The sequence below is a fragment of the Paraplanobispora siamensis genome (genome assembly GCF_016863175.1).
Lineage (GTDB): Bacteria > Actinomycetota > Actinomycetes > Streptosporangiales > Streptosporangiaceae > Planobispora > Planobispora siamensis.
The window spans coordinates 1-57,671 of sequence record NZ_BOOJ01000011.1; the positions used below are offsets into that span (position 1 = coordinate 1).

General features: G+C 70.9%; 46 protein-coding genes. 26 read left to right on the forward strand and 20 right to left on the reverse strand.

What is annotated here, in order from left to right:
* Window positions 1-72 precede the first annotated feature (72 nt).
* Both Psi01_RS05160 and Psi01_RS05165 read right to left on the reverse strand, forming a co-directional pair.
* Window positions 73-1,599: an ATP-dependent DNA ligase gene (locus tag Psi01_RS05160; protein WP_204062773.1), complete on the reverse strand. Its 1,527-nt coding sequence runs from the start codon at window positions 1,597-1,599 to the stop codon at window positions 73-75.
* A 170-nt stretch (window positions 1,600-1,769) separates the two neighbouring features.
* A complete protein-coding gene (locus tag Psi01_RS05165; RefSeq protein ID WP_275424490.1) occupies window positions 1,770-2,144 on the reverse strand; it encodes an FKBP-type peptidyl-prolyl cis-trans isomerase in 375 nt (124 codons plus the stop codon).
* A 138-nt stretch (window positions 2,145-2,282) separates the two neighbouring features.
* Between Psi01_RS05165 and Psi01_RS05170 the strand changes: the two genes are divergently transcribed.
* Window positions 2,283-3,050 (forward strand): SDR family NAD(P)-dependent oxidoreductase, encoded by a 768-nt coding sequence (locus tag Psi01_RS05170; RefSeq protein WP_204062774.1) that lies wholly within the window; start codon window positions 2,283-2,285, stop codon window positions 3,048-3,050.
* A 31-nt stretch (window positions 3,051-3,081) separates the two neighbouring features.
* Here the strand turns inward: Psi01_RS05170 and Psi01_RS05175 are convergent, their stop codons facing one another.
* Both Psi01_RS05175 and Psi01_RS05180 read right to left on the reverse strand, forming a co-directional pair.
* Window positions 3,082-4,086, reverse strand: coding sequence for a LacI family DNA-binding transcriptional regulator (locus Psi01_RS05175; protein ID WP_204062775.1), 1,005 nt, complete (start codon window positions 4,084-4,086; stop codon window positions 3,082-3,084).
* A gap of 21 nt (window positions 4,087-4,107) precedes the next feature.
* A complete protein-coding gene (locus Psi01_RS05180) occupies window positions 4,108-5,505 on the reverse strand; it encodes a GH1 family beta-glucosidase (protein ID WP_204062776.1) in 1,398 nt (465 codons plus the stop codon).
* 255 nt (window positions 5,506-5,760) lie between these two features.
* On the opposite strand from Psi01_RS05180, the gene Psi01_RS05185 reads away from it, so the two are divergent.
* The 6 genes from Psi01_RS05185 to Psi01_RS05210 all read left to right on the forward strand — a co-directional run bounded on the left by Psi01_RS05185 (window position 5,761) and on the right by Psi01_RS05210 (window position 13,906).
* The gene (locus Psi01_RS05185) at window positions 5,761-8,559 is read left to right on the forward strand and encodes a glycosyl hydrolase (RefSeq protein WP_204062777.1); all 2,799 of its coding nucleotides are present in this window, start codon (window positions 5,761-5,763) and stop codon (window positions 8,557-8,559) included.
* A 350-nt stretch (window positions 8,560-8,909) separates the two neighbouring features.
* Complete coding sequence (locus Psi01_RS05190; RefSeq protein WP_204062778.1) at window positions 8,910-10,265, forward strand: ABC transporter substrate-binding protein; 1,356 nt, start codon at window positions 8,910-8,912, stop codon at window positions 10,263-10,265.
* A 115-nt stretch (window positions 10,266-10,380) separates the two neighbouring features.
* Window positions 10,381-11,355 carry a carbohydrate ABC transporter permease gene (locus Psi01_RS05195; protein WP_204062855.1) on the forward strand — a complete coding sequence of 325 codons (975 nt, stop codon included), beginning with the start codon at window positions 10,381-10,383 and terminating at the stop codon, window positions 11,353-11,355.
* Window positions 11,352-12,308 carry a carbohydrate ABC transporter permease gene (locus Psi01_RS05200; RefSeq protein ID WP_204062779.1) on the forward strand — a complete coding sequence of 319 codons (957 nt, stop codon included), beginning with the start codon at window positions 11,352-11,354 and terminating at the stop codon, window positions 12,306-12,308. The genes Psi01_RS05195 and Psi01_RS05200 overlap by 4 nt, the downstream gene beginning before the upstream one ends.
* A 105-nt stretch (window positions 12,309-12,413) precedes the next feature.
* Window positions 12,414-13,409: a LacI family DNA-binding transcriptional regulator gene (locus Psi01_RS05205; RefSeq protein ID WP_204062780.1), complete on the forward strand. Its 996-nt coding sequence runs from the start codon at window positions 12,414-12,416 to the stop codon at window positions 13,407-13,409.
* Between the two features lie 95 nt (window positions 13,410-13,504).
* Window positions 13,505-13,906, forward strand: a complete 402-nt coding sequence (locus Psi01_RS05210) for a hypothetical protein (protein WP_204062781.1) — start codon at window positions 13,505-13,507, stop codon at window positions 13,904-13,906.
* Window positions 13,907-14,053: 147 nt separating this feature from the next.
* Here the strand turns inward: Psi01_RS05210 and Psi01_RS05215 are convergent, their stop codons facing one another.
* Window positions 14,054-14,362: a type II toxin-antitoxin system Phd/YefM family antitoxin gene (locus Psi01_RS05215; protein ID WP_204062782.1), complete on the reverse strand. Its 309-nt coding sequence runs from the start codon at window positions 14,360-14,362 to the stop codon at window positions 14,054-14,056.
* A 92-nt stretch (window positions 14,363-14,454) separates the two neighbouring features.
* Between Psi01_RS05215 and Psi01_RS05220 the strand changes: the two genes are divergently transcribed.
* On the forward strand, window positions 14,455-15,384 hold the full coding sequence (locus Psi01_RS05220; protein ID WP_204062783.1) for a hypothetical protein: 930 nt from the start codon (window positions 14,455-14,457) through the stop codon (window positions 15,382-15,384).
* 50 nt (window positions 15,385-15,434) lie between these two features.
* On the opposite strand, the gene Psi01_RS05225 is transcribed toward Psi01_RS05220, so the two are convergent.
* A complete protein-coding gene (locus Psi01_RS05225; RefSeq protein WP_204062784.1) occupies window positions 15,435-16,136 on the reverse strand; it encodes a YflT domain-containing protein in 702 nt (233 codons plus the stop codon).
* Between the two features lie 192 nt (window positions 16,137-16,328).
* On the reverse strand, window positions 16,329-17,768 hold the full coding sequence (locus tag Psi01_RS05230; protein ID WP_204062785.1) for a GuaB1 family IMP dehydrogenase-related protein: 1,440 nt from the start codon (window positions 17,766-17,768) through the stop codon (window positions 16,329-16,331).
* A gap of 136 nt (window positions 17,769-17,904) precedes the next feature.
* Between Psi01_RS05230 and Psi01_RS05235 the strand changes: the two genes are divergently transcribed.
* Window positions 17,905-18,372 (forward strand): GyrI-like domain-containing protein, encoded by a 468-nt coding sequence (locus Psi01_RS05235; protein WP_204062786.1) that lies wholly within the window; start codon window positions 17,905-17,907, stop codon window positions 18,370-18,372.
* Between the two features lie 13 nt (window positions 18,373-18,385).
* On the opposite strand, the gene Psi01_RS05240 is transcribed toward Psi01_RS05235, so the two are convergent.
* The 6 genes from Psi01_RS05240 to Psi01_RS05265 all read right to left on the reverse strand — a co-directional run bounded on the left by Psi01_RS05240 (window position 18,386) and on the right by Psi01_RS05265 (window position 23,300).
* Entirely contained in the window at window positions 18,386-18,922 is a 537-nt protein-coding gene (locus Psi01_RS05240; RefSeq protein WP_204062787.1) for a hypothetical protein, read from the reverse strand.
* Complete coding sequence (locus Psi01_RS05245; RefSeq protein ID WP_204062788.1) at window positions 18,922-19,158, reverse strand: helix-turn-helix transcriptional regulator; 237 nt, start codon at window positions 19,156-19,158, stop codon at window positions 18,922-18,924. Before Psi01_RS05245 ends, Psi01_RS05240 begins: the two co-directional genes overlap by 1 nt.
* 28 nt (window positions 19,159-19,186) lie before the next feature.
* Complete coding sequence (locus Psi01_RS05250) at window positions 19,187-20,023, reverse strand: ABC transporter permease (RefSeq protein ID WP_204062789.1); 837 nt, start codon at window positions 20,021-20,023, stop codon at window positions 19,187-19,189.
* Window positions 20,020-20,865, reverse strand: a complete 846-nt coding sequence (locus Psi01_RS05255; protein WP_204062790.1) for an ABC transporter ATP-binding protein — start codon at window positions 20,863-20,865, stop codon at window positions 20,020-20,022. Before Psi01_RS05255 ends, Psi01_RS05250 begins: the two co-directional genes overlap by 4 nt.
* 122 nt (window positions 20,866-20,987) lie before the next feature.
* Window positions 20,988-22,154 carry a cytochrome P450 gene (locus tag Psi01_RS05260; RefSeq protein ID WP_204062791.1) on the reverse strand — a complete coding sequence of 389 codons (1,167 nt, stop codon included), beginning with the start codon at window positions 22,152-22,154 and terminating at the stop codon, window positions 20,988-20,990.
* A 12-nt stretch (window positions 22,155-22,166) separates the two neighbouring features.
* A complete protein-coding gene (locus Psi01_RS05265) occupies window positions 22,167-23,300 on the reverse strand; it encodes a CaiB/BaiF CoA transferase family protein (protein ID WP_204062792.1) in 1,134 nt (377 codons plus the stop codon).
* Window positions 23,301-23,501: 201 nt separating this feature from the next.
* On the opposite strand from Psi01_RS05265, the gene Psi01_RS05270 reads away from it, so the two are divergent.
* From Psi01_RS05270 to Psi01_RS05280, 3 genes are all read left to right on the forward strand, one after another.
* The gene (locus Psi01_RS05270) at window positions 23,502-25,409 is read left to right on the forward strand and encodes a serine/threonine-protein kinase (protein WP_204062793.1); all 1,908 of its coding nucleotides are present in this window, start codon (window positions 23,502-23,504) and stop codon (window positions 25,407-25,409) included.
* Window positions 25,410-25,557: 148 nt separating this feature from the next.
* A complete protein-coding gene (locus tag Psi01_RS05275) occupies window positions 25,558-26,907 on the forward strand; it encodes an FAD-binding oxidoreductase (protein WP_204062856.1) in 1,350 nt (449 codons plus the stop codon).
* Between the two features lie 13 nt (window positions 26,908-26,920).
* Window positions 26,921-28,180, forward strand: a complete 1,260-nt coding sequence (locus Psi01_RS05280; RefSeq protein ID WP_204062794.1) for an SAM-dependent methyltransferase — start codon at window positions 26,921-26,923, stop codon at window positions 28,178-28,180.
* Between the two features lie 77 nt (window positions 28,181-28,257).
* On the opposite strand, the gene Psi01_RS05285 is transcribed toward Psi01_RS05280, so the two are convergent.
* The gene (locus Psi01_RS05285; protein ID WP_204062795.1) at window positions 28,258-29,709 is read right to left on the reverse strand and encodes a GGDEF domain-containing protein; all 1,452 of its coding nucleotides are present in this window, start codon (window positions 29,707-29,709) and stop codon (window positions 28,258-28,260) included.
* A 151-nt stretch (window positions 29,710-29,860) separates the two neighbouring features.
* Window positions 29,861-31,396, reverse strand: a complete 1,536-nt coding sequence (locus Psi01_RS05290) for a long-chain-fatty-acid--CoA ligase (protein WP_204062796.1) — start codon at window positions 31,394-31,396, stop codon at window positions 29,861-29,863.
* A gap of 170 nt (window positions 31,397-31,566) precedes the next feature.
* On the opposite strand from Psi01_RS05290, the gene Psi01_RS05295 reads away from it, so the two are divergent.
* The 4 genes from Psi01_RS05295 to Psi01_RS05310 all read left to right on the forward strand — a co-directional run bounded on the left by Psi01_RS05295 (window position 31,567) and on the right by Psi01_RS05310 (window position 36,175).
* Entirely contained in the window at window positions 31,567-33,201 is a 1,635-nt protein-coding gene (locus Psi01_RS05295; RefSeq protein ID WP_239127120.1) for a GMC family oxidoreductase, read from the forward strand.
* A 286-nt stretch (window positions 33,202-33,487) separates the two neighbouring features.
* Window positions 33,488-34,441: a TerC family protein gene (locus Psi01_RS05300; protein WP_239127122.1), complete on the forward strand. Its 954-nt coding sequence runs from the start codon at window positions 33,488-33,490 to the stop codon at window positions 34,439-34,441.
* Between the two features lie 36 nt (window positions 34,442-34,477).
* The gene (locus Psi01_RS05305) at window positions 34,478-34,825 is read left to right on the forward strand and encodes a helix-turn-helix transcriptional regulator (RefSeq protein ID WP_239127125.1); all 348 of its coding nucleotides are present in this window, start codon (window positions 34,478-34,480) and stop codon (window positions 34,823-34,825) included.
* Between the two features lie 93 nt (window positions 34,826-34,918).
* Window positions 34,919-36,175, forward strand: coding sequence for a cytochrome P450 (locus Psi01_RS05310; protein WP_204062797.1), 1,257 nt, complete (start codon window positions 34,919-34,921; stop codon window positions 36,173-36,175).
* 370 nt (window positions 36,176-36,545) lie between these two features.
* Here Psi01_RS05310 and Psi01_RS05315 read toward each other — a convergent pair whose 3' ends face one another.
* Window positions 36,546-36,713: a hypothetical protein gene (locus Psi01_RS05315; protein ID WP_204062798.1), complete on the reverse strand. Its 168-nt coding sequence runs from the start codon at window positions 36,711-36,713 to the stop codon at window positions 36,546-36,548.
* 56 nt (window positions 36,714-36,769) lie between these two features.
* Between Psi01_RS05315 and Psi01_RS05320 the strand changes: the two genes are divergently transcribed.
* The 3 genes from Psi01_RS05320 (at window position 36,770) to Psi01_RS05330 (ending at window position 40,254) form a co-directional block, all read left to right on the forward strand.
* On the forward strand, window positions 36,770-37,621 hold the full coding sequence (locus tag Psi01_RS05320) for an alpha/beta fold hydrolase (RefSeq protein WP_204062799.1): 852 nt from the start codon (window positions 36,770-36,772) through the stop codon (window positions 37,619-37,621).
* 138 nt (window positions 37,622-37,759) lie between these two features.
* Window positions 37,760-38,935, forward strand: coding sequence for a cytochrome P450 (locus Psi01_RS05325; protein WP_239127140.1), 1,176 nt, complete (start codon window positions 37,760-37,762; stop codon window positions 38,933-38,935).
* Between the two features lie 44 nt (window positions 38,936-38,979).
* Window positions 38,980-40,254: a cytochrome P450 gene (locus tag Psi01_RS05330; RefSeq protein WP_204062801.1), complete on the forward strand. Its 1,275-nt coding sequence runs from the start codon at window positions 38,980-38,982 to the stop codon at window positions 40,252-40,254.
* Between the two features lie 78 nt (window positions 40,255-40,332).
* On the opposite strand, the gene Psi01_RS05335 is transcribed toward Psi01_RS05330, so the two are convergent.
* Window positions 40,333-42,090 (reverse strand): hypothetical protein, encoded by a 1,758-nt coding sequence (locus Psi01_RS05335; protein ID WP_204062802.1) that lies wholly within the window; start codon window positions 42,088-42,090, stop codon window positions 40,333-40,335.
* Between the two features lie 626 nt (window positions 42,091-42,716).
* On the opposite strand from Psi01_RS05335, the gene leuS reads away from it, so the two are divergent.
* From leuS to Psi01_RS05355, 4 genes are all read left to right on the forward strand, one after another.
* Window positions 42,717-45,185, forward strand: coding sequence for a leucine--tRNA ligase (gene leuS / locus Psi01_RS05340; protein ID WP_204062859.1), 2,469 nt, complete (start codon window positions 42,717-42,719; stop codon window positions 45,183-45,185).
* A gap of 108 nt (window positions 45,186-45,293) precedes the next feature.
* A complete protein-coding gene (locus tag Psi01_RS05345; RefSeq protein ID WP_204062803.1) occupies window positions 45,294-46,247 on the forward strand; it encodes a hypothetical protein in 954 nt (317 codons plus the stop codon).
* Between the two features lie 88 nt (window positions 46,248-46,335).
* A complete protein-coding gene (locus Psi01_RS05350; protein ID WP_204062804.1) occupies window positions 46,336-47,328 on the forward strand; it encodes a hypothetical protein in 993 nt (330 codons plus the stop codon).
* Window positions 47,329-47,461: 133 nt separating this feature from the next.
* Window positions 47,462-48,562, forward strand: coding sequence for a hypothetical protein (locus tag Psi01_RS05355; RefSeq protein WP_204062805.1), 1,101 nt, complete (start codon window positions 47,462-47,464; stop codon window positions 48,560-48,562).
* Here Psi01_RS05355 and Psi01_RS05360 read toward each other — a convergent pair.
* From Psi01_RS05360 to lexA, 3 genes are all read right to left on the reverse strand, one after another.
* On the reverse strand, window positions 48,559-49,725 hold the full coding sequence (locus tag Psi01_RS05360; protein WP_239127128.1) for a MalY/PatB family protein: 1,167 nt from the start codon (window positions 49,723-49,725) through the stop codon (window positions 48,559-48,561). The two genes, Psi01_RS05355 and Psi01_RS05360, sit on opposite strands and share 4 nt — an antisense overlap.
* Window positions 49,726-49,797: 72 nt before the next feature.
* A complete protein-coding gene (locus Psi01_RS05365; RefSeq protein ID WP_204062806.1) occupies window positions 49,798-52,059 on the reverse strand; it encodes a glycosyl hydrolase family 18 protein in 2,262 nt (753 codons plus the stop codon).
* A gap of 277 nt (window positions 52,060-52,336) precedes the next feature.
* The gene (lexA, locus tag Psi01_RS05370) at window positions 52,337-53,047 is read right to left on the reverse strand and encodes a transcriptional repressor LexA (protein ID WP_239127130.1); all 711 of its coding nucleotides are present in this window, start codon (window positions 53,045-53,047) and stop codon (window positions 52,337-52,339) included.
* 555 nt (window positions 53,048-53,602) lie between these two features.
* Between lexA and Psi01_RS05375 the strand changes: the two genes are divergently transcribed.
* The 3 genes from Psi01_RS05375 (at window position 53,603) to Psi01_RS05385 (ending at window position 57,669) form a co-directional block, all read left to right on the forward strand.
* Window positions 53,603-53,962 (forward strand): LysM peptidoglycan-binding domain-containing protein, encoded by a 360-nt coding sequence (locus Psi01_RS05375; RefSeq protein WP_204062807.1) that lies wholly within the window; start codon window positions 53,603-53,605, stop codon window positions 53,960-53,962.
* Between the two features lie 285 nt (window positions 53,963-54,247).
* A complete protein-coding gene (nrdR, locus tag Psi01_RS05380) occupies window positions 54,248-54,709 on the forward strand; it encodes a transcriptional regulator NrdR (protein WP_203874881.1) in 462 nt (153 codons plus the stop codon).
* 89 nt (window positions 54,710-54,798) lie between these two features.
* Window positions 54,799-57,669, forward strand: a complete 2,871-nt coding sequence (locus tag Psi01_RS05385; RefSeq protein WP_204062808.1) for a vitamin B12-dependent ribonucleotide reductase — start codon at window positions 54,799-54,801, stop codon at window positions 57,667-57,669.
* Window positions 57,670-57,671 lie beyond the last annotated feature (2 nt).

Sequence of the window (57,671 nt, forward strand, 5' to 3'; positions counted from 1 at the left end):
GGTCTCAGGCCGTCAAGGACCGTCGAGGTCTCAGATCGTCGAGGACCGTCGAGGTCTCAGATCGTCGAGGTCTCAGATCATCAGGGCGCGGACGGTGTCGACGGTGTCGGCTTGGTCGGGGGTCTTGTCGGGGCGGTAGCGCAGGACCCGGGCGAAGCGCAGGGCCATGCCGCCGGGATAGCGGCTGGATCGCTGGACGCCGTCGAAGGCGATCTCGACGACGAGCTCGGGGCGGACGGTGACCGTCCAGCTGTCGGTGGGGCCGTCGGCGAGTGCGAGGAAGCGCTCGGTCTGCCAGGTGAGCAGCTCGTCGGTCAGGCCCTTGAAGGTCTTGCCGAGCATGACGAAGCCGCCGGTCTCCGGGTCGCGGGCGCCCAGGTGGAGATTGGAGAGCCATCCCTCGCGGCGGCCGCTTCCCCACTCGGCGGCGAGGACGACCAGGTCGAGCGTGTGCCGCGGCTTGACCTTGATCCAGCCCGCGCCCCGGCGGCCCGCGGCGTAGGGGCTGTGCAGCGACTTGACCACCACACCCTCGTGACCGCTCCGGACCGCGTCGGCGAAGAAGGTCTCACCCGCCGTGGCTTCGTCGGTGACCAGGCGCGGGGTGACGAGCTCCGCAGGCACGTTCGCGGCCAGCGCCGCCTGGCGCTCCGCACCGGGCAGGTCGAGCAGGTCGGCGCCGTCCACCCGCAGCGCGTCGAAGAAGAACATGCTCAGCGGGGTCGTACGGCGGGCCGAGTCCACGTCGGTCCTGCTGGCCACGCGGCCCGAGGTGACCTGGAAGGGCGCGGGCCGGCCGTCCTCGCGCAGGGCGATGACCTCGCCGTCCAGGACGAGGTCACGCGAGGGCAGAGCGCCGATCGCCTCGACGACCTCGGGAACCTGGCGGGTGATGTCGTCGAGGGTCCGGGTGAAGACGGACACGGTGTCGCCGGAGCGGTGAACCTGGATCCGGACCCCGTCGATCTTCCATTCGATCGCGGCCGGTCCGTCGAGCCGTTCCAGGGCGGCGGTGACCGAGGTGGCGCTCTGCGCCAGCATCGGCGACACGGGACGGCCCACTTCCAGCCGGAAGGCCCGCAGCGCCTCGACGCCCCCGCCCAGCGCGGCCGCGCCCACGGCGGGCAGCCAGCCCCGCAGCGTCAGCGCCCGCCTGACCTCGGCGGACGGCACTCCGGACGCCTTCGCGATGGCCTCGATCATCACCCCGTCGAGGGCGCCCTGCCGCAGCTCCCCTCGCAGCAGCCGGGACAGGAAGGTCTGCTCGGGGCCGGTGAGCGAGGCGAACAGTTCGGTGACCATGGTCTTGCGCGCGCTCTGGGACCCGGGACCGGCCTGGGCCTTGATGCGGCTGAGAAGGTCGTCGACCTGGTGCAGGGTCGCGGTGGCGGCCAGCCGGGGTTGGGGGAGATCCTTCAGGCTCGCCCAGCCGACGCCGATCTGCCGCTGGGGCAGCTCACCGGATAGGTAGGCGATGGCGATCTCCGCCTCGTCGGGCTTGACCCGGCCGAGCAGCTCCGCGAGATGGCCGATCTTCGCCAGCCGGGCGGAGTCGGCGGCCACGGCCGCAGAGGTACGCGCGAGATCGATCAGCAGCACAGTGTTCAGCCTATGAGCTCACCCCGACAATCCGTGCGGGCGACTCCCCGGATTCCCGATCGCTTCACGCCGTACGGCGGCGCCGCACCCCTCCGTCCGGCCCCTCGCCGTACCGGCTGTGGGGGAGGGGGTGGGTGCCCGGCTGGGTGGGCCGGGCACCGCTCAAAGGGTCAGCGGACGCCGAGCAGGTCCACGACGAAGATGAGGGTCTCGCCGGGCTTGATGACGCGGCCGGCGCCGCGGTTGCCGTAACCGAGGTGGGGCGGGATGGTGAGGCGGCGGCGGCCGCCGACCTTCATGCCCGCGACACCCTGGTCCCAGCCCGCGATGACCTGGCCCGCGCCGAGCGAGAACTCGAAGGTCTCGCCGCGGTTCCAGGAAGCGTCGAACTCCTCGCCGGTGGAGAATGCGACGCCGACGTAGTGGACGCTCACCTGGTGGCCGGGCTTGGCCTCCGGGCCGTCCCCCTCGACGATATCGACGATCTGCAGCTCCGTGGGCGGGTTGCCCTCCGGGAAGTCGATCTCCGGCTTCTCCAGTGCCACGTGGTCTCTCCTTGGTCGGATGCGTGCCGACCGGGTTCCGGCCGACCGGACGACTCTACGGGGTTCGGAGAGCGCGTGAGGGAGAAGGGGACGTGACGGCTCCGGCGTCGTACGCTCGGAAGATCACGTGGAGGTGGCATGCGCAAGCCGTACGTGCCGGAGGAGATCCTGCTCACCGGGAAGGTCGCCGTCGTCACCGGGGCGGCCCGGGGGCTGGGACGGGCGATCGCGGAGACGCTGCGGGTCTTCGGCGCGCAGGTGGCGCTGTGCGACCGCGACCCGATCGACGGGTTCGACGACGCGTTCACCATGACCGTGGACGTGCGCGACCCGATGGCGCTGGAGGTGTTCACCCAGGGGGTGCGCGAGCGGTTCGGGCGGGTGGACGTCCTGGTCAACAACGCCGGGGGGACGTTCCACGCGGCCTTCGCCGAGGTCTCCCCGCGCGGTGAGAGCGTCCTGATCGCGGAGAACTTCACCCAGGTCACCGATGTGATCCGCCGGTTCCTGCCGCTGATGCCGCCCGACTCCTCGATCGTCAACGTGACCTCCAGCGAGGCGCACCAGGCGGCCCCGGGGTTCGCCGTGTACGCGGCGATGAAGGCGGCGCTGGAGAGCCTGACGCGCTCGCTGGCGCTCGAACTGGCCCCGCGGGGGATCCGGGTGAACGCCATCGCCCCCGACGCGCTGCCGACCGGAGGGGAGGAGGCCGTCCGCGAGCGCATGCTGGCCGACCCGCTGCCCTTCGAGCCGGTACGGCTGCCGCCGCTGGGCCGCCTCGGCGACCCGGTCGAGGCCGCCGGGGCGGTGGTGTTCCTGGTCAGCGCCATGGCCGGGTTCGTCACCGGCGCGACCCTGCACGTCGACGGCGGCATCCACGCCGCGGGCGGCTGGCGCAGGGTCTGACCGCGCGCCCGCCGCCCCTCTCCGCGGGAACCTACGCCGACTCGCGGACGATCAGCTCCGTGGGCAGGATCACCGGGGTGTCCACGTCCTCACCCGACGCCAGGGACAGGACGAGCCTGGCCAGTTCCCGGCCCATGTCGTGGATGGGGTGGCGCACGGTGGTGAGCGGCGGTTCGGCGTAGGCGGCGGCGGGGACGTCGTCGAAACCGACCACGGCCACGTCGTCGGGCACCCGCCGGCCGGACTGGCGCAGCACCTGCAGGGCTCCCAGGGCCATCATGTCGGAGGCGGCGAACACCGCGTCGAGCGCGGGGTCGTCGCGCAGCAGCTGGCGCATCGCCGTGGCGCCGGAGTCCCGGGTGAAGTCGCCGACCGCGACGATGGAGCGCCGGTCGGAGTCGCGCAGCACGTTGCGGTAGCCGGTGAGCCGGTCGATTCCGGCGATCATGTCCTGCGGCCCGGCGATCGTGGCGATCCTGCGCCGGCCGGAGGCGACGAGGTGCCGTACGGCCTGCTCGGCGCCGCCGACGTTCTCCATGTCCACCGAGGGAGGGCCGCCGCCGGCGATGGGCCGGCCGCCGCACACCACCGGCACGCCCCTGCGGGCCAGCGCCGCGGGCAGCGGGTCGGCACCGTGCAGCGAGGCGAGGATCACGCCGTCCACGTGCCGGGAGGTGGTGTAGCGCTCGACCCGCTCCTGGCCGCGCGGCGAGCCGGAGAGCATGAGGACGAGCTGCTTGTCGGCGAGGTCCATCTCCTGGCTGACGCCGCGGATGATGCTCGCGAACATCGGGTCGTCGGAGAAGACGCGGGCGGGCGGCTCGGGGAAGACCAGGGCGATGGAGTCGGCGCGCTGGGTCACCAGGCTGCGCGCCGCGAGGTTGGGCACGTAGCCCAGCTCCTCCACGGCGCGCATCACCACTTCGCGGATCTCCGGCTTGACCTGGGGCGAGCCGTTGACCACCCGGGAGACGGTGGCCCGGGACACGCCCGCCCTGGCGGCCACCTTCTCCAGTGTGGGCCGGACGGCGTTCACCGGCTCATGCCCGCGGCCCGGTCATGACCGGATCCCGTTGCGCCGCACGACCTCGCGGTACCACAGGGCGCTGTCCTTGGGCACCCGGTTCTGGGAGGCGTAGTCGACGTGGACCAGGCCGAAGCGCTTGCCGTACCCCTCGGCCCACTCGAAGTTGTCCATCAGGGACCACACCAGGTAACCCCGCAGGTCGGCGCCGGCCTCGATCGCGGCGTGCGCGGCGCGGAAGTGGCCGTCGAGGAAGGCGATCCGCCGCTCGTCGGCGACGCGGCCGTCGACGAGCACGTCGTCGAAGGCGGCGCCGTTCTCGGTGATGATCAGCGGCGTGCCCGGGTAGTCGCGCGAGAGCCTGACCAGCAGGTCGGTCAGCGCGGAGGGCACGACCGACCAGCCCATGGCGGTCCGCTCCTCGTCGCCCTGGACGAACGCGATGCCCTCGCTGCCCGGGTGCACCGGGTTGGCGGGCTGGCCCGCGCGCAGCTCGACGGTGGTCGGGCTGTAGTAGTTGACGCCGAGCAGGTCGATGGGCGCGCCGATGAGGTCGAGGTCGCCGTCGCGGACGAAGGACCAGTCGGTGAAGCGGCGGGCGCGCTCGACGACGTCGGCCGGGTACTCCTTGCGCAGCACCGGGTCGAGGAAGATCCGGTTCTGCAGGCCGTCGATGTGCGCCACGGCCAGCGGGTCGTTCCCGCTGATCGGCGCCAGGTTGAGGGTGATGCCGACCTGCTTGGCCCCGGCGGCGCGCAGTTCGGCGGTCGCCAGCCCGTGGCCCAGCAGCAGGTGGTGGACGGCGGCGAAGGCGGCGCCCGGCTCGGTGCGGCCCGGGGCGTGGATGCCCGCGCCGTAGCCGAGGAAGGACGAGCACCACGGCTCGTTGAGGGTGGTCCAGGTCTCGACCCGGTCACCGAGCCTGCCGTGGACGATCGCGGCGTACTCGGCGAAGCGCTCGGCGGTCTCCCTGCTGGTCCAGCCGCCGCGGTCCTCCAGGGCCTGCGGCAGGTCCCAGTGGTAGAGCGTCACGATGGGCGTGATGCCGTGCCCGCGCAGCTCGTCGACCAGCCGCTCGTAGAAGTCCAGGCCGCGGGGGTTGACCGGGCCGGAGCCGTCCGGCTGGATCCGCGGCCAGGCGATGGAGAAGCGGTAGGCCTGCATCCCCAGGTCGGCCATCATGGCCACGTCGTCGCGGTAGCGGTGGTAGTGGTCGCAGGCCACGTCACCGGTGTGACCGCCGACGACCTTGCCGGGGGTGCGGGAGAAGGTGTCCCAGATCGACGGCCCCCGCCCGTCCTCGTGCGCGGCTCCCTCGATCTGGTAGGAGGCGGTCGCCGTCCCCCAGACGAATCCCTTCGGGAAGGTGATGTCGCCCTTGCCCGCGGTCTCCTCGGAGATCCCCACGGACGTTCCTGTGGACAGGCTCATGCCCCACAGCCCCTTTCGCCTCGCCGTCAACCCCGCCTCGCCCCGAACGGCAGAGAGCGCTCTCACACAGCATTGTGGCAGCCGGACGCGCATGTCAAGGAGAGGTGTCCGACAGTTGAGAGGGAACGGCGGTATGGATTCGTTGACGTGAGGTTAATGCGCCGTTACGGTCCTGCAACAGAGAGCGCTCTCTGCACCACTGTCCCTCCCCGGCGACCCCGTGCCGCCGGCAGCCCGGTACCTGAGGAGGTATCCGTGGGCTTCTCACCTCCCTTACGCAAAGTAATCGCCGCGGTGGCCGTCGTCGCGACGGCGGTAACCGCCCCCATCGCCCTCGCGGGCCCGGCCCTGGCGGTGGACGTCGGCTCGGGCAGCTACGCCTCCGCCCGCCCGGCCGGCGCCGCGGGCCCGTCCAACTCCGACGGCGCCGCCGTCAGCCCGAAGGTCACCAGCCGGATGGCCGGGCGCGCCGTGCCCACCAACGACTGGTGGTCCTCCCTGGTCTTCCAGCGCTACGCGGGCAACCCGTACTCCGAGAACATGTACGCCCACCCGCTGTCCTTCCACGCCAACGCCTCGGGCATCAGCGTCGGATACCCCGACAACCCGGGGATCTCCTCCGACGGGCGCATGTACGAGCACATCCACCAGAGCGACCTCAACGTGGGCGTCGCCGGTCTGAACGCGCCGAGGACCGAGGTGGACGGCTGGGGCGACTGGACGGTCACCCCGCGCTGGAGCGACGGGACCCGCACGCTGCGGACCACGATCGGCCACGGCTCGCCGTACGTGTTCGCCGAGGTCACCGGTGGGAACGCGCTGGTGAACTTCACCGGCTCCACCACCGTCTGGCAGAACAGCGGGAATGTACTCGGAGTAACCGTCAACGGCCACGACTACGCGCTGTTCGCCCCCTCGGGCGTCACCTGGTCGCTGACCGGCACGGCCTCCGCCAGCGCTCCCGCGTCCTTCTTCTCGGTGGCCGTGCTGCCAGCTCGGGGAGCGCTTTCTCTGTTCCAGAAGTACGCCTACTCGTTCGTCACCGACAGCCGGGTCAGCTGGGCGTACGACGCGGCGACCTCCCAGCTGAGGGCCACCTACACGGCCTCCACGACCGCCCGGCAGGGCACCCAGACGGGAACCTTGCAAGCGCTCTATCGGCACCAGTGGGCGAACTCCGCCGACACGGTGACGGCGTACCGCTACGCCTCGCCGCGCGGTGAGATGCGCCTGCGTGAGGGCGGGTCGTTCACCACGACGGCGAAGTTCAACGGCGTGCTGCCCGCCCTGCCGATCGCGCCCGGCGCCGACCGGGCCAGGCTGCGGGCCGGCATCGACGCCGAGCTCAACGCGGCCGACCCCTACAAGGGCGCCACCGACACCTACTGGACGGGCAAGGCCCTGTGGCGGCTGGCGGCGCTGATCCCGGTCGCCAACCAGATCGGCTACACCGCCGGCCGGGACAAGGCGATCCAGCTGGTCAAGACACGGCTGGCCGACTGGCTCACGGCGGGCTCGGGGGAGACCTCGCGTCTGTTCGCCTACGACTCCGCCTGGAAGACGCTGATCGGCTACCCGGCGGGCTACGGCACCGACAGGGAGCTCAACGACCACCACTTCCACTACGGCTACTACGTGCTGGCCGGCGCCATGATCGCCCAGCACGACCCCGCCTGGGCCTCCGACTCCCAGTACGGCGGCATGCTGAAGCTGCTGGTCAAGGACGCGGCCAACTACGACAGGTCCGACACCCGCTTCCCGTTCCTGCGCAACTTCGACCCCTACGCCGGGCACGCCTGGGCCTCGGGCCACGCGGGCTTCGGGCACGGCAACAACCAGGAGTCGTCGTCGGAGGCGATGATGTTCAACGCCGCCGCGATCCTGTTCGGCCAGGCCACGGGTGACACGGCGCTGCGCGACATGGGCATCTACCAGTACACCACCGAGCGCGAGGCGATCGGCCAGTACTGGTTCGACGCCGCGAACGCGGTCTTCCCCTCCTCCTACGGCCACGACACGGTGGGCATGGTGTGGGGCGCGGGCGCCAGCTACTCCACCTGGTGGACCGCGAACGCCGAGGAGATCCACGGCATCAACATGCTGCCGATCACCGGCGGCTCGCTCTACAACGGCGCCTGGAAGGCCGACATCCAGCAGAACATCAACGAGCTGCGCGCCTCCAACGGGGGCCAGGAGACCGAGTGGCGCGACGTCATCTGGCAGTTCCTGGCGATGGCCGACCCGGCCACCGCCCAGTCGCTGTGGCTGGGCGCCGACCCCGCTCCCGAGGACGGCGACTCCAGGGCCCACGCCTACCACTGGATCTCCGCACTGAACGCCTGGGGCACGCCCGACCACTCGGTCACGGCCAGCGTCCCGACGTACGCGGTGCTCACCAAGAGCACGGGCAAGACCTACGTGGCCTACAACGTCTCCAGCAGCGCCGTCACGGTGAGCTTCTCCGACGGGCAGACGCTCTCGGTCCCGGCCAGGGCGATGGCCTGGCGCGGACCGGCGGGCAGCGGGACCGAGCCGGGCAACGGCAGCGGCCCCGGCCCGAGCCCCACGCCCACCCCGACCGTCACCCCGACCCCGACCCCGACCCCGACCCCGACGCCGACTCCCACCCAGCCCGGTGGGGTCGACGCCCGCTCCACCATCCAGGCGGAGAGGTACCAGGCGCAGTCCGGCACCATCGTGGAGACCACCACGGACACCGGCGGCGGGCAGAACATCGGGGCCATCGCCAACGGCGACTGGCTGCGCTTCGACGGCGTGAACTTCGGCGGCACCGCGGCCACCCAGTTCAGGGCCCGGGTCGCCTCCGGAGCCGGGGCCGGGATCAGCGGACTGGTCCAGGTGCGCCTGGACAGCCCCACGGCCGCCCCGATCGGCGACTTCGCCATCGCCAACACCGGCGGCTGGCAGAGCTGGCGCACGGTCTCGGCGAACATCGCCGGCGTCACGGGCACCCACACCGTCTACATAACCTTCAGTAGCGGACAGCCCGCCGACTTCGTCAACCTCAACTGGTTCACCTTCGCGACGAGCTGATCCCGTCGTGCCGCGACGCCGCGCGACCGGCCGACCCGGTCGCGCGGCACCCGCCGGGCGGGGGCCCTCAGGGCCCCCGCCCGACCGTTTTCGAGAGCGCTCTCAACCCTTTTGACCATCCGTTGGACCGTTGTTGAAATATCGAATTAGCAACTGCGTAACCGTAGGATCACAATCATTGACATCCCGCCCCTGGCCCACGAAGCTGCAGAGAGCGCTCTCACATCAGTGAGGACGGCGGCCATCGAGGCAGATGACGCGGTCACGCGGTGGCCTCACGCGGACGTCGCGAGGTGGCCCGCCCGGCCCCCAGGCGGGGCCGTCCCGGCAAAGTAATGGAGGAAGGGTCCATGTCGCTCCTCTCTCATCCCGCACGCGTCGCCCTGATCGCGGGCAGCGTGGGCCTGGCGCTCGTCGCCAGCGGATGCGGCTCGTCCGAGCCGACCAGCACGGCGGGCGGCGACGGCGGCACGTCCGCCGAGTGCGCGCCGTACGCGGAGTACGGCAAGCACGAGGGTAAGAAGGTCTCGATCTACTCCCCGATCCGGGACGTCGAGGCCGACCTGTTCCAGCAGACCTGGGCGCCCTTCGAGAAGTGCACCGGGATGAAGATCAACTATGAGGGCACCGGCGAGTTCGAGGCCCAGATCCAGGTGCGCGCCGACGGCGGCAACCCGCCGGACATCGCCTTCTTCCCGCAGCCCGGCCTGCTGGAGCGCTTCGCCAAGGCCGGCAAGCTCAAGCCCGCCTCCGCCAAGGTCAAGGAGCTGGCCGACAAGAACTGGTCGGCCGACTGGATCAAGTACAGCACCGTCGACGGCGTCTTCTACGGGGCCCCGCTGGGCGCCAGCGTGAAGTCCTTCGTGTGGTACTCGCCGAGCATGTTCAAGGAGAAGGGCTGGGCGATCCCCAAGACCTGGGACGAGCTCATGACCCTCTCCGAGACGATCGCCGCCAGCGGCGTCAAGCCGTGGTGCGCGGGCATCGAGTCCGGCGACGCCACCGGCTGGCCCGCCACGGACTGGATCGAGGACATCCTCCTGCGCGAGATCGGCCCCGAGGGCTACGACGAGTGGGTCGCCCACAAGCTGCCCTTCAACGACCCGAAGGTCGTCGCCGCGGTGGACAAGGCCGGCGCGATCCTGAAGAACGACAAGTTCGTCAACGGCGGCTACGGCCCGGTCAAGAGCATCGCCAGCACCGCCTTCCAGGAGGGCGGCGTGCCCATCACCGAGGGCAAGTGCGCGCTGCACCGCCAGGCCTCCTTCTACGCCAACTTCTGGCCCGAGGGCACCAAGGTGGCCGAGGACGGCGACGTGTTCGCCTTCTACCTGCCCGGCAACGACCCGGCCAAGAAGCCGGTGCTCGGCGCGGGCGAGTTCGTCGCGGCCTTCGCCGACCGGCCCGAGGTCCAGGCCGTGCAGGCCTACCTGGCCACCGCCGACTACGCCAACGCCCGGATGAAGCTGGGCACGTACGTCTCGGCGAACAAGGGCGTCGACATCGCCAACGCGCAGAACCCGATCGACAAGCTCTCCATCGAGATGCTCCAGGACCCGAACACGATCTTCCGCTTCGACGGCTCCGACCTGATGCCGGCCGCGGTGGGCGCGGGCACCTTCTGGAAGGGCATGACGGACTGGATCAACGGTAAGGACACCAAGACGGTCCTCGACTTCATCGAGAACTCCTGGCCGAAGTCCTGACCCCGGACCTCCCGAGGCGTCCGGCTCCGCGCGCGGCACGGCGACCCCGCCGGTCCCGCCGCGGAGCCGGACGCTCCCTTACCGGCACGATCCTTCCCGGAGTTCTCCCATGAACCTGGATTTCGACTTCGCGGCGGAACAGCCGAAGCTCGTGCAGCTCCTGCTCGGCATCATCGCGTTCTGCGCAGTGGTCGGGCTGCTGCTGCTCCTGCTCGACCGCGCGCCGATGCGGCAGCGGGCGCGGCTGCACGCGACCGTCCTGCTCGCCCCGGCGCTCCTCCTGCTGGCGATCGGACTGGTCGTGCCGGCGGTGCGCACCACCATGCTGTCGTTCATGAGCGGCGACGGCGCCGCGTGGGTGGGGCTGGACAACTACATCTGGATGTTCACCCAGCCCGAAGCGGTGACGGTGCTCCGCAACACGCTCATCTGGGTCGCGCTCGTCCCCATCCTGGTGACGTCCGTCGGCCTGCTGTACGCCGTGGTGGTCGACCGCACCCGCTTCGAGTCGATCGCCAAGTCGCTGGTCTTCCTGCCGATGGCCATCTCCTTCGTCGGGGCGGGCATCATCTGGAAGTTCGTCTACGCCTACCGGCCCGAGGAGAGCGACCAGATCGGGTTGCTCAACCAGATCGTGGTGGCCTTCGGCGGCACGCCCCAGCAGTGGCTGCTGGAGCCGCCGATCAACACGCTGTTCCTCATCGTGGTGATGGTGTGGATCCAGGCGGGCTTCGCCACCGTGGTGCTCTCGGCCGCCATCAAGGGCATCCCCGCCGAGATCATCGAGGCGGCCAAGCTCGACGGCGCCTCCCCGGTCCAGATGTTCTTCCGGGTGACGCTGCCGAGCATCCGCTCGGCCGTGGTCGTGGTGCTGGTCACCCAGTCGATCGGCACCCTCAAGCTGTTCGACATCGTCCGGACCATGACCGGCGGCCAGTTCGACACCAGCGTCATCGCCAACGAGATGTACAACCAGGCGTTCCGGTACGGCGAGACCGGCAAGGGCGCGGCGCTGGCCGTCTTCCTGTTCGTCCTCGTCACGCCGATCGTCGTCTACCAGATCCGCCAGCGCCGGGAGACCGTCCGATGACGACCGTTTCGAGCACCGTCACGGTGACGCAGTCCGGAGCCAGGGGCGCCGCCCGGCGCGTCCGCAAGAGCCTGACGAGCAGGACCGCCAGCATCGTGGCGATCGTCATCGCGCTGCTGTGGACCACCCCGACCTTCGGCCTGTTCCTGTCGTCGCTGCGGCCCGAGGACCAGATCAAGACCACCGGCTGGTGGACGTTCTTCGCCGACCCGCAGCTGACCCTGGAGAACTACCAGCAGGTGCTGTTCAGCACCTCCTCGTCCTCCGGGCAGATGGCCAGCTTCCTGATCAACTCGATCGTCATCACGATCCCGTCGGTGCTGTTCCCGCTGGCCTTCGCCGCCCTGGCGGCCTACGCGCTGGCCTGGGTGCCCTTCCGCGGGCGCAACCTGATCTACATCGGCATCTTCGCCCTGCAGGTGGTCCCGCTGCAGATGGCGCTGGTGCCGCTGCTGTCGTTCTTCTCCGAGGGCGTCTCGGTGTTCGGAACGCAGATCATGCCCGCCTGGGAGCTGGAGGGCGCCTCCCGCTTCGCCCAGGTGTGGTTCGCCCACACCTGCTTCGCCCTGCCCCTGGGCGTCTTCCTGCTGCACAACTTCATGTCGGAGCTGCCCGGCGAGCTGATCGAGGCGGCCCGGGTGGACGGCGCCACCCACGGCGTGATCTTCCGGCGGCTGATCCTGCCGCTGGTCGCGCCCGCCCTGGCGGCCTTCGGCATCTTCCAGTTCCTGTGGGTCTGGAACGACCTGCTGGTCGGCCTGATCTTCGCCGGAGGCACGGCCGAGACCGCCCCCATGACGGTCCGGCTGGCCCAGATGGCCGGGACGAAGGGCAACGAGTGGCAGCGCCTGACCGCCGGGGCGTTCGTCTCGGTGATCGTCCCGCTGATCGTCTTCCTGTCGATGCAGCGTTACTTCGTCCGCGGACTGCTTGCGGGCAGTGTCAAGGGCTGATGCCGCCGCGGGCGTCCGGACATGGGACCGGACGCCCGCGAAGATCCACGACGTGTCCTCCGATGGACTATCGTCGTGCCAACCGAAGGTCTATCGGAGGCCCGCATGAAGCGCCCCACCCTGGAGGCGGTCGCCGCCCGCGCGGGAGTGTCCCGGGCCACCGTCTCCCGGGTGGTCAACGGCCACCCGACCGTCGCCCCCGACATCCGCGACGTGGTGATGCGAGCGGTGGAGGAGCTGGGTTACGTCCCCAACGCCGCCGCCCGCACGCTGGTCAACCAGCGCACCGACTCCATCGCCCTGGTCGTCTCGGAGTCGCCCACCCGGGTGTTCTCCGACGACCCGATGTTCTCCACCGTGATCCGCTCGGCCAGCGCCGAGCTGGAGGCGGCCGACAAGCAGGTCGTCCTGATGCTGACCGGTTCGGCCAGGAGCCACGCCCGGGTCGAGCGCTACATCGCCGGCGGCCACGTGGACGGCGTGATGATCATCTCCATGCACGGCGCCGACCCGCTGCCCGTCGCGGTCACCCGCATGCGCATCCCCGCCGTCTCCTACGGCCGGCCCGCCGTACCGGTGGACCTGCCCTACGTCGACAACGACAACGTGGGCGGCTCCGAGACGGCCGTGCGCCACCTGATCGAGGCCGGTCGGCGCCGCATCGCCACCGTCGCCGGGCCCCAGGACATGATCGGGGGCCAGGACCGGCTGGCCGGCTACCGCAACGTCATGCGCGGCTCCGACTACCGCTCGATCGTCGCGGTCGGCGACTTCACCCGCGAGTCCGGCGCCGTGGCGATGCGCCAGCTCCTGGAGGACGACCCGAAGCTCGACGCCGTCTTCGTCGCCAACGACCTGATGGCGATCGGCGCGCTGCAGGCGCTGCGCCAGGCGGGCCGGCGGGTCCCGGACGACGTGGCCGTGGTGGGCTTCGACGACATCGAGGCGGCCCGCTACACCGAGCCGCCGCTGACCACGATGCGCCAGCCCGTCGTCGAGCAGGCCGCCGCCATGGTCCGTCTGCTGCTCGGCCTGACCACCGGCGGCCCGGCCGACCCGATCATCCTCCCCACCGAGCTCGTCGTCCGCGAATCCGCCTGAGACCCGATCCCCGCCCCCGGGCGGGTTGAAGCCGTCCGCGGCCGGATGGATCATTCAGGACGGAGGTGATCGTGGCCGGGGTCGGATGGGACAGGATGACTGACGCCGATTTCGAGAACATCGGCGATCCCGCCGTGCAGGCCGAGATCCTGGCCGTCGGTGAGGAACTGCGTTTCCCCCCGCGCCGCAACCGCCGCAGGGACGAGGGGTGGGTCAGGGGCCGGGAGGGGAAGATCGCCTGGCGGCGCGGGATATCGGACCGGGCCGCCGCCCTGGCCGACGATCTGCCGGCCGGGCCCGACTACGCCGATCTCCCCGACGACGACGGTCTCGTGGGCGAGCGGTGGTGGGAGGACCGGAGACGGGCGTGGGACTACTACCTGATCTACCGCGACCCCACCCCGGCGGAGTACGAGGCCGCGCTCCGGCAGGGGGAGGCGATCAGCCGGTGGGTGGTGCGGATTCTGCACGTCTCCGACATGGTGCGCTTCCTGTGACGGCCGCCGCGCGCCCAGGCCGGTTCCCGGGCGGTACGGCGGGCGCGGGAGTCATGGCAGGCCGGGGCCGGTTCCCGGGCCGTATGGCGGGCGCGGGAGTCATGGCAGGCCGGGGCCGGTTCCCGGGCCGTACGGCGGGCGCGGGAGTCACGGCAGGTCGAGGCCGAGTCGCTTGGCCACCTCGGCGGTCGACCAGCCCTGCGGCTCCGTGCCGGCCCGGTCCCGTTCGCCGAGCAGGGCGCCCTGCTCCTCCAGCAGGCGGGCGACCAGCTCCCCTTCGAGCCCCTTGCCCATCAGGGGGGTGATGAGGGCCACGAACCGCCCGTGGCGCGTGATGACCGCCGGTTTCCCCGAGTCGTTGATCTCCTGGATGACCTCGGCGGTCCTCTGGTTCAGGTCGCGCATCTTGTAGATCTGCATGTCCGCCCGGCCGATCCGTCGCTTCTTCGCCGTCATGGGCACCCCTGTGGGAGCGAGTGTAGTACATTTGTACTACAACTGCCCTCTCACCACGAGCTGATGCGCCGGCGGCGCGAGAGGACCGGGTGATGCACGCGTCCGGGATCGAGTTCTCCCCGTCGGTCGCCAACGACGTCTCCCACGCCTCCGACCTGCGCGCGGCCGCCCGCTGGCTGGTGGGGGCCAGCGCCACCGTCGTCGCCGCCCTGGTGGCGGGCCTGCAGCTGCGCGACCTGGACGGCCTGGACGACGTCGGCCCCTGGGCGGTGGCCCTGGCCCTGACGGCCGTCCTGGGGACCCTGGCGAGCGTGGTCTGGACCCTCTACCGGGCGGCCGAGGTCCTGTCGGTTCCGCAGCGCAGCATCGACGAGCTGTCCGAGCTCGACCGCGAGGACCAGGGCGACTATCCGAACCCCCGTCTCGTCGCCCCGGCCACGGGCCTGGTCCGCTATCTGGTGGTCGAGCGCCGCGCGGACCTGCTGGGCGCCTCCCGCGACGCGATCTGGCAGCTGACCCAGGACCACAACAAGGCCCAGCGGGCGCTGCTCGCCAGCCACCCGGTGGAGGCGGTGGAGATCGGCGGGCGCGTCTACGACCTGCGCTCGGCCGCCGACAGCGCCGCGCTGTCCAGTCTCGCGGCGGACCTCGAACGGCGGGTCCAGCGCGTCGTCGACGCGGCCTCGGCCTACGAGACCCAGCGACGCTACGAGCGCCTCGCCCGGGGCCTGAGATGGGCCGGGGTGCCCTTCGTCGCCAGCCTCCTGGTCCTGACCTGGCTGACGACCCTTCCCCCGCGCCTGACGCAGGTCACGACGCCCACCCCGATCGAGGTCCTGATACCCGCCGGCATGCCCTGCGGCGGCCGGACGCTGCAGGGCATGGCGGTGGGAGGGACGATGGACGCCCCGATCGTGGTGCTGCCCGCCCAGCAGGGGTGCTCCCCGCGGAAGCTGAGCGACACGCGGGACCTCGTCGTCGTCCCGCGGCCGGTGGACGTGGTCCCGCAGCCGACCGGATAGGCCCGGCCGGCTGCGGGATCACGGCGTTCTCCCCGGTGGCGCCGCTTTCCTCAGTGGCGCCGCTGCTCCGAGGTGAGAGGACGCTCCTCGGAGGAGTCGTGCCTGCGGGCCTGCGGGACGGACGGCGCAGAGGAGGCGGAGGGGTCCTGCGTCCCGGCGACGGGAGGCGCCACGGACTGGTCGTACGGCTCCGCGACGGGACGGCCGGTGGCCGGGTCGTACACGCCCGCAGACGGCGGGGGCTCGACCACCACGGTGTCGGCCGCGGCCGGGCGGTGGCCGCCCTCCAGGATCGCGCGGGCGTGGTCGAGGTGGGAGGCCGCGACCAGCACGTCGTAGCGGCCCGCGACGATGGCGCTGCGCGAGGCGAAGTCGCGCTTGCCGCCGGTGAAGAAGTGGTTGATGAACCCGAACGCGGCGCCCATCACGGCGCCCCACAGCCCCGCCCACAGCACGAGCACGATGAACGACATCGTAGTCGAGGTGAACAGGCCGAGGAAGGCCCCGACCACGAGGCCGAAGACCAGACCGCTCCCGGCGCCGGCGAGCGCCGCCCGGCCGTTGGTCATCCTGCCGGTGACGGTCTCCTCCAGCCGGAGGTCGCTGCCGACGATCGCCGTGTTCTCGACGGGGAAGCCCGCGTCCGAGAGGGCGTCGACGGCCCGCTGCGCGGCCAGGTAGTTGTCGTATCCGACCAGGGTCCTGCGGTCGACGACGACCGGCGTGTCCAGACCCACGGGTAGCTGTGCCATGTCCTTTCGCCCTTCCGAGTTGGGGTGACTCGAAGAAGCGGGCTACCCGGGGCACGGGTGAGGATGCATGCCCCGACGGGTTTTCCGGTCACCGGGGCCGTCCGGCGCCCGCGCCCCGGGCCGTGCGAGGGCCCGGGACGGGGAGGCGGACGGGAGGGGGAGGGCAGGGAGCCCGAGAGGGCGGCCGGGGGACTACCAGCTCTGGTGGAGCGGCATGCCCTCGGTGTAGCCGGAGGAGCTCTGCACGCCGACCACCGCGCGCTCGTGGAACTCCTCCAGGGTGGAGGCCCCCGCGTAGGTGCACGAGGAGCGCAGGCCCGCCACGATCGCGTCGATCTGGTCCTCGACGCTCGGCCGGACCGGGTCGAGGTACATCCGCGAGGTGGAGATGCCCTCCTCGAACAGGGCCTTGCGGGCCCGGTCGAAGGGGGAGTCCTCGGCGGTGCGCAGCTTCACGGCCCGGGCCGAGGCCATGCCGTAGTTCTCCTTGTACCGGCGGCCGTCGGCGGCGGTGCGGGCGTCGCCGGGGGACTCGTAGGTGCCGGCGAACCAGGAGCCGATCATCACGTTGGCGGCGCCGGCGGCCAGGGCCAGGGCCACGTCCCGCGGGTGGCGGACGCCGCCGTCGGCCCACACGTGGCGGCCCAGGCGGCGCGCCTCGGCGGCGCACTCCAGCACGGCCGAGAACTGCGGGCGCCCGACGCCGGTCATCATCCGGGTGGTGCACATGGCGCCCGGCCCCACGCCGACCTTGAGGATGTCGGCGCCGGCCTCGACCAGGTCGCGCACGCCGCCGGCGGTGACGACGTTGCCGGCCGCGACCGGCACATCGGGGTCGAGCGCGCGGACCGCCTTCAGGGCGGAGATCATCTTCTCCTGGTGGCCGTGCGCGGTGTCCACGACCAGGCAGTCGATCCCGGCCTCCAGCAGTTCCTTGGCCTTGGCGGCCACGTCGCCGTTGATGCCGACGGCGGCGGCGATGCGCAGCCTGCCCCGGGCGTCGACGGCGGGCGTGTAGAGGGTGGCGCGCAGCGCCCCGGTCCTGGTCAGGATGCCGACCAGGCGGCCGTCGCCGTCGACCACGGGGGCCAGGCGGTGGCGGCCCTCGTGGAGCCGGTCGAAGGCCTCGCGGGGGTCGAGCCCGGCGGGCAGGGCGAGCAGGTGGTCGGACATGACGTTGGACAGCTGGGTGTACATGTCCACGCCCTGGCAGTCGGCCTCGGTGACGACGCCGATCGGGCGGTTCTCGCCGTCGACGATGATGACCGCTCCGTGGGCCCGCTTGGGCAGCAGGTTCAGCGCCGCGCCCACGGTGTCGTGCGCGGTGAGGGTGAGCGGGGTGTCGTGGACCAGGTCGCGCTGCTTGACCCAGTCGACGACGTCGGCGACCACGTCGATCGGGATGTCCTGCGGGATCACGGCGATGCCGCCGCGCCGGGCGACGGTCTCGGCCATGCGGCGGCCCGCGACCGCGGTCATGTTGGCCACGACGATCGGGATGGTGGTGCCGGTGCCGTCGGAGGTGGACAGATCGACGGCGAGGCGCGACCCGATGGATGATCTCGAAGGGACCATGAACACGTCGCTGTAGGTCAGGTCGTAGGCCGGAGCCGTCTCATTCAGGAATCTCACGTGGGACTACCTTATGCGGTGAATGGATATGGGGCTTCATTCCCCGTTTGCCCACCTCCCATGGGGGACAACTCGGCCGGAGCGGGGGTTAAGATCCGATTCGCGTGTTTTATCGGGGTGGCCATCAGGAGGCGCTGTGATCATTGTTGATCGGCCGGAGACGCTCGTCGTGGGCCATGCCGTACGGACTTCCAACGCCGAGGAGATGGACCCGGCGCGGGCGAAGCTGCCGGCGCTGTGGCAGCGGGCGGGAGCCCCCGGAGCCTTCGCCTACGTGCCCGGCCGGGTGGACGAGAACCTGTACGCGGTCCTGACGGACTACGAGAGCGACCACCACGGTGCCTACACCCAGATCGTCGGGGTGGCCGTGCGCGCCTTCGCCGCGCTGCCCGAGGGCATGGTCGCGGTCCGGGTGCCCGCCGTACCGGCGCTGAAGCTCGAGGCCCGCGGGCCGATGCCGGGCGCCCTGGTCGACTCCTGGCAGCAGCTGTGGAAGCACACCGAGTCCGGCGGCACCCCGCCCCGCGCCTTCACCACCGACCTGGAGGTCCACCACCCGGAGGGCGTGGATCTCTACGTCGCGATCTTCCCGCCGATGCGCTGAGCGGCCCCGGGGCTCAGTCGTCGTCGTCCGGCGGCGGGTCGGGCAGCCGCCAGCAGGAGACGATCAGCGGAAGCACGAAGTGGGTCAGGGCCAGCGCCAGGAACAGATGGAGCATCGCCGACCCGGACACGGTGTGCCCGCGCCCCTGGGCCATGCCGTTGACCAGGAACACGACGGCCAGGAGGGCGAGGATCACGGTCGTCGTGCGATGGGACAGCGCGACGGCGCGCAGCCGCTCACCCCGCTGGCGCTCGTCCAGCTGACGCTCGGCGAGCGCGGTGACGCCGCGGGTGGCGACGTTCATCAGCGTCACCGCCGGGAGATAGACCACCATCATGACCACCAGCAGGGTCAGGACGATCCAGCGCTGGGTCTGGGTCGGCCCCATCACCCACGCCACGACGGCGTTCACCCAGCCCAGCGCCAGCGCGAACACCGCGGCCGCGGCGAGCACCCGACGACGCTCCCGCGTGGCGTACCAGGCGGGCAGCATGTCGCGCTGCATCACCTCGGCCTGCGAGCGCTGCCAGCGCTCCTGCCAACCTGCCATCACTTCACCTCGCTGCCCAGCCGGGGGAACGGCTTGAGAGAGAACACGACTTCCATGGGAACCTCGAAGTACTCGGCGATGCGCAGGGCGAGGTACAGGCTCGGGCTGTACTCGCCGCGCTCCAGATAGCCGACCGTCTGATAGTGCACACCCAGCGCCGTCGCCAGGTCCTTGCGTGAGATCCCGCGCTCGGCCCTGAGCATCGGGATGCGGTTGTACACCTCTTCCGCGGACATCGCAGCAGTCTCCCAGCTCGGGGTCGGATCACGCGGTCTGCGCGGCGAGCTGGCGCTCGGCGAGCCGCGAGCCGGACTCCCGCCTGGTCATCCGGCGGATCAGGCCCGGCGCGAGCAGCATCCCGGCCACCGTCCAGGCTCCCAGCACGGCCGCGACGTACGGCAGGCGCCAGCTCCCGGCGATCTCGGCGACGAGCATCGAGTCGGGCAGGAGCGCCGCGCGCAGGCCGAGTCCCTGCCAGTAGAGCGGGAAGGACTGGGCGACCCACTGGACCGCCTCCGGCATGGCCGTCACCGGGAACATGACGCCGGAGGGGATGAGCAGGAGCATCATCGGCAGGGCCACCATCCCGGCCCCGGACTTCGAGCTGGGCAGCAGGCAGCCGATCGCGGCGCCCAGCGGCACGACGGCGACCGTGCCCAGCACCAGCACCCACGCCAGCGTCAGCCAGTCACGGGGAGGCGCGACGCCGCCCACGAGCACGGCCGTGGCCACCAGCAGCGCGCTCTGCAGGGCGATCTGGCACAGCACGGTCACCGCCCGCCCGGTGAGGTAGGCGGGGATCCCGCCGGGGATGGCGCGCAGCCGCAGCAGCGCCCCCTCTTCCCGGTCGGTGACCAGCGACAGGGGGAGGGTCATCAGCCCGTTGGAGAAGACGGTGAAGGCCAGGAACCCGGCCGTCATGAACGTCGCGTTGGAGACGTCGGTCCCCTTCACGGGCCGGTCTCCCATCCAGATCAGCATCAGGGCGAAGAAGCCCACGGTGCCGATCAAAGTGCCGGCCAGTTCCCTGCGGTTCCTGAGCAGGTGCGTGTGCTCGGCCCAGCCCCGCCGCATCCCGATGCGCAGTGCCCTCATGTTCATGCCGCCCTCCCGATCAGCTCCAGATAGCTCTCCTCCAGCGACGGCCGGCGGATCTCCAACCCCGGCACCGGCCCGTCGAACCTGTTGTGCAGCTCCCACGCCGCCCGCGAGGGATCCGGGGTGGACAGCACCCGCTCGCGCCCGTCCTCGATCCAGCGCACGCTCGACTGCGCCTGCACCTCCCGCGCCAGCTCGCCGGGGGTCCCGCAGACGGCGATCCGGCCGCCGACCAGGATCGCGGTCCGGTGCGCCAGCTTCTCGGCCTCGGCCAGGTCGTGCGTGGTGAGCACCACGGTCATGCCGTCGTCGGCCGCCAGGCGGGTGAGCAGCAGGTGGAACTCGTGCCGGGCCTGCGGATCGAAGCCCGTCGTCGGCTCGTCCAGGAACAGCAGCTCGGGCCGGCCGATGATGCCCAGCGCGACGTCCAGCCGGCGGCGCTGCCCACCCGACAGGCGGCCGACCTGCTGCCCGGCCTGCTCCGTCAGCCCGACGGCGGCCACCAGCTCGTCGGGATCGCGCGGGGCGTCGTAGAAGCGGCTCAGATGGACGACGAGCTCCCGCACGCCCCACCGGGTGTGGTCGCGCCAGTTCTGCAGCACGATCCCCAGCCGGGCCCGCCAGTCGTCGCCCCCCTTCTCGGGGTCCGTGCCGAGCACGCTCACCTCACCGGCCGACCGCTTCCTGAAGCCCTCCAGGATCTCGATCGTGGTGGTCTTGCCCGCCCCGTTGGGGCCGAGGAGCGTGAAGATCTCTCCTCGCCGGATCTCCAGGTCGACTCCGCGCAACACGTCGGCCGCGCCGTACCGCATCCGCAGCCCGCGCACACTCACCGCAGTACTCATGTGAACGAATGTAGTAGACCTACTACATTCAAAGCAACTCCTACGACAGCAGAAGGCACATCTAAGACAGGGGTGCCGTACGGCCGGCAGGCGTGAACGACGAGGCCGGGGGGTGTCCCGGGTCAGCGGGGCGTCAGGACGATCGGGAAGGAGGTCACGCCGCGCACGAAGGCGTTGGGCAGGATGCGCGGGCCGCGGTCGTCGGCCCAGGCGGCCGAGCCGATCCGGCGCACGAACTCCTCGAAGAAGATCCGCAGCTCCAGCCGGGCCAGCGCCGCGCCGAGGCAGAAGTGGGTGCCCAGGCCGAAGGCGATGTGCCCGCCGGGGACGCGGGTGACGTCGAAGACGTCGGGGTCGGTGAAGACGGCGGGGTCGCGGTTGGCGGAGCCGTACATCATCAGGACCTGCCGGCCCTCGGAGATCTTCTGGCCGGCCAGGACCGTGTCGCGGGTGGCGGTCCGGCACATGTTGAGGACGGGGGTGGTCCAGCGGATGAACTCCTCGACCGCGTCCCCGATCAGTCCGGGGTCCTCCCGCAGCAGCGCCCACTGCTCCGGGTGCCTGATCAGCGCGTCGATCGCGGTGGCGATGACGGTCCTGGTGGTCTCCGCCCCGCCGTCCAGCAACAGCAGCGCCTCGTTGGCCAGGTGCTCGTCGTCGTAGTCGGGCCGCCCGGCCCACAGCGTGGTCAGGTCGTCGTGCGGGCACCTGCGCCGCTCGGCGGCCAGCTCCAGCACGGCCGTGGCGAACTCGCCCGCCGCCACGGCCGCGTCGTGGGTGACGTAGCGCAGGCCGCCCCCGGCCACGATGGTCGTCTCCGACCAGTGGACCAGTTCCGGCCAGCGCTCGTCGGGGAAGCCCAGCAGCCAGCCGATCATCCGGCCGGGCAACGGCGCGGCCAGCGCCGGCACGGCGTCCACGGCGCCCTCCTCCAGCGCCTCGTCGATCAGCTCGGTCACCACGGACCTGACCCGGTCGGTGTACTTCTCCGCGACGTAGCGCGGGGTGAAGCGCCGGTAGACCAGGCGGCGGCGCTCGGCGTGCTCGGGGTCGTCCATCCCGATCATCGACGGGTCGCTGGGCAGCTGCGGCCGGTAGCCGCCGGTGCTGGACCACAGCCTGCCGTCCCGCTCGACCGCCGAGATGTCGGCGTGCCGGGAGATGCCCCACAGGCCGTTGCCCTCGTCGAAGTAGGCCGGGGCGTTCTCACGCAGCCAGGCGTAGACCGGGCCGGGATCCCCGGCGTACATGTCTCCGTCGAGCAGGTCGATCCTGGCCGCGTGGTCCATCGTGACTTCCTCTCAGGCGAGTACTCCCGACGCCCGTAGCCCGGCGGCGGTCTCCTCCGGCAGGCCCCATGAGGACAGGTCGGCCAGCCGGGTGGCGGGGGAGAGGTCCTGCTCGGGCGCGCCCAGCAGCCGGGGCGCGGGCGCGGGCTGCCGCACCCCGCCGACCTCGACGAAGGCGCCGCGCGCCTTGTTGTGCGGGTGGTCGCCCGCCTCGGACATCTCCAGCACGGGGGAGACGCACGCGTCCGAGCCGTCGAACACCGCCTCCCACTCGGCGCGGGTGCGGGACCTGAACGCCTCGGCCAGCCGCTCGCGCAGCGCGGGCCAGTTGGCCCGGTCGTTGCGGTCGGGCAGGTCGGACAGGCCCATCAGGGAGATCATCTCGTTCCAGAACTGCGGCTCCAGCGCGCCCACCGCCATGAACTTTCCGTCGGCGGTCTCGTAGGTGTCGTACATGGGGGCGCCGGTGTCGAGCAGGTTGGTGCCGCGCGGGCCCCAGAAACCGCTCTGCACGCCGTGGTAGAACATCGCGAACAGCGTCGCGGCCCCGTCCACCATGGCGGCGTCGATCACCCGGCCCCGCCCGGTCCGCTCCCGCTCCAGCAGGGCCAGCAGCACGCCGTAGGCCAGCATCAGGCCGCCGCCGGCGAAGTCGCCGAGGATGTTGATCGGCGGGGTGGGCTTGCCGCCCTCGCGGCCGAGCATGGACAGGATCCCGGAGATCGCGATGTAGTCGATGTCGTGCCCGGCCGTCGGCGCCAGCGGGCCGTCCTGGCCCCAGCCGGTCATCCGCCCGTAGATCAGGCGGGGGTTGACCGCGTGCAGGTCCGCCGGACCGATGCCCAGGCGCTCGGCGACCCCCGGCCGGAAGACCTCGATGACCACGTCCGCGCTGGCGGCCAGGCTCTTGAACGCGGTCACCCCCTCGGGGGACTTCAGGTCCAGGCCGACGGTCCGCTTGCCGCGGTCCATGACGTCGGAACGCGGCCTGTCCCCGGCGGCGGCCACGGCGGAGACCCGGTCGACGCGCAGCACCTCCGCACCGTGGTCGGCCAGCATCATCCCGGCGAACGGCCCCGGGGCCAGTCCGGCCAGCTCCAGTACGCGAATCCCGGCCAGCGGGCCCTTCCTGCTCACGTGATCCATGGGGGTTCCCTCCGGGGTGCGCTCTCGAACTCTAACCGGGCACCCGGTAAACAAGCAATCGCTTGGTAGTGCGCGGCTCATCCTGCGAGGCCAGTAGAACAACATTCCGCTCTCCCTGGCAAGACGCTCGGCGAGACGGGCGGGGCGTGTGGGAAACTTGCGGCTCGACGGATCGGGACCTGGGGACCTGGGGGACGGGGCATGGCACATCCGCACGGGGGACGCGCGGTCGCCGGACGGTACACACTCATGCGCGAGCTCGGCCGGGGCGGCATGGGAGTGGTGTGGGAGGGCTACGACACGGTCCTCGACCGCCCGGTCGCGGTCAAGGAGGTCCTGCTCCCGCCGCACCTGTCACCGGCCGAGCACGAGCGCCAGCTGACCCGCACCTCCCGGGAGGCCAGGACCGCGGCCCGGCTCAACCACCCGGGCATCGTGGCGGTCTACGACGTGGCCGAGGAGGACGGCCGCCCCTGGATCATCATGGAGCTGGTCAGGGCGCGCGGGCTCGACGAGGTCGGCTCGCTGCCGGTGCGCCAGGTCGCCCACATCGGCCGCCAGGTGCTGTCGGCGCTGCACGTGGCCCACCAGGCCGGGATCATGCACCGCGACGTCAAGCCGAGCAACATCCTGCTCACCTCCGAGGGCCGGGCGGTGCTGACCGACTTCGGCATCGCCACCGTGGAGGGCGACGTCTCGCTGACCCAGACCGGCATGGTCACCGGCTCGCCCAGCTTCCTGCCGCCCGAGCGCGCCACGGGCACGCCCGCCGGTCCCTGGTCGGACCTGTGGGCGCTGGGCGCGACGCTCTACGCGATGCTGGTGGGCCGGGCGCCCTTCGAGCGCCAGGACGCCATCTCCACGCTGGGGGCGCTGCTCACCGAGGAGGCCGACTTCAGCCCGGTGCCCCCGGAGATGTACGAGGTCCTGTACGGCCTGATGCAGCGCGAGCCCGCGCACCGCCTCACCGCCGAGCAGGCCGACGCGCTGCTGGCCGAGGTGAGCGGGGACACGGTCACCATGGCCCGGCGGTCCGGGGTCCACCCCTCCGTCCTGACCGCGTCCACCCCCGGGACGGACGCGGCGGCCGGGCGGCTCCCGGTGGGGCAGTTCTCGACGGGGCAGCGGCTCCCGGGCGGGAATCCTCAGGCCCGGCTTCCGGACGGCCCCCCTCAGACGGGGCATTCCCCCGTCCGGCAGCCCACCGCGCCGTCCCACCCCGTCCGGGGCCGCGGTGCGGGGGCCGCGGAGCCCCGGCGACGGCGCGGCCCGGTCGCCGTGGTCGTGGCGCTGGCGGTGGTCCTGCTGGGCGCCGGCGCCGCCGGATGGATCATGTCCGCCGAGGACGGGCAGGTGGCCGCCGAGGCGGCTCCGGCCGCGGACGAGCCCTCCGCCGCGTCCACCGCGGACGACGAGCCCGCCGAGAAGGAGTCGGAGAAGCCCGCGTCCCCCAAGCCCGAGCCCAGCCCCACCAGGAGCAGCCGCCCGGCCGCCGCCAGGCCGGACCTGGCCGTCACCGAGAAGGACGACTGGTCCATCAAGCACCCCGAGGGCTGGCGGGCCCAGGCCCTGCCCGGCGGGGCGGGCGTGCGCTGGACGCGGCCGGACGGCGACGCCTCCATGTCGGTGGAGGTCATGCGCTCGATCGGCGACCTGGAGTCGCTGTGGTCGAACGCCAGGGCGGACACCGCGCGGCGCAGCCAGATCATCACCCAGGACTGGAACCCGGTCACCACCGCCTACGGCAGCGGGCTCGACTGGCGGCTCACCTGGCGCCCGCGGGAGGACGGCGCGACGGGCGGGGACGGCGATCCCGGCGAGGTCGGCGAGGTCGGCGAGATAGACGACGGCGGCAGGGCCGACGAGGCCGACGGGAACGACGAGTACGGCGAGGACGCGGAGTACGGCGAGGGTGCGGAGTACGGAGAGGACGCCGGGTCGCAGGAGGAATCCTCCGCGCGCAGCTACCGCGAGACACGGCGCTTCATCGAGGTCGGCGACATCGCGGTGGTCCTGACCTGGGTGGTTCCCGCCGAGGAGGGCGGCGCCTCGGACGGCACGATGCGCTCGGTGTTCGACAGCTTCCAGGTGTGGCGCCGCGTCACCTGACGGGGATGCGGACATTACCTCCTCAAAGAGTTTTCAGGGGTTTAACCCACCCCTCCTGGCTTATGGGATATCGGGGATATAACGTTCTATGGGCGATCTTTCCGGTCGAGAGTCCTGGGGGTGATGTTCTGTGACACGTACGACACAGATGTCGGAGCACCGGAGGGCGGTCGAGCGGATCAGGGAGTCGTACTCGGCGATTCCGCAGGACGCGCCGCCCCGGCTGGCCAAGGCCACCACCAACCTGTTCAGGTTCCGCAAGGGCGCCCAGGGGGCCCCGCTCTCCGCCAAGGACCTCGACCGGGTCATCGAGGTCGACCCGGTCACCATGACCGCCGAGGTCCAGGGCATGACGACCTACGAGCACCTCGTGGACGCCACGCTCCCGCACGGGCTGATGCCGTACGTCGTCCCGCAGCTCAAGACCATCACGCTCGGCGGCGCCGTCACCGGGCTCGGCATCGAGTCCACCAGCTTCCGCGACGGGCTGCCGCACGAGTCGGTCGAGGAGATGGAGATCCTCACCGGCGACGGGCGCATCGTCGTGGCACGCGACGACAACGAGCACCACGACCTGTTCCGGGCCTTCCCCAACTCCTACGGCACGCTCGGTTACGCCCTCCGCCTGCGGATCAGGCTCAGGCCCGTGCAGCCGTACGTCCGGCTCACGCACATCAAGTTCACCGACGCCCACAAGTGCATGCTCGCCATGCAGGAGATCTGCGAGAGCCGCGAGCACGACGGGGAGCCGGTCGACTTCGTCGACGGCACGTTCTTCGAGCCGGGTGAGCTCTACATCACCGTCGGCCGCTTCGCCGAGCGCGCGCCGTACGTCTCCGACTACACGGGGATGCGGATCTACTACCAGTCGATCCAGAGCAGGACCCGCGACTGGCTGACGGTCCGCGACTATCTGTGGCGCTGGGACACCGACTGGTTCTGGTGCTCGCGGGCCTTCGGCGTGCAGGGGCCGCTGGTGCGCTCGCTGATGCCGCGCCGGTGGATGCGCTCCGACGTCTACCGCAGGCTCGTCGGCCTCGACCGCAAGTACGGCCTGGTCGCCCGGGTGGACCGGTGGCGCAACCAGCCCATGCAGGAGTCGGTCATCCAGGACATCGAGGTGCCCGTCGAGCGGGGGGCGGACTTCCTGGAGTTCTTCCACGAGAAGGTCGGCATGACGCCGGTGTGGATGTGCCCGCTCACCTCGACCGGCCGCTGGCCGCTCTATCCGCTGGAGCCCGGGCGGCTGTATGTGAACTTCGGTTTCTGGGGGACCGTCCCGCTGCCCCGGGGGCAGTTCGACGGCTACCACAACCGTCTCATCGAGCGCGAGGTGCACGCGCTGGAGGGGCACAAGTCGCTGTACTCCACGTCGTTCTACCCCCGGGACGAATTCTGGCGTCTGTACAACGGTGACGCCTACTGGCCGGTCAAACGGGCCTACGACCCCGGCGGCCGGTTGCTCGACCTCTACGACAAGTGTGTGCGGGGGCGTTAAGGAGGTTCCTGCTGTGAAGCTCGCGGAAATATTCGAGAAGGTCGTGGGATCGGGGACGGGCATCCGTCTCATCGCCTACGACGGCAGCAAGGCGGGCCCGGACGGCGCGGACATCACCCTCGAGGTGAAGTCCCCGGTCGCGGTGGCCTACCTGGCGCAGGCCCCGGGCGAACTGGGGCTGGCCCGTGCCTATGTCTCCGGGCACCTCGACGTGCACGGGGACATGTACACCCTGCTGTCCCGCATGTGGTCGCTCACCATCAACGACATCCCGATGAACGAGAAGGTCGCGGCGATCCGCGCGCTCGGTATCAAGCCGCTGCTGACACGGCTGCAGCCCCCGCCGCAGGAGATGCGGCGCAGCATGATGGCCAAGCTGGGCAGCAGGCACGCCAAGAAGCGCGACGCCGAGGCGATCCACCACCACTACGACGTATCCAACACCTTCTACGAGTGGGTGCTCGGCCCGTCCATGGCCTACACCTGCGCGGTCTTCCCCTCCGAGGAGGCCTCGCTGGAGGAGGCGCAGTTCGCCAAGTTCGACCTGGTGGCCAGGAAGCTCGGCCTCAAGCCCGGCATGCGGCTGCTGGACGTGGGCTGCGGCTGGGGCGGCATGGCCATGCACGCCGCCCGCGAGTACGGGGTGAAGGTCCTGGCGGTCACCCTCTCGCGCCAGCAGGCCGAGTGGGGGCAGAAGGCCGTGGCCGAGGCCGGTCTCAGCGACCTGGTCGAGATCCGGCACATGGACTACCGCGACGTGCGGGAGACCGGCTTCGACGCGGTCAGCTCGATCGGCCTGACCGAGCACATCGGCAAGGAACAGCTGCCGTTCTACTTCCGGTTCCTGTACGACAAGCTCGTCCCCGGCGGCCGGCTGCTCAACCACTGCATCACCCGGCCGACCGGGACGGAGAAGACCCTCAACGCCGGCGGTTTCATCAACCGCTACGTCTTCCCCGACGGGGAGCTGGAGTCGGTCGGCTACCTGGTCCGCCAGATGGAGGACATCGGCTTCGAGATCCGCCACGAGGAGAACCTGCGCGAGCACTACGCGCAGACCCTGCGCTACTGGTGCGCCAACCTGGACGAGCACTGGGACGAGGCCGTGAAGGAGGTCGGCCAGGGCACCGCCAGGGTCTGGCGGCTCTACATGGCCGGCTGCATCGTCGGATTCGAACGCAACAAGATCCAGCTCCACCAGGTGCTGGCCACCAGGCTCGACGCCGAGGGCGGGGCCCACATGCCGCTGCGCCCCTCGCTCGACTGGCCCTGACCGGCACCACTGCCGTCGTTCGTGAGAGCCGCGGCCGTCCTCGCCCCCGCACGGGCGGACGGCCGCGGCTCTCGTCTTCAGGCGGCCATGATCGGGTCGGTGTCGTCGGCCGCGACCCAGCGGCCCCTGCCCAGGCGCTTGGCCGAGTACATCGCGGCGTCGGCGGCGCGCAGGATCCCCGGGGCCGTGGCACCGGGCTTCGCGCCGTCGTGGACGGCGATGCCGATGCTGGCGCCGACGGAGAGCCGGTGCCCCTGGAACAGGGTCGGCGTGGAGACCTCGCGCAGGACGCGCTCGGCCAGCTCCACCGTGGCCTCCAGCGGCCTGTCCCGGCACAGCAGGACGAACTCGTCGCCGCCGAGCCTGGCCGCCAGGTCGCCGTCCCCGGCCAGGGCGGACAGACGGCCGGCGACCGACAGCAGGACGGCGTCCCCGGCGTCGTGGCCGTGGGTGTCGTTGATCTCCTTGAAGCCGTCGAGGTCGAGGTAGAGCACCGTGATCCCGGAACGGGAGTCGTCCACGGCCAGCTGCAGGGTGTCGTTCAGGACCGTCCGGTTGGCCAGGCCGGTGAGGGGGTCGTGCCGCGCCTGGTAGACGAGCTGGGCCTGCATGCGCTCCTGCTCGCGGACCGCTCCCGTGAACCGGGCCAGCACGAAGGCCGCGCAGGCCGCGCTGGCGGCGATGGTCAGCATCTCCTGCTCGCTGAAGCCCGCGTACCTCAGGGCGAGGGTGGGCGTGCCCAGCAGGGCCAGCCCGAGGAAGACGACCCGGGCCGGGTGCAGGGTGTGGACCTGGGATCCGGAACGGGTCAGCTCGGACCGGCCGGGATGAAGCGCGGCCGTGACCAGCACCGCGTGGCCCAGCAGCAGCCCGGCGCCGAGCTTCTCCACGTACTGGTAGTCGAGCACGTAGGGCAGCAGGTTGTAGCCGAGGTCGACCGCCAGATAGACGAAGACCGCGGTGAGCAGCAGACGGGTGGGGGCGCCGCGCTCGCCGGGGGACAGGGTGAGGAACAGCGTGGCCGCGAGCAGGACGATGTCCCCGACCGGGTAGAGGGCCGGGATGACGGCGTCGTCGAGGCCGTAGCCCAGGAGCGGCTGGATCAGGAACTGCCAGGAGGCCAGCCCGGCCACCGTGGTGAGGGTCAGCGCGTCGAGCACGCCCCCGCGCAGCCGGCCGGGCGCGCGGCGGCGGGCCATCAGCACCAGGGCGGTGGCGATCAGGGGATAACCGCCGAGCCAGAACGCGTCGCTGATCCCGACCGGGGGCACCTCGCCGGTGGTCAGCAGGAAGCCCATCTCGATCGCGTCACCGGTCAGCCAGAGCGTCTGGGCGAGCGCGATCAGCAACCACGGCCGCCGGTCCCCGTCTCCGACCAGCCGCAGCGCCGCCCACCAGGACAGAGCGCAGACGACACCGTACAGGGCGAAGTACATGATCTCGCCGGCCGTCGTCGCGTACATGACGGCGGTCACGGCGGCGATCGCTCCCGCCACGCCCAAAAAGGCCCACGCTCTTCCGGCTGTCATGCCCGTCCATCGGCAGCCCCGCCCCCGACCTGAGCGAAACCCGCCACCGATTCCACACGCCCCGGCAGCCCCGAAGCCGCCGGTGCTCCGGAGCCGGTACGGGGGGCCGGGACGCGGAGGTCTCCGGCGCCGCCGTACGGCGAGCGGGAGGCTAGCGGAGCTCGCGCTTGAGGATCTTGCCGGTGGCGGTCATCGGCAGGGCGTCACGGAACTCGACGATCCGCGGGTACTTGTAGGCCGCCATGTTCTCCTTGCACCACTCGACCAGCTCCTCCTCGGTGATGGTCGCGCCCGGCGTGCGGATGATGTAGGCCTTGACCTCCTCGCCGTGCGAGTCGTGGGAGACGCCGACCACCGCGGCCAGGGAGACCTGCGGGTGGGTCATCAGGACCTCTTCGAGCTCACGCGGGTAGACGTTGAAGCCGCCTCGGATGATCATGTCCTTGGCCCGGTCGATGATGGCGTAGTAGCCGTCGGAGTCGCGCGTGGCGATGTCGCCGGTGCGGAACCAGCCGTCCTTCATCACCTCGGCGGTCGCCTCGGGCCGGTTGTAGTAGCCCTTCATCACGTTGTGGCCGCGGATCGCGATCTCGCCCGGGCCCTCGCCCTCGACCGTGTTCCACTCGCTGTCGATCAGCTTCATCTCCACGCCCCAGATCGGCGTGCCGATGCTGCCCGCCTTGCTGGGCTTGCCGATCTGGTTGAAGCTGGCCACCGGGGAGGTCTCCGACAGGCCGTAGCCCTCCAGGATGCCGACCCCGAAGGTCGTCTCGAAGTCCTTGAGGACCTCGACCGGGGAGGACGCGCCGCCGGCCACCGCGACCCTGAGCGAGGAGGGCACCTCGTCGCCGTCGGCGTGGATCTTCGTGAGCATGGCCCAGTACATGGTCGGCACGCCCGCGAACAGGGTGACGCTCTCCTGGCGCATCAGCTCCAGCGCGGGGCCCGGCTCGAAGCGCGGCATGAGCACGATGGTGCCGCGGCGGCGGAACCCGGCGTTCATGACCACGGTCTGGCCGAAGGAGTGGAACAGCGGCAGCACCGCCAGGTAGGCGTCCCCGCCCTCGGTCCGCGGGAACATCTCGTCCGAGACCATGGCGTTCATCAGCATGTTCTGGTGGCTGAGCTCGGCGCCCTTGGGCTGGCCCGTGGTGCCGCTGGTGTACAGGATCACCGCGGTGTCGTCCGGCGCGGTCTGCACCGTCTCGAACTCGCCGGAGGCGCCGTCCAGCGCCGCCCACAGGGTCTCGCCGTACTCCGACTCGGTGGCGAACGGCGTGGCCGGCAGCACGAAGAAGTGCTCGGTCCCCGCGGCGCCCTCGAAGCCCGCCCTGCCCCGCTCGCCCAGCGGCAGCTCGGGGGAGCCCTCGAAGCAGAACAGCGCCTTGGCCTCGGAGTCCTCCAGGTGGTAGGTGATCTCGCGGGACTGGAGCAGGACGTTGAGCGGTACCACCGTCGCCCCGGCCTTCAGGATGCCGAAGTAGACGAATGGGAAGTAGGGGAGGTTCGGGCAGGCGAGCGCGACCTTGTCACCCTTGCGGATCCCCCGGGAGACCAGCAGGTTGGCAACCTGGTTCGCGACGGTGTTCACCAGGGAGTACGGCAGACGCAGCTCGCCGAAGACGAGAGCGGTGCGGTCCGGTGCCTCCCGGGCGCTGTCCTCCAGCACGATCGACAGGTTGAGCATGGATGGGTCCTCCGTCCGAACAAACTCTGACCCGCTCATCCTGGCAGGCGGGACATACCGACCGGTAGGTAGCCCAGATTACAAATTGACGGGTAAAGCGGAGGCGAGTAAGCAGGTAAGAGCCCGCTTATCGGGGAGGCGAGCTGACCGTCTGGACGAAGGAAGGGTCAGTGAGCGTGGAGTACGACTACGTGATCGTGGGTGCCGGCTCGGCGGGATGCGTCCTCGCCAACCGGCTGTCGGCCGACCCGGGAGTCCGCGTCGCGCTGGTGGAGGCGGGCGGATCCGACAGGAAACTTGAGATCCGCATGCCCGTCGGGTTCGCCAAGCTGTTCAAGACCCCGTACGACTGGGACTTCACCACCGCCAAGCAGCCGGAGATGTCCGGCCGGGAGCTCTACTGGCCGCGCGGCCGGGTGCTGGGCGGATCCTCCTCGCTCAACGCCCAGATGTGGGTCCGCGGCCACCGCGCCGACTACGACGGCTGGCAGGTCCCCGGCTGGTCCTACGACGAGGTCCTGCCGTACTTCCAGCGGGCCGAGCACCGCGTCGGCAGCAACCGCGGCGGCGTGTACGGCACCGAGGGTCCCATCCACATCTCCGAGCTGCGCAGCCCCAACATCACCACCACCGCGTTCCTGACGGCCTGCGAGGAACTCGGGATGACCCGGCTCGACGAGCTGAACGGCCCCTCCAACGAGGGTTGCTGCCCCACGCCCGTCACCCAGGACCGCGGCCGGCGCTGGAGCGCCTGCGACGCCTACCTCAGGCCCGTGATGAAGCGGCCCAACCTGACCGTGATCACCTCCTCGCAGGTGAACAGGATCCTCATCGAGGACGGGCGCGCGGTCGGGGTGGAGTACGGCGGGCCCGCCGGCGGCGCGGGCGGGGCGGAGGGAGCGGCCGGGACGGGCGAGGCGGGCGGCGGCACCGTACTGCGCGCGAGCCGGGAGGTGATCCTGTCGGCCGGGGCGATCGGCTCGCCGTACCTGCTGATGCTGTCCGGCGTCGGGGACGCCGGGGAACTGCGCGCGCAGGGGGTGGAGCCGGTCCACGACCTGCCCGAGGTCGGCCGCAACCTCCAGGACCACCTGGCTTCGGGCGTCATCCTGCACTGCCCCCGGCCGGTCACGCTCGCCGGGGCCGACTCCGTCACGAACCTGCTGCGCTTCCTGGTCGGCCGCAGGGGCATGCTCACCTCCAACGTCGGCGAGGCCGTGGCCTTCATCCGGACCACGCCGGACGAGCCCGCCCCGGACATCGAGCTGATCTTCGCCCCGGGGCCGTTCATCGACCACGGCATGACGCCGCCGCCCGGCCACGGCCTGACCATCGCCTCGATCCTGCTGCAGCCCGAGAGCCGCGGCCGGATCTCCCTCAACGGCCGGGAGGTGGTGATCGACCCCGGTTACCTGACGGCCGAGGCGGACCTCCGGCGGCAGATCGCGGGGCTGCGCAGGGCCAAGGAGCTGTTCGCCACCGCCGCCCTGAAGCCGTTCACCGGCCCGCCGATGGACCCGTACTGGGGAGCGGAGACCGACGAGGAGCTCACCCGCTGGATCCGCGAGCGCAGCGAGACCCTGTACCACCCGGTCGGCACCTGCCGCATGGGCGCCGACGAGGAGTCCGTGGTCGACCCCTCCCTGCGGGTGCGGGGCGTCGCGGCGCTGCGCGTGGCCGACGTCTCGATCATGCCGGTCATCAACCGCGGCCACACCCACGCCCCCGCCGTCATGATCGGCGAGAAGGCGGCCGACCTGATCACGGAGGGGCAGCGGGCCTCGTGGACGAAGCCCGTGTCGTGAGCCCGAGCCGTCGTCGCGCGGGATCCCGCCTGGACGCTCGTCGCGAGGGGTCCCGTCCGGACACTGGGTGCGACACCTGACGCTTGACACACGTATTTCATGTCATGAATACTGAGACGTATTTCGAGGGGGAGTACCCGACGCTTCGACGCACCGCCGTCAATACGGGCCCGGCCGATCCGGGCCCCGGTGGTGCGGCCGCCCGTTCCGGCGGCCCGGGGAGACCGTCGACGGCTCGGCGCCGCCGTGCTGCGCACGCCGCGGCCTGGTCGAGGAGGTCCCTCCGTTGTCCGTTGCCTGGTGGGCCTGGGCCCTGGTGATGCTGGCGGTGGCCGCGATGCTGGCCGTCGACCTGTTCCTGCACCGCGACGACCACGTCATCGGCTTCCGGGAGGCCGCCGTCTGGTCGGGCGTCTGGATCACCGCCGGTCTGCTGTTCGGCGCCGTCGTGTGGTGGTGGCAGGGCGGCGAGGCGGCCGGCACCTACTTCGCCGGCTACCTGATCGAGAAGGCGCTGTCGATCGACAACGTCTTCGTCTTCGCGATGATCTTCACTGCCTTCGCGGTGCCCGCCGCGCTCCAGCACAAGGTGCTGTTCTGGGGAGTGGTCGGCGCGCTGGTCTTCCGGCTGGCGTTCATCTTCGTCGGCGTCGAACTGCTGGAGACGTTCTTCTGGACCGCCTACCTGTTCGGTGCGTTCCTCGTCTACACCGGTTACAAGATGGCCTTCCGGCACGGTGAGCAGACTCCGCCGGACCGCAACCCGGTGGTGCGCCTGGTGCGCCGGGTGATCCCCACCGACCCCCGCTACCACGGCGGGCGGTTCTTCACGCGCCTGAACGGCAGGCGGGTGGCCACGCTGCTGTTCGTGGTGCTCATCGCGGTCGAGGCCACGGATCTGATCTTCGCGATCGACTCGGTCGCGGCGATTCTCGCGATCACCACCAGCACCTTCATCGTCTGGACCGCAAACGCGTTCGCGATCCTGGGACTGCGCAGCCTGTACTTCTGCCTGGCCGGGCTGCTCCGCCGGTTCACGCACCTGCACTACGGCCTGGCGGTGCTGCTGGCCTTCGCCGGGGTGAAGCTGATCCTGTCGGAGACCCCGGTCGGCAAGCTGCCCGTCCCCGTCACGCTCGGGGTCATCGTGGCCACTGTCGCCGTCTCCGTCGTCTGGAGCCTCCTGGCCACCCGCTCGGCGGCGACCGGCGCCACGGGCTTCACGTCTCGGAGATCGTAACTCTCGGTTCACGACACGGACGTCATGCTTTATACGATGGCAGGCGTGCCGGACTGGACCTTCCTGACCAACCACGCCCACGTGCTGCTGTGCATCGCCCGCGACCCCGGCGTCCGCATCCGCGAGGTGGCCGTCCGCGTCGGCATCACCGAACGGGCCGCGCAGCGCATCCTGGCCGACCTCACCGCGGCCGGATACCTCACCGCCACCCGGGAGGGCCGGCGCAACCGCTATCGGCTCAACCCGACCCTGCCGCTGCGCCACCCCCTCGAACGCGACCATCAGATCGGGGAGATCCTGGCCGTCTTCACCACCACCGCCGACGCGCCGGCGCCCGATCGGCCCGCTCCGGCGCCGGAGGGCCCGCCCGGCGACGGCCGGTGAGGGCGGCCGGGCCGCCGACGTCCCGCGGCGGCCCGGTCCCGTGTGTCGCGGCTCACACTTGACGTAAGTAAGCACTTGCCGAAATCTGGGTTAATGACCGCGAGTGTGACGGACATCGACCTGTCGCAGATCCCGTTCTGGGCTCTCCCGCAGGCAGAGCGCGCGGACGCCTTCCGGCGGCTCCGCCGACTGGACCGGCCCGTCTTCGTCAAGGAGAACAAGGTCCCCTTCGTCGGGCACGGCCCCGGGTACTACGCGCTGGTCCGGCACGCCGACGTCACCGAGGCCAGCAGGAACGCCGGGATCTTCAGTAGCGAGCCGACGGCCAACAGCATCGTGGACATGCCCCGGTGGATGGCGATCTACTTCGGCTCGATGATCAACATGGACGACCCCCGGCACGCGCGGCTGCGCCGGATCGTCTCGCGGGCGTTCACGCCCCGGATCCTGTCCAAGATGGAGGAGGACCTGCAGAGCGCGGCCACCCGGATCGTGGACGAGGCGATCGCGCAGGGCCCCGGCGACTTCGTCACCCAGATCGCGGCCCGCCTCCCGGTCCAGGTCATCTGCGACATGATGGGCATCCCGGCGTCGTACCACGACCGGGTGCTCCGGGCGACCAACATCATCCTGGGCAACGCCGACTCCGAGTACACCGGCATCGAGCCCGATTTCAAACGCTGGAACGTGGCCCGAGGCCTGGTCAAGCTGATGGGCGCCGGGCGCTCGCTCAACCACCTGGCCGCCCGGCTCGGCCGCGAGCGCCGGGGCGACTCCAACGGAGACCTGACCAGCCTGCTGGTCAACGGCGAGGAGTCGCTGACGCCCCAGGAACTCGGCTCGTTCTTCATCCTGCTCGTGGTCGCCGGCAGCGAGACCACCCGCAACGCGATCTCCCACGGGCTGAAGCTGCTCACCGACCACCCCGAGCAGCGGGCACTGCTGACCGGGGACTTCGAGGGGCACATCGCCGGGGCGGTCGAGGAGATCATCCGCTATTCCACCCCGGTCATCCAGTTCCGCCGCACGCTCACCCGCGACCACTCGATGAACGGCATGGACTACCGCAAGGGCGACAAGGTCCTGTTGTTCTACAACTCCGCCAACCGCGACGAGACCGTCTTCACCGACCCCGACGTCTTCGACATCACCCGCCACCCGAACCCCCACGTCGGCTTCGGAGGCCCCGGCCCGCACTACTGCCTGGGCGCCCACCTGGCCCGCCGCGAGATCACCGTGATGTTCCGCGAGCTGTTCACCCGCCTGCCCGACATCCGCGCCACAGGCGAACCCGACTACCTGCTGTCCAACTTCATCAACGGCATCAAGCACCTGCCGTACAAGGCGTAGGCGTAGGCGTACGAACCGGCGAACCGGCGAACCGGCGAACCGGCGGACCCGGACCGGGCGGACCGGCGGGCCCCGCCCGTGGTGCGCGACCATGGCCACGATCTCCTCCGCCGTGGCGGCGGGCTCGGCGGCCCGGGTCGCCTTCACCGGCCGGATGACCTCCCACGCCTCGGGACCGCCGACGATCACGGCGCGCCGACGAGGCCGGTGGCTCGACGTCGGTCGGCCGAGGGGGCTCGGGTGGGCTCATCGAGCCTGAGGCGCAGCCGGGTGGGCAACGCGCGGCCCACCGCGGACGTGCGCCACGGGTGGGCCCACGGTCGATACGCCCGCCGTACACGACCTGATCGCCGTGGGAGCGGCTCCGCGATCAACTCGCCTTCAGTTCTTCGGCGCCGCCCACCTTGTGAGTGTGGTCCCCGAACTCGGCGACCAGATTGAGTTTTCCGCCGAGGGCGGCGACATGGCGGGCAATGGCGTCAACGGTGAAGACCTTGCCCTGCCCGATCCGGGAGATGCGGCCCTTGGCCGCCCCCATGCGCCCGGCGAGTCCGGCCTGCCGTATGGGGCCAAGCTAGTGTTAGGTTCACGGGCATGGAGATCAGGACGGTCACGGCCAACGGGATCGACTTCGGCTACCTGGAGATGGGGGAGGGGCCGCTGGCGCTGTGCCTGCACGGGTTCCCCGACACCGCCCACACCTGGCGGCACCTGATGCCCGAGCTGGCCGCGCGCGGGTACCGGGCGGTCGCGCCGTTCATGCGGGGGTACGCGCCCACCTCGATCCCCGAAGACGGGATCTATGAGGCCGGGGCACTGGTCGCCGACGCCTGCGCGCTGCACGAGGTGCTCGGCGGGGACGGCGACGCGGTGCTCATCGGGCACGACTGGGGAGCCTTCCCCGTCTACAGTGCCACCGCCTTCGCTCCGGAGCGCTGGCGGAAGGGGGTCGCCATGGCGGTGCCCCCACCGGCCGCGCTGCTCTCGGGCTTCTTCGAGTACGACCAGCTCAAGCGCTCCTTCTACATCTTCCTGTTCCAGACGCCCCTGGCCGAGACGGCCGCCGCCGGGGAGGGGTTCATCGAAGGGCTGTGGCGCGACTGGTCGCCGGGCCACGACGCCGCCGAGGACATCGCCCACGTGCGGCGGAGCCTGGGGGATCCGGCGAACCTGGCCGCCGCGATCGGCTACTACCGGGCCATGCTCGGCACCGTGCCGCCGAGCGGCCGCTATGCCGCCGAGGGGGCCGCGAGCGGCGGGGAGGTGCCGATCCTCTACCTGCACGGGGAGGCCGACGGCTGCCTGGATCCGGGCCTGGCCGTGACGGCCCCGGCGTTCCTCCCGCCGGGGTCCCGGCTGGAACGGGTTCCCGGCGCCGGCCACTTCTTCCATCTGGAACGGCCCAAGGAGGTGAACGAGCTGATTCTGCACTGGTTGGAACAGTGACCGTATGGCAGGATCGGCAAGAAACCGAACTCGGTTCTAATGGAGGCTGGCGTGACGGTTTCGCAGGCGGGCACGGGGCTGCCCGAGATCGACCTGTCCGACATCGATCTCTCGGACGTCGCTTTCTGGGAGCGGCCGATGGCCGAGCGCGAGTCCGCCTTCGCCGTACTGCGCGCGCAACCGCATCCGATCCGCTTCACCGAGCCGGAGATCAGTTTCGCCCCCGCGGGCCCGGGTTACTACGCCCTGGTCAGGCATGCCGACATCATCGAGGCCAGCCGCAACCCCGAGGTCTTCTGCTCGGGCAAGAGCTCGACGAGCATCCACGACCTGCCGGTCGAGTTCAACGAGTACTTCGGTTCGATGATCAACATGGACGACCCGCGGCACGCGCGCCTGCGCCGGATCGTGTCCCGGGCCTTCACCCCGAAGATGATCAAGCAGTTCGAGGCCGACGTGCAGTCCGAGGCCACCCGGATCGTCGACGACCTCATCGCCAAGGGGCCGGGCTGTGACTTCGTCACCGAGGTCGCGGCCAAGCTCCCCTTGAAGATCATCTGTGACATGATGGGCATCCCCGAGGAGCACTACCAGACGGTCTTCGAGGCCTCCAACGTCATCCTGTCCGGCGGCGACCCCGAGTTCATCGACGACGTCAGCCGCGCGGCCGAACTGCTCCTGGGCGCCGGCCAGCGCCTGCAGGACCTGGTCGTCTCCCTGGCCGACGCCGGGGGCGACAACCTCATCACCTCGCTGACCAGCGCCAACATCGACGGCGAGAAGCTGACGATGCAGGAGCTGGGCTCGTTCTTCATCCTGCTGGTGGTGGCGGGCAACGAGACCACCCGCAACGCGATCTCGCACGGCCTGCACATGTTCACCGAGAACCCCGACCAGCGCGCGCTGCTGACCGAGGACTTCGACGGCCGCATCGCCGGGGCGGTCGAGGAGATCGTCCGGCTGGCCTCCCCGGTCGCCTGGATGCGCCGCACCGTGACCCGCGACCACGAGATGAACGGCACCCTCTACCGCGAGGGCGACAAGGTCCTGCTCTACTACTGGGCCGCCAACCGCGACGAGACCGTCTTCACCGACCCGCACCGCTTCGACATCCTGCGGACCGAGGGCCCGCACGTGGGCTTCGGCGGCCCGGGCCCGCACTTCTGCCTGGGCGCCCATCTGGCCCGCCGGGAGATCTCGGTGATGTTCCGCGAGCTGTTCACCCGGCTTCCGCAGATCCGCTCCGCCGGCGAGCCCGACCGCCTGCGCTCCAGCTTCATCAACGGCATCAAGCACCTGACGTGCGAGTTCTAGGTCGCGCATTGACGTAAGTCTTTGCTTGCGCAAAGACTTACGTCATGAGCGTGACGCCAGCCGAGCGGAGGCCGATCGTCTCCGCCGACGACTTCGACCTGTCGGACTACGACTTCTGGGCCAGGCCCATGCACGAGCGGGAGCACGCCTTCCAGCTCCTGCGGGGCCTGGAGCGCCCGGCCTTCTATCGGGAGCCGGAGATCGACTTCGCCCCGCCGGGGCCCGGCTACTACGCGCTGGTCCGGCACGCCGACATCCTGGAGGCCAGCCGCAACCCCGAGGTCTTCTGCTCGGGGGACGGCGGCGCCACCAACATCCCGGACATGCCGCCGGAGTTCACCGAGTACTTCGGTTCGATGATCAACATGGACGACCCGCGGCACGCGCGCCTGCGCCGGATCGTGTCCCGGGCGTTCACCCCGAAGATGATCAAGCAGTTCGAGGCCGACGTCGACGCGGCGGCCGTGCGGATCGTCGACGATCTGCTCGCCAAGGGGTCGGGCTGCGACTTCGTCACCGAGGTGGCGGCCAAGCTCCCCTTGAAGATCATCTGCGACATGATGGGCATCCCGGAGAAGGACTACGGCTTCGTCTTCGACCGGTCGAACGTCATCCTCGGCGGCTTCGACCCCGAGTACGGCGGAAGCGACGTGAGCAGCATCGCGGAGAGGCTGCTCATGGCCGGGCTGGAGCTGAACCAGCTCGTCCAGGACCTCGGCGCGCACCGCACCGAGCATCCCACCTCGGACCTCACCTCGTCGCTGGTCAACGCCAACATCGACGGGGAGCGGCTCACCGCCCAGGAGCTGGGCTCGTTCTTCATCCTGCTGGTGGTGGCGGGCAACGAGACCACCCGCAACGCGATCTCGTACGGCCTGCGCCTGCTGACCCAGAACCCCGACCAGCGCGCCCTCTGGCTGTCCGACATCGACGGCCACGCCCCGGGCGCGGTCGAGGAGATCGTCCGGCTGGCCTCCCCGGTGAACTACATGCGGCGCAAGGTCACCCGCGACCACGAGATGAACGGCACCCTCTACCGCAAGGGGGAGAAGGTGGTGCTCTACTACTGGGCCGCCAACCGCGACGAGGCCGTCTTCACCGATCCGCTCCGGTTCGACATCCTGCGCACCGAGGGCCCGCACGTGGGCTTCGGCGGTCCGGGCCCGCACTTCTGCCTGGGCGCGCACCTGGCCCGCCGGGAGATCACGGTGATGTTCCGCGAGCTTCTGCGCCGTGTCCCCGGGATCGAGGGACACCGGCCCGAGCGGCTCTACTCCAGCTTCATCAACGGCATCAAGCACATGGAGTGCGTCTTCTGACGTGCGGCGGACGCCGTACGGCACCGGGCACCGGGCACCGGGTGGGGCGGGCGCGACCGGCGCCCGCCCGGGCGGTCCTCAGCCGGCGGTCGTCTTGATCCCCTTGAAGACCGTGTTGACGTCGGGCAGCAGTTCCTTGACGTCCTGCGGCACCGACATGTAGACGATCGAGGGCAGGTCGGCCCCGGTGCTCACGGCCGCCACGACGACGGTCGTCTTCGCGTCGCCCGAGGTGATCTCGTAGGCGGCGAGCTGCGCCGGCAGCCCGCCGACCGAGAGGGTCTGCTGGGCGGTCTTGCGGGCGGTGTTGCCCTCGGGGAAGAACTTCTTGCGGGCGGCGAGCGTCACCGCGTTGATCACCGGCGCGAGGTTCTCCGGCGAGGTGTAGCGGCCCTTCAGCCGGGGCGAGAGCGGACCCGACATCACCTCCGCGTACTGGGCCTTGCCGGAGGCGTCCTGGCCCGCGGGGGCGTACTGGCGGGTGCTGAAGCCGTACGTCGTGGTCAGGTTCGGACGGGTGTCCTGCTGCCAGGGCGCGCCGAGCCGGGGGACGGTGATCGCCGCGTTGGTGTCGGTGATCGTCCCGGCGACCGGAGAGGCGTCGCCCTTGTAGCGGGGCAGGCGGCCGATCGTCCGCGGCTTGGCGGTCTTCTTGGTGGCCGAGGGCGCGGGCGTGGGGGCCGGGGCGCTCTCCTCGGCGGAGGCCAGCGGTCCGGCCAGGAACGCCCAGAGCACCACGCCGACCAGCGCGATCACCGCGGACCCGGCGAGCGCGAAGATCCAGACGGGCTTGCCCGGCTCGTCGAGCTCGTCCTCCTCGCCCATGGCCTGGTAGTTCTCACCGAAGACGGTGTTCCACAACTCCTGCTGGCGCTCCGGCGGCGGGGTCTTGGGACCGCTGATCTGACCGGCGGTGACGAACGGCCGGTTGGGGTCGGAGGGGTCGCGGCTCAGGTGGCCGCCCGGCGCGATCTGCTGCCCCTGCGGACCGCCCGGCATGCCCTGGCCGGGACCGTTGTGGCCTGGCCCGTTGTGGCCTGGCCCGTTCTGCCCGGGGTTCTGGCCCGGCCGGGGGTGCCCGGGGCCGCTCTGACCCGACACGCCCTGGCCCGGCTGCGGGTCCGCCGGCCCGTGACCGGGCGGGAAGCCCTGACCGGGCCGCAGGAGACCCTGCTGGACGGGGCCGTGCGGGCCGTGGTCACCGCCGGGCCGGCCGTTCCCGTTCCCGCCGCCGTTCCCCCCGCCATTGCCGAACGGGTCACCGGGAACCTGGCCGGGCGGTCCGAAGGTGGCGGTCTTCGCGAAGGGGTCGGCCGGGGCGGACTCGGACCTGGTGAAGGGGTCGGCGGAAGCGAAGGGATCGGCCGGGAAGGACTCGGGCCGGGCGAAGGGATCCGCGGAGGCGAAGGGGTCGGGCCTGGCGAAGGGGTCGGCGGACGGGAACGCCTCGGGCCTGGCGAACGGGTTCGGCCCGCCGGCGGGGTCAGGGGAGGTGCCCCATCCGCCGTTGCCCCGGTCCGGGGCGGTCGCGGTGGGGACCCCGACGGCCGGGGTCGCGGCGGCGGGGGACCACACGCCGGAGTCCTCCTGCGCCGGGCCGCCCTGCGGGGCCGGGTCCTGCGTCCCGAAGAACTGCTGCCACGAGCCGTTGCCGGGGACGGTGGCCTTCCAGGAGGTCGCGCCGGCGGGGGACTGCGGCCGCTCGTTCGGGGGAAGGGGCTGCCGGGGGCCGGTGCCGCCCGCGCTGAACGGGTCGTTCGCCCGGGACGGCGAGGGCTCGGGTGTCTGCGCCCATGCCGGAGGCAGGTGGGGCTGGCTGGACTGCTCCGAGGCCATGGGTTCCTTACCTCTCGCCGGGGTGCCCGAATTGGGGGTATTGGGCATGCTCTCATGGGAAGCAGGGGCATTCGCAGGGAAACGAGAGAACGCCTCCCCGAACTGGAGTCCACTGGGATCGGTCGGCGGATCCTGCATCGGCAGGCCCGCCTGCGCCGCCGGATCCGGGCCCTGCCCCGGCTCTGCTGAGTGTGCCACGGTGAAAAGGGTAAACGGGATGGACGCACGAGGTCACAACAGATCTACCATTGCGGACCCCGTACGGCTTCATGAAGGTCGCACCCATTGTGGTGGCCCGCCGTGCCGGTGTCCCGCGTTCGCCCGGACGGATAGGTGACGGGGCGGCCATAGCCGTCCGTATCCGCCCCCGGCCGCCGGTCGTGAAAAGCCGTCGCCGTCCGTGAAAAACCGCCGTTCATGAAAAGACGTGCGGACTGCGATAGGCTTTGACTATGCGTGCCGCGACCCTGCTGCTTACCGGGCCGCATCGGCCTTCCCGGCGCTGAGCGCCCCGCCGATGCGGCTGCCCTTCGCGTGAGCGGAGGGTTTTTCTATTGGGTCGGATGGTTCAAGATCATCTGCGCGGATGAACACCGAGGGAAGAAAACGTGAGCGAGCAAGCCGACATGCAGACCGACGAGCAGCACTATGACCCGCAGGCACTGCAGGTCAAGTGGCAGCGGCGGTGGGAGGAGCTGAACCCCTTCGCGGCGCCGGCCACCCCCTCCGGCGCGGGCGGCAAGCGCTACATGCTCGACATGTTCCCCTACCCCTCCGGCGACCTGCACATGGGTCACGCCGAGGTGTTCGCCATCGGCGACGTGGTCGCGCGCTACTGGTTCCAGAAGGGCTACGACGTCCTGCACCCGATCGGGTGGGACTCCTTCGGCCTGCCCGCCGAGAACGCCGCGATCAAGCGCAACGCCCACCCGGCCGAGTGGACCTACGCCAACATCGAGACCCAGGCGAACTCGTTCAAGCGCTACGGCATCTCCTTCGACTGGTCCACCCGCCTGCACACCAGCGACCCCGAGTACTACCGCTGGACCCAGTGGCTGTTCCTGCGCTTCTTCGAGCGCGGCCTGGCCTACCGCAAGGGCGGCCTGGTCAACTGGTGCCCCAACGACCAGACCGTGCTGGCCAACGAGCAGGTCGTCGGCGGCCGGTGCGAGCGCTGCGGCGCCGAGGTGATCCGCCGCGAGCTGACCCAGTGGTACTTCAAGATCACTGACTACGCCGACCGGCTGCTGGACGACATGGCCCAGCTGGAGGGCGGCTGGCCCGACCGCGTGCTGACCATGCAGCGCAACTGGATCGGCCGTTCCGAGGGCGCCGACGTCGACTTCGTGATCGAGGGCCGCGACGAGCCGGTGACTGTCTACACGACCCGTCCCGACACGCTGTACGGCGCGACCTTCTTCGTGGTCGCCCCGGACGCCCCGCTGGCCGAGGAGATCGTCTCCGGCGAGCAGCGGGAGGCCTTCGAGGCCTACCGGGCCGAGGTGGCCAAGCTGTCGGACATCGACCGGCTGTCCACCGAGAAGGAGAAGACCGGCGTCTTCCTGGGCCGTTACGCGATCAACCCGGTCAACGGCGAGCGGATGCCGGTCTGGGCGGCCGACTACGTGCTGTCCGACTACGGCCACGGCGCGATCATGGCCGTGCCCGCCCACGACCAGCGCGACCTGGACTTCGCCCGCGCCTTCGACCTGCCGGTGCGGGTCGTGGTGCACACCGGCCTGGCCGACCCGGGCGAGACCGGCGTGGCGACCGCGGGCGACGGCGCCCTGGTCAACTCCGGTCCGCTGGACGGCCTGAGCAAGGCCGAGGCGATCCGGAAGATCATCGAGGTCCTGAGCGAGCGCGGCACCGGCAAGGCGGCGGTCAACTACCGGCTGCGCGACTGGCTGCTGTCCCGTCAGCGCTTCTGGGGCTGCCCGATCCCGATCATCCACTGCGCCGACTGCGGCGAGGTCCCCGTCCCGGACGAGCAGCTGCCGGTCACCCTGCCCGACCTGCGCGGCGAGGCGCTGGCGCCCAAGGGCGTCTCCCCGCTGGCCTCGGCCGCCGACTGGGTCAACGTCGAGTGCCCCAAGTGCGGCGGTTCCGCCGCGCGCGACACCGACACGATGGACACCTTCGTCGACTCCTCCTGGTACTACCTGCGCTACGTCGACCCGGATTACGAGGACGGGCCGTTCGACGTGGAGAAGGTCCGCCAGTGGGGCCCGATCGACCAGTACGTCGGCGGTGTCGAGCACGCGGTCCTGCACCTGCTGTACTCCCGGTTCTTCACCAAGGTCCTGTACGACATGGGCATGGTGAACTTCACCGAGCCGTTCACCCGGCTGCTGAACCAGGGCCAGGTGATCAACCGCGGCAAGGCGATGTCCAAGTCCCTGGGCAACGGCGTTGACCTGGGCGAGCAGATCGACGCCTTCGGCGTGGACGCCGTCCGGCTGACCATGGTCTTCGCCGGTCCGCCCGAGGACGACATCGACTGGGCCGACGTCTCGCCCGCCGCCTCGCAGAAGTTCCTGGCCCGCGCCTTCCGGGTGATGGCCGAGGCGGGTGCGGCCTCCGCGCCCGGCGCGGACTTCGCCGCCGGCGACCTGAACCTGCGCAAGACCGTGCACAAGGTCGTCGACGAGGTCACGAAGCTGGTCGAGTCCCAGCGCTTCAACGTCGCGGTGGCCCGCATGATGGAGCTGACCAGCGCGCTGCGCAAGGCCATCGACTCCGGCCCCGGCGCCGCCGACCCGGCGGTCCGGGAGGGCGCCGAGGCGCTGGCGGTCATGCTGTCGCTGGTCGCGCCGTACGCCGCGGAGGAGGGCTGGGAGCGGCTGGGCCACCCGGCCTCGGTCTCCAGGGCCGGCTGGCCGGTCGCCGAGGAGGCCCTGCTGGTCGAGGACTCCGTCACCTGCGTCGTGCAGGTCGCGGGCAAGGTCCGCGACCGCCTGGAGGTCTCCCCGGACATCTCCGAGGCCGACCTGCAGGCGCTGGCGCTGGCCTCCGAGCGGGTCCAGGGCTTCCTGTCGGGCGCCCCCCGCAAGGTCATCGTCCGCGCCCCCAAGCTGGTCAACATCGTCCCCTGACGCACGGGCCGCGGGGCGCTGCGGCGCGCCCCGCGGCACGGGTACGGGAGCCCCGTCCCGCGCCGCTGCGGACCGGGAGCACAGGGGGTTCTTCACTAAAGTACGTGTGTGCGACGTTTCGGGATGGTCCTGGCGATGGCCGGGCTGGTCATGGCGGGCTGCTCGGGCGGCGACGCCGGGACCGGGCTGCGCGGGGCGATGTCCGAGGTGTCGGGGGGCGAGTCGGACCAGCCGTTCGCCTACAACGACCTGGCCCACTGGCGGGAGCTCGGCGTGCTGCGGGGCCGGGAGCCGGAGCCCGACGGGCCCTGGCAGGACGCGGCCTACTTCGGTCTCGACGTGCTCGGCGTCCCGGAGCTGCGCGACTCGATCGGCGTGGACCTGTCCGCGGCCGACCGGGCCGTCTCGGTCGGGTACCAGCCGGCGGCCGTCCGGCTGGACGGCGCCTTCGACGCCGCGGCCGTGCGGGACAGGCTCATCGCCTCCGGGGGTAAACCCAGGAAGGTCGGCGACCACGAGGTCATCTCCCGGGGCGGGTACGCCACCACGACCATCGAGAACGGCGGGCTGGCCGTGCGGGGCAACGACGACCCCTTCGCCGAGGTCGCCGTGAGCGACTCCGTCATCGCCACCGGCCCCGGCCTCGCCGACGTGCTCGGCGGCCCGGTCGACCTGGGGGACCACCCCGAGTACATCGCGGTCGCCGACTGCCTCGGCGACGTGGTCACCGCCGCCCTGCGGCGGCCCGAGGCGCCCGGCGGCGTCCGGCTCTACGGTGTCGGCCTGCGCCGCCCCGGCTCGGCGGACGAGCGGCCGTCCAGCGTGATCTGCGTGGTGCCGGAGCCCACCGCGGGCGCCGACGTGCGCAGGGGGTTCACCGGCGGGTTCACCACGCGGGGCACGAGCGGCCAGGGCGAGCCGATCGGCCGCCACGCCGAGGAGATCGTCCACGACGAGGTCGAGTCGGAGGGGCTCACGGTGCTGCGCGCCGGGGTACGGCACACCGCCGGGAGCCCGGCGTCGTTCTTCCTCAAGACGTTCTCTCCCGAGAACCACCTGTAGCCCTCCCGGGTCGCCTGCCGCCCTCCCGCGCCGTCGGGAGGGCCGCCCGGGTCACGGGACGGGACGACCTTTCACTAGGGTTCGCCCCGTGCGGTGTTCCGGTGTGCTCATGGTGGTGGCGGCCCTGGTCCTGGCGGGTTGCGCGCAGGCGGGCGGTGACTCCTCAGCGACAGGGCTGGCCGGGGCGATGGCCGAGGTGGCCGAGAGCGGGCCGGCGAGCCAGGCGTTCCTCTACAACGACCTGGCCCACTGGCGGGATCTCGGCCTGACGCCCGGAGAGGAGGCGGAGGGTCCCTGGCTGGAAGTGGCCGCCTTCAGTCTCGGCGCGTTCGGCGTCCCGGAACGGCGGGATCCGGTCGGCGGCGATCTGTCCGGGGCCGACCGGGCGATCTCCATCGGCATACCGCCGGACACCGTACGGCTGGACGGAGGCTTCGACGCCGCCGCCGTCCGGGACGGGCTGGTCGCGGCCGGAGGAGCACCCCGCAGGCTCGGCGAGCACGAAGTGATCACTCGGGTTGAGGACGTCACCGCAACCTCGGAGAACGGCCTGCTCGTCCAGACCTCCATTGACGACCCGTTCGGCAACGTTGTCGTCACCGGCTCCGTCATCGCGGCGAGCCCATTCGCGTCGAGCGTCAGGGACGTGCTCGGCGGATCGCCCACAATGGCAGGCAAGGACGGATACCTCGCGCTCGCGGCCTGCCTCGGAGACGTCGCCGCCGCTTTCATAGTCGATCCCCAGGAGGTGGGCTCGGGGCCGGGAGTGAGGCTCCAGGGCGTGGGGCTGAGGCGTCCCGCGTCCGTGACCGATCGGCCGGTCAGCGTGGTGTGCGTGCTGCCGGAGGCGGCCGAGCACGCCGCCGTGCGCGGGGACTTCACCACCCGGTTCACCCCGCGGGGGAAGAACCACCTGGGCAAGCCGTTCGGCGACCACGCTGAGGAGATCGTCCACGACGAGGTCGAATTCGAGGACCTCACGGTGCTCCGGGCCACGGTCAGGCACACCGCCGCGACCTCGGCGTCGGTCTTCCTCCGGACGCTCGCTCCGGAGGACTACCGGGTGGTCGGCCCGTCCTGATCCGGCGGGTCCTCCGCGGCCTTCTCTCCGGATGGCCGCCTGCCGGCCACCGGCGGCGATGACCGTACGGTGCGGTTGCGGGAGATGGACCCGTCCGTTTCCGGCTGAGCCCGGCTGGCACTAGGGTTCGCACATGCGGCGTATCGGTGCGTTCCTGCTGGCAGGCGGGCTGGTCGTGACGGGCTGCTCCGGCGGTGATCTCCGGTCCGGTGAGATTCCCCAGACCCCCGCGAGCTCCGGAACCCCCACGGCCTCCGCCCCCGCCGCGACCGGGCTCCGGGCGGCGATGGCGGAGGTCTCCGGGGACGGCCCCGCCGCCCTCCACTTCGAGTACGGCGACCTGGCCCACTGGCGTGCCATCGGCCTGGCCACCGAGCAGGGGCCGGGGCCGCACGGGACGTGGACGTCCGCCATCGGGTACGGCGCCGGCAACCTTGTCACGGTGTGGAAACTGCTGCCGCAGCGGACGGGCGTCACCCTTTTCGCCGCCGACCACGCCGTCTCGATCGGAGTGCCGCCGGACACCGCGGTCCGCCTCGAGGGCGGAGTCGACGCCGAGGCGGTCAGGGCCAAGCTGATCGGGCTGGGCGGCGAACCCGAGAAGATCGGTGATCACGATGGTCTGTCGCTCGCCGACGACCATGCCGTCGATCCGGATGGACCGCTGGCCGAGTTCGGCCTGCTGAACCAGTTCAACAAGGTCGTCGTCACCGGTTCCACGATCGCCACCGGACCGGCCGCCGCGCCGGTCTCCGCCGTGCTCGGCGACGGGCGTTCCCTGGCCGAAGTCTCCTCGCACGCCGCCGCCGCGGACTGCCTCGGCGACGTCGTCACCGCCGTGCTCACCGTGCCGCAGGACTCGGGGGCGGTGGCCCTCTACGGGGTCGGGCTGCGCCGCCCCGCGTCCCGGGACGACACGGCCGTCAACGTGATCTGTGTGGTGCCCAGGAGCGGTGCGATCCCCGCGGTGAGACAGTCCTTGACCACCAGGCTCACCGTGGCGGCCTCGACCGCCGACGGCACGCCGTACGGGGACTACGTCAAAGAGGTCAAGCATGACGAGGCGGTGAGCGGCGACTTCACGGTCCTGCGCGCCACCCTCACTCTCGCTCCGGGCGCCCGGGCGGACTTCGTGCACCAGCTGATGGCCCGCGGCGGTCTCAGCGCGGTCGCCGACCCCACCGCGCCCGGCCTCCCGAGCCGGCCTGCCCCTGCCCCTGCCCCGAGCTCCTAGGACTGCGGACCCTTCACGGTCCGGGTGATCCGGTCGAGGATCTCGGACAGGACCGGGCCGGAGGTGGCGAAGTTCAGCCGGGCGAAGCCCTCCCCGCCCGGGCCGAACAGCGGGCCGGGGCTGAGCATGACCTTGGCCTCGCGCTCCAGGAACACGGCGGGCTCCTCTTCCAGGCCGAGTCCGGACAGGTCCAGCCAGGCCAGGTAGGTGGCCTCGGGAACCCGGTAGCCGACCCCGGCGGGGAGCCGTTCGGCGATCAGGTGCCGGTTGCGGTCGAGCACCGCCAGGACCTCCGTCAGCCATTCGTCGCCGTGCCGCCAGGCCGCCGCGGTCGCCTCGACCCCGAAGACGTGGGGTGCGCCGTACAGGTGGGCGGGCTGGGCGGCCAGGGCGGCGCGCAGGATGGGCGCGCCGACGTGCGCCACCGAGCAGCGGATGCCGCCCAGGTTGAACGCCTTGGTGGCGGAGGTGAGCGTGACGGTCCGCTCCGGCAGCAGGGTGGCGAAGGGGATGTGCTCGCCGGAGCCGTGGACCAGATCGGCGTGGATCTCGTCGGAGATCACCAGCAGGTCGTGGCGCTCGGCCAGCTCGGCCAGATCGGTCAGCTCCCGGCGGGTGAAGGCGCGGCCGGTCGGGTTGTGCGGGTTGACCAGCAGCAGCGCGCGGCAGCGGCCCTCGGCGAGCCGCTCGGCCAGGGCGTCCGTGTCGAACCCCCAGGAGTCTCCGGCCGGTTCCATCTGGATCGGCAGCGCCGGCCGGTGCATCTCGTTCAGCGTTCCCAGGAAGGGGGGATAGGCCGGGACGTGCACGGCCACCTGGTCGCCGGGGCGGGTGGCGACGTGCAGGATGACCTGGAGGGCCTGGTTGATGTCGCTGAAGGAGCGTACGAGGTCCGGGTCGGGGCGCCAGCCGTACCGGCTCTCCATCCGCTCGGCGAAGGCCTCGGCCAGCGGACCGGATCCGGGCCGGTCGAGCCAGACGGGATAGCCCAGGTCTCCCTGGGCCCGGCGGGCCAGCGCTTCGCGCACCGCGGCGGCGACCGGGAAGTCCATGTCGGCGATCCAGGCGGGGATCACGCCCGGCGCGGGCTGGGACCACTTCACCCCGTCCCGCGAAGCCAGCTCCTCCAGGGTCAGCGCGTTCAGGGAATATGTCTCGGTCACCGCCCCAGCCTAACCAGGGCGGTGACCGATATATCAGTAGGTGTCGGTGTTAATGGAGCATGCCCGGCTGAATCAGCCGAGGCCGGTCTTCATCGCGCTGATCAGCTCGCCGTTGGCCGTGTCGCCGCTCAGTTCCCAGAAGAACGCCCCGCCCAGGCCCTGGTTCTTGGAGTAGCCCATCTTCCCGCCGATGGTGGCCGGGGTGTCGTAGCTCCACCACTGGTTGCCGCAGTGGGCGTAGGCCGTGCCGCCGACGGTGCCGGTGGCCGGGCACCTGGTCTTGAGGACCTTGTAGTCCTCGTTGCCCGCCTCGTAGGTGCCCGGCGCCGCGCCGGTGGCGGTGCCGCCCGGAGCGGACTGGGTCACCCCGGTCCAGCCGCGGCCGTAGAAGCCGATGCCCAGCAGCAGCTTGTTCGCCGGGACGCCCTTGCTCTTGAGCTTCTGGATGGCGGTGTCGCTGTCGAAGCCCGCGATCGGGATGCCGGGGTAGCCGGTGAGCGGTGAGTGCGGCGCGGTCGGGCCCTGGGCGGCCCAGGCGCCGAAGAAGTCGTAGGTCATGACGTTGTACCAGTCGACGTACTGGGCGGCGCCGCCGTAGTCGGCCGCGTCGATCTTGCCGCCGGAGGTGCCGTCGGCGGTGATCGCGGCGGTGACCAGGTTGCCGGAACCGAAGCGGGAGCGCAGCGCCGACATCAGGTTCCTGAAGGAGGCCGGGCCGCTGGTGTCACAGGTGAGGCCGCAGGCGTTGGGGTACTCCCAGTCGATGTCGATGCCGTCGAACACGTCGGCCCAGCGCGGGTCCTCCACCAGCTGGTAGCAGGACTCGGCGAAGGCCGCCGGGTTGGCCGCCGCCTGGCCGAAGCCGCCGGACCAGGTCCAGCCGCCGAACGACCACAGGATCTTGATGTTCGGGTGGGCCTTCTTCAGCTTGCGCAGCTGGTTGAAGTTGCCGCGCAGCGGCTGGTCCCAGGTGTCGGCGACGCCGTCGACGCTCTGGTCGGCGGTGTAGGCCTTCTCGTAGTCGGCGAAGCCGTCGCCGATGGTGCACCGGCCGCCCTGGACGTTGCCGAAGGCGTAGTTGATGTGGGTCAGCTTGGTGGCCGAGCCGCTCGTCACGATGTTCTTCACGTGGTAGTTGCGGCCGTAGACGCCCCAGTTCGTGAAGTAGCCCAGCAGCATGTTCCCGCCGGTGCCGCGCTCCTTGGTGGTGACCCTCAGCTCGTTGCCCGCGTCGGACCGGTTCCCGGCGGCGTCTCGGGCCCTGACCGTGTAGGTGTACGCGGTCGTGGGCGACAGGCCGGTGTCGGTGTGGCTGGTGCCGGTGACGGTGGCGACGAGGGCGGTGCCGCGGTAGACCTCGTAGCCGGTGACGCGGACGTTGTCGGTGGAGGCGTCCCAGGTCAGCTCGGCGGTGGTGGCGGTGACGGTCCCGGCGCGCAGGTTGCCCGGGACGCTCGGCGCCTCGGTGTCGCCGCCGCCCTCGTCCTCGGTGGTGGCCTTGAGTTCGTTGCTCGGTCCGGAGCGCTGGCCGGCGGTGTCGCGGGCGCGGACGGTGTAGGCGTACTCGGTCCCGGGGGTCAGGCCGGTGTCGGTGTGGGTGGTGCCGGTGACGGTGGCGACGAGGGCGGTGCCGCGGTAGACCTCGTAGCCGGTGACCCCGACGTCGTCGGTGGAGGCGTCCCACCGCAGGGAGACGCCGGTCGTGGTGGCCCCGGTGGAGCGCAGGTTCTGGGGGACCGTCGGAGGAGTGTCCCCGCCGGTCTGCCCGGTCACGGAAATCGCCGAGACGGTCGCGTAGTTGGCTCCGCCGTTCATGTTGAACTGCACGTTGAGGGCGCCGTCGGTGACCGTCACCGGGAAGGACCTGTCGCAGGCGGTCAGCCGGCCGCAGGAGGCGAAGATGTCGAAGCCGGTCAGGACGGTGGTGTTCTCGGCCCGGACGTCGAATTTGCGCTGTCCCGCGGCGTTGGCCCAGTCCTCGACCATTTTCAACGTCACCTGGTAGGTGCCGTTGGGCAGGTCGAAACGGTAACCGCTCCAGCCGTTGAAGGTGTTGTAACTCTGGTAGAGCGCGTCGTCGTCGGTGCCCGCGATGGGGCTGCCCGTCGTGTTCGTCCCGTAGCTGGTCTGGTAGCCCCAGTCGCCGCTGGCGTAGGCCTTGTCGGCGGACCACTGGACGCCCGCGCCGTCGGTGACGGCCGCGCCGCCGGAGTTGGCCCGGATGGGCACGGCGGCGGCGCCGTACGCTCCCGGAGCCGTCGCGACGGCGGTCCCGAGGGGGAGCAGAAGCGCTCCCACTACGCCGAAGAGTTTCAGGACTGTTCGATTTCGCACGAGGAATACCTCTCCTACCTGCGTGGGGGGTGAAAATTAATAGGAAGCTTTCCTATTAATGAGGTGAACGTAACCCTGTGACCATGTCCGGTCAAGAGAGGTGATCCGCGCAGGGGGAGGAGAACGTCAATCTGGAATAAGGACCGTATTTTTATTTAGGTCCATATGGGCGCATATAAGGGTGTGTCTGAAAACAGCAATGGCGGCCGCCCGTCCCCGAAGGGTTGGACAGCCGCCATGAGAGCGGAGAAAAGCCGGGCCGATCCGGAGCCGGTGGTCAGAGGCGGCGCAGAACCGCCACGACCTTGCCGAGGACGGTGGCCTCGTCGCCCGGGATCGGGTCGTAGTTGGAGTTGTGCGGAACGAGCCAGACGTGGCCGTCCTTGCGCTTGAAGGTCTTGACCGTCGCCTCGCCGTCGATCATCGCCGCGACGATGTCGCCGTTGTCGGCCACCGGCTGCTGGCGCACGACCACCCAGTCGCCGTCGGCGATGGCGGCCTCGATCATCGAGTCGCCGGCGACCTGGAGCAGGAACAGCGTGCCCTCGCCGACGAGCTGCTTGGGCAGGGCGAAGACGTCCTCGATGCTCTCCTCGGCGAGGATGGGGCCACCGGCGGCGATGCGGCCGACGAGGGGCACGTAGGCCGCGGTGGGGCGGCTGACCGGCGCCTCCTCCGTGCTCGCGTCGGGGTCGACCCACAGCACCGGCTCGCCGGGCAACCGGACTTCCAAGGCCCTGGGGCGGTGCGGGTCACGCCGCAGGTAACCCTTGCGCTGCAACGCCGTCAACTGGTGCGACACGCTGGAGGTGCTGGTGAGCTGCACCGCCTCGCCGATCTCGCGCATCGACGGCGGATAGCCGCGCTGCTGCACCGAGTCGCGGATCACCTCAAGGATCTTGCGCTGCCTGGGGGTGAGGCCGAGGGAGTCGCGTCTGCGCACCGCCAGGTCGCTGGCGGCCGCGCCGTTCTCCTTGTGCTCGCTCATGCGATCTCCTTGCCTCCAAGTCCGTGTCCCACATGCCGCACACCAGCGACCGTACTCCTATTGAAGATCATCTTCAAACAATTGTTCGAGTCGTCCTCGAAATCGATAGCGGTGTGGTGTACAACATCGTACGGGAGTTCGATCGACATCGTGTTCGATTCGCCGATCTTTCTTCGACCTGTGTTCGGCCAGGTCGCGGAGATGGGGGGTCAGATGAAGGCGACCGCGCACACGCGACGGCCCCGCGGGTCCCACGGGCCCCTGGAGCCCCGCGGATCCCGGCCGGTGCCCCCCTCCGGGCCCGAGGCGGGGGGAAACGTGATCCCTTTCCGCCCCCGGGAAGGCGCCCGGCGCCCCGCGGGAGGCGCGCGCCGTACGGCCCCGGCGCAGGGCGTGCCCCCCGCCCGCCCCGCAGAAGACGCACGCGCCGGGGGAGGCGCGCGCACTGCGGGGGACGCCCGTCGCGAGAGGGATCCGCGCCGTGCTCGTTCCGCGGGGGATGGGCGCCCTGCTCGTCCTGCGTGGGATGCGCGCCGCGCGAGAGGCGCCCGCCCGGTGCGGAACGCCCGCCCCGGCGCCCGTCCCGGTAAAGGCGCGCGCTCTCCCCGCAGGCCGGTCCGGCTCACGCGGCGCGGCCGGATCGTGGTGGTCGTCCTCCTCGTCCTGGTCACCCTCGCTATGCTCTGGGTCGGCTCCCGCATCGCCCCGGCCTCGGCGGCCGGGCATCCCGGTCGCGAGGGCCTGCCCTGGGTCAGGGTGCACCAGGGCGACACGCTCTGGGAGATCGCCGAGGCGGTGACGCCGGAGGGCGATCCCGCCGTGACCGTCGACCGGATCATGGAGCTGAACGGCCTGTCCGGCACGCTGATCCGGCCGGGCACCCGGATCTACCTTCCGGCCGGCTCCGGGAGCTGAAGAGCTGCTCCGCAAGGGCGACACGCCCGGCGAAGCCGGTTTCGGGCCGCTGATCAGCGACTTCTGCGGCGGGGCCGCGTCTAACTTGCGTTCATGGTCGCGCACTTCTACGGTTGGACCACAACATCTAGTGGCTTTACCGGTGGATCCCACCACAAATTGTGTTTCTATCGTCGCACCTCGATCGTTCGGGGGCGTGCGCGAGCGTTCCTCCGTGGAAGTCCACGGAGGTTCTGAGACACATGGGGCGCGTGGGTCGGCCGGCGGACCAGGGAGGCGACGCGCGTGCACTGTCCTTTCTGCCGCCATCCCGACACCCGGGTCATCGACAGCCGGTCCACCGAGGACGGCGCGGCCATCCGCCGCAGGCGCACGTGTCCCGAATGCGGGCGCAGGTTCACCACCCAGGAGACCGTGCTGCTCATGGTGAGCAAGCGCAGCGGGGTGACGGAGCCGTTCTCCAGGGACAAGGTGATCGCCGGAGTCCGGCGGGCCTGCCAGGGACGGCCGGTCAGCGAGGACTCCCTGGCGCAGCTCGGCCAGCGGGTCGAGGAGAGCATCCGGGCCACCGGCATCGCGGAGATCCCCGCACACGAGGTGGGGCTGGCCATCCTGGGCCCGTTGCGCGAGCTGGACGAGGTCGCCTACCTCAGGTTCGCCTCGGTCTACCGGGGTTTCGAGACGCTGGCCGACTTCGAGGCCGAGATCGAGAAGTTGCGGGCGGAGCGCTCCGCCCAGCAGGGCTGACATATCAATCATCCCCGGCGCCGGGGGACGAAGCGGCGCATTGGTGTTGTCCGATTCGCGGGCTCGTCCGAGCCCGGAAGGGGGAAGGCATGACGGAGACGGTCAGCGGCGCAGCGGCCCGCGGGGGCAAGCGGCCGCGCAAGGGACTGAGGATGAAGCGCATCTTCACGACCCCCGGAGTGCACCCGTACGACGAGGTGCAATGGGAGCGCCGCGACGTCGTCATGACGAACTGGCGTGACGGCTCGGTCAACTTCGAGCAGCGGGGCGTCGAGTTCCCCGCCTCCTGGTCGGTCAACGCCACCAACATCGTCACCACCAAGTACTTCCGCGGCGCCGTCGGCACCCCGCAGCGCGAGTGGAGCCTCAAGCAGCTGGTCGACCGCGTGGTGGGCGTCTACACCAGGACGGGCGTCGAGCACGGATACTTCGCGACCGACGAGGACGCGGAGATCTTCGACCACGAGCTCAAGCACGCGCTGATCAACCAGATCTTCAGCTTCAACTCCCCGGTGTGGTTCAACGTCGGCACCGCCTCGCCCCAGCAGGTCTCGGCGTGTTTCATCCTGGCCGTCGACGACCAGATGGAGTCCATCCTCGACTGGTACAAGGAAGAGGGTGTGATCTTCAAGGGCGGTTCCGGCTCCGGCGTGAACCTCTCCCGGATCCGCTCCTCCAAGGAGCTGCTCTCCAGCGGCGGCACCGCCAGCGGCCCGGTCTCCTTCATGCGCGGCGCCGACGCCTCCGCCGGCACCATCAAGTCCGGCGGCGCCACCCGCCGCGCCGCGAAGATGGTCGTCCTCGACGTGGACCACCCTGACATCGAGGAGTTCATCGAGACCAAGGCGCGCGAGGAGGACAAGATCCGCGCGCTGCGCGACGCCGGCTTCGACATGGACCTCGGCGGCAAGGACATCGTCTCCGTCCAGTACCAGAACGCCAACAACTCCGTGCGCGTCTCCGACGAGTTCATGCGCGCCGTGGAGAACGGCGAGGAGTTCGGCCTGCGCGCCCGCCTGTCCGGCGAGATCATCGAGAAGGTCGACGCCCGCGACCTGTTCCGCAAGATGGCCACCGCCGCCTGGGAGTGCGCCGACCCCGGCGTGCAGTACGACGACACGATCAACGACTGGCACACCTGCCCGGAGACCGGCCGCATCACCGCCAGCAACCCCTGCTCCGAGTACGTCCACCTGGACAACTCCTCCTGCAACCTGGCGAGCATCAACCTGCTGAAGTTCCTGCAGGACGACGGCTCCTTCGACATCCAGAACTTCGTGAAGATCACCGAGCTGATCATCACCGCGATGGATGTCTCCATCACCTTCGCCGACTTCCCGACCGAGAAGATCGGCGAGACCACCCGCGCCTACCGCCAGCTCGGCATCGGCTACGCCAACCTCGGCGCGCTGCTCATGGCCACCGGCCACGCCTACGACTCCGACGGCGGCCGGGCCATCGCCGGGGCCATCACCTCGCTGATGACCGGCGTGTCCTACCGCCGCAGCGCCGAGCTGGCCGCCGTCGTGGGCCCGTACGACGGCTACGCCCGCAACGCCGACGCGCACAAGCGGGTCATGCGCAAGCACTCCGGGGCCAACGACGACCTGCGCACCATGGACGACATGGACCGGGCGATCCACACCGAGGCCACCCGGCAGTGGACCGAGTGCCTCAAGCTCGGCGAGAAGAACGGCTACCGCAACGCCCAGGCCTCGCTGCTGGCGCCCACCGGCACCATCGGCCTGATGATGGACTGCGACACCACCGGCATCGAGCCCGACCTCGCGCTGGTGAAGTTCAAGAAGCTCGTCGGCGGCGGCTCCATGCAGATCGTCAACCAGACGATCCCGCGGGCGCTCAAGAAGCTCGGCTACCAGGACGAGCAGATCGAGGCGATCGTCGAGTACATCGCCGAGCACGGCCACGTCGTCGACGCCCCGGGCCTGCGCCGCGAGCACTACGAGGTCTTCGACTGCGCCATGGGCGAGCGGGCCATCGCCCCCATGGGCCACGTCCGCATGATGGCCGCCACCCAGCCGTTCCTGTCGGGCGCGATCAGCAAGACGGTCAACCTGCCCGAGTCGGCGACCGTGGAGGACATCGAGCAGGTCTACCTGGAGGGCTGGAAGCTCGGCCTGAAGGCCCTGGCCGTCTACCGCGACAACTGCAAGGTCGGCCAGCCGCTGTCGGCCGCCGGCAAGAAGACCGAGGACAAGACCGAGGCCAAGGCCGAGACCGCCGCCGAGCCGGAGGTCCGGGTGGTGGAGATCAGCCGCCCGACCCGCCGCCGGATGCCGAACCAGCGCCCCAGCACCACCACCCGCTTCACCGTGGGCGGCGCCAAGGGCTACATGACGGCCTCGTGCTACCCCGACGACGGCCTCGGCGAGGTCTTCCTGAAGATGTCCAAGCAGGGCTCGACCCTCGCGGGCGTCATGGACGCCTTCTCCGTGGCCATCTCCATCGGCCTGCAGTACGGCGTGCCGCTGGAGACCTACGTCAGCAAGTTCGTCAACATGCGCTTCGACCCGGCGGGCATGACCGACGACCCCGACGTCCGCATGGCGGCCTCGGTGATGGACTACATCTTCCGCCGCCTCGCCCTGGACCACCTGTCCTACGACGAGCGGGCCGCCCTGGGCATCTTCTCCGCCGACGAGCGCGCCGCCCAGCAGCGCGGTGAGGACCCGGCGGCGCTCCACACCGACCAGGTCATCGCCGAGCTGGCCACCTCCGCCCCGATCGAGAGCGCCGGCCCCCGGGCCGAGACCAGGACCGAGGCCCCGGCTCCGGCACCGGCCCAGGACCTGCCCGCGCCGGTGCGCGGCGGCTCCCTGGAGTCCCACCAGGGCCGCACCGCCGACGCGCCGCTCTGCCTGACCTGCGGCACGAAGATGCGCCCGGCCGGCAGCTGCTACGTCTGCGAGGGCTGCGGCTCCACCAGCGGCTGCAGCTGAGG

Excerpts from the sequence above, each read along its gene's own strand:
- Psi01_RS05180 (WP_204062776.1), bottom strand. The coding sequence starts at position 5,505 with ATGAGCCTGTCCACAGGAACGTCCGTGGGGATCTCCGAGGAGACCGCG.
- Psi01_RS05220 (WP_204062783.1), top strand. The coding sequence starts at position 14,455 with ATGCACGCGTCCGGGATCGAGTTCTCCCCGTCGGTCGCCAACGACGTC.
- Psi01_RS05275 (WP_204062856.1), top strand. The coding sequence starts at position 25,558 with ATGTCGGAGCACCGGAGGGCGGTCGAGCGGATCAGGGAGTCGTACTCG.
- Psi01_RS05285 (WP_204062795.1), bottom strand. The coding sequence starts at position 29,709 with ATGACAGCCGGAAGAGCGTGGGCCTTTTTGGGCGTGGCGGGAGCGATC.
- Psi01_RS05245 (WP_204062788.1), bottom strand. The coding sequence starts at position 19,158 with ATGTCCGCGGAAGAGGTGTACAACCGCATCCCGATGCTCAGGGCCGAG.
- Psi01_RS05255 (WP_204062790.1), bottom strand. The coding sequence starts at position 20,865 with ATGAGTACTGCGGTGAGTGTGCGCGGGCTGCGGATGCGGTACGGCGCG.
- Psi01_RS05320 (WP_204062799.1), top strand. The coding sequence starts at position 36,770 with ATGGAGATCAGGACGGTCACGGCCAACGGGATCGACTTCGGCTACCTG.
- Psi01_RS05250 (WP_204062789.1), bottom strand. The coding sequence starts at position 20,023 with ATGAACATGAGGGCACTGCGCATCGGGATGCGGCGGGGCTGGGCCGAG.
- Psi01_RS05200 (WP_204062779.1), top strand. The coding sequence starts at position 11,352 with ATGACGACCGTTTCGAGCACCGTCACGGTGACGCAGTCCGGAGCCAGG.
- lexA (WP_239127130.1), bottom strand. The coding sequence starts at position 53,047 with ATGAGCGAGCACAAGGAGAACGGCGCGGCCGCCAGCGACCTGGCGGTG.
- Psi01_RS05170 (WP_204062774.1), top strand. The coding sequence starts at position 2,283 with ATGCGCAAGCCGTACGTGCCGGAGGAGATCCTGCTCACCGGGAAGGTC.
- Psi01_RS05190 (WP_204062778.1), top strand. The coding sequence starts at position 8,910 with ATGTCGCTCCTCTCTCATCCCGCACGCGTCGCCCTGATCGCGGGCAGC.
- Psi01_RS05355 (WP_204062805.1), top strand. The coding sequence starts at position 47,462 with ATGCGGCGTATCGGTGCGTTCCTGCTGGCAGGCGGGCTGGTCGTGACG.
- Psi01_RS05210 (WP_204062781.1), top strand. The coding sequence starts at position 13,505 with ATGACTGACGCCGATTTCGAGAACATCGGCGATCCCGCCGTGCAGGCC.
- Psi01_RS05290 (WP_204062796.1), bottom strand. The coding sequence starts at position 31,396 with ATGCTCAACCTGTCGATCGTGCTGGAGGACAGCGCCCGGGAGGCACCG.
- Psi01_RS05305 (WP_239127125.1), top strand. The coding sequence starts at position 34,478 with ATGGCAGGCGTGCCGGACTGGACCTTCCTGACCAACCACGCCCACGTG.
- Psi01_RS05260 (WP_204062791.1), bottom strand. The coding sequence starts at position 22,154 with ATGGACCACGCGGCCAGGATCGACCTGCTCGACGGAGACATGTACGCC.
- Psi01_RS05225 (WP_204062784.1), bottom strand. The coding sequence starts at position 16,136 with ATGGCACAGCTACCCGTGGGTCTGGACACGCCGGTCGTCGTCGACCGC.
- Psi01_RS05330 (WP_204062801.1), top strand. The coding sequence starts at position 38,980 with ATGAGCGTGACGCCAGCCGAGCGGAGGCCGATCGTCTCCGCCGACGAC.
- Psi01_RS05325 (WP_239127140.1), top strand. The coding sequence starts at position 37,760 with ATGGCCGAGCGCGAGTCCGCCTTCGCCGTACTGCGCGCGCAACCGCAT.
- Psi01_RS05335 (WP_204062802.1), bottom strand. The coding sequence starts at position 42,090 with ATGGCCTCGGAGCAGTCCAGCCAGCCCCACCTGCCTCCGGCATGGGCG.
- Psi01_RS05215 (WP_204062782.1), bottom strand. The coding sequence starts at position 14,362 with ATGACGGCGAAGAAGCGACGGATCGGCCGGGCGGACATGCAGATCTAC.
- Psi01_RS05310 (WP_204062797.1), top strand. The coding sequence starts at position 34,919 with ATGACCGCGAGTGTGACGGACATCGACCTGTCGCAGATCCCGTTCTGG.
- Psi01_RS05240 (WP_204062787.1), bottom strand. The coding sequence starts at position 18,922 with ATGGCAGGTTGGCAGGAGCGCTGGCAGCGCTCGCAGGCCGAGGTGATG.
- leuS (WP_204062859.1), top strand. The coding sequence starts at position 42,717 with ATGCAGACCGACGAGCAGCACTATGACCCGCAGGCACTGCAGGTCAAG.
- Psi01_RS05205 (WP_204062780.1), top strand. The coding sequence starts at position 12,414 with ATGAAGCGCCCCACCCTGGAGGCGGTCGCCGCCCGCGCGGGAGTGTCC.
- Psi01_RS05315 (WP_204062798.1), bottom strand. The coding sequence starts at position 36,713 with ATGGGGGCGGCCAAGGGCCGCATCTCCCGGATCGGGCAGGGCAAGGTC.
- Psi01_RS05385 (WP_204062808.1), top strand. The coding sequence starts at position 54,799 with ATGACGGAGACGGTCAGCGGCGCAGCGGCCCGCGGGGGCAAGCGGCCG.
- Psi01_RS05265 (WP_204062792.1), bottom strand. The coding sequence starts at position 23,300 with ATGGATCACGTGAGCAGGAAGGGCCCGCTGGCCGGGATTCGCGTACTG.
- Psi01_RS05270 (WP_204062793.1), top strand. The coding sequence starts at position 23,502 with ATGGCACATCCGCACGGGGGACGCGCGGTCGCCGGACGGTACACACTC.